We start from the raw sequence: 57,321 nt of genomic DNA, 5'->3' as shown, positions 1-57,321 counted from the left end.
TTAATTACTTTGCGCCCGTTTTTGGGAACAGTCGGTGAACATGCTCGCGACTAGTGCCACACAAGGGACAGATCGATCAACCGCCAGCCATCGAATCCGTCGGCCCCGCCCGTGAAATCACCTTCGATCACAGGAGTCAAGGGCTCGCCGGCCGTCGAGCAGAAACCGACAGGCCCGAGAAGAGTCACTCAATGTGCTTGCAAATGCACTCAGAGTACGTTGCATGCCCGTCATCGGGACGCTGCGGGACCCGAGTACCTCCGTCGTCCAGTCGACGGCCTCGACGAACAACGTGGAGTCGTCCACGTAGACCGCAGCGGAAAGGAAGTCCACCAGGTGACCGAGATCGGCGACCGTCGCGTCCCACTGCCTGGTGGTGTAGCCGGCCGTCGACGGTTCCCGGTGCCGCAGATCATCCAGCGCGACGTCGATAATCTCCGCACGCCGGCTTACCAGCGCGGCGTACTCCTCGCCGCCGAGCCGGCTGGTCGCCCCGACCGTCCGGACCAGGTCACCGTCGGTGTCGGCGAGCAGGTCCGCCGCGGCCCGAGCGTCCGGAGCCCACGCCACCCCCATTGCCCGGGCCCACCGGCCGTCGGGTCCGAAGCCCCGGCCGCCGACCAGGACCGGCACGTCGGCCCGCTGGCAGGCCTGAATGGTGCGATGCGCCTGCGGCAGACGCATCGGCAATGCGCAGGCCAGTGCCACCGCCACCGGGTCGTGCCGGTGCAAATAGGTCATCAGGTGCACGGCCGGCACACTTGCGCCCAGAAAGGTGACCTGCCAGCCACGCAGCCGCAGGACCTCGGCGACCAGTCGGGGAGGCAGCGCGTGCCACTCCCCGTCCAGGCAAGCCACGATCACCCTGCCACGGTGTGGCCGGGGTGCGGCCCGGGTAGTGACCGCAGCGACCATCAACTCACTGATGTGCGTCGCCGCGTGTTCCTGGGCCACCGACCACTCGTTGCGCTGCCACCATCGGCCGACCTGGACCTGGGCCGGCGCGATCAGATCCAGCAGTACCGACTCGGCCGGGACCCCGGCCTCCAGTAACTCGTCAGCCAACGCCAGCGCCGCGACCTCGTCTGCGGCCGCCAGGCAGGCCAGCAGGGCCGGGTACGCGCCACCTACCTCGACCGCTGACGGGGCGACCACTACCGTCGGTTCTCCGGCCCTGGGCCGGGCCCGGCGGGCAGACGCCGGTCCCGCTGCCGCTGGCCGGCCGGCTCAGCACGAATCGCGAGCACGGCGATGTCGTCGTGCTCGCGGCCGGCCAGCCAGTCCCCCGCCAACTGCTCCACCCGTTCGGCGAGTGCCGGCGCCGGCATCTGATGACACCCCTGCAGCGCCTGGGTGAGCCGGTCCAGACCGTACTGCTCGATGCCGTACCGCCCGCCACGGGCCTCGGTGACCCCGTCGCTGTAGAGCAGGCACGTCTCACCGGGCGCGAGGTCGACGGTCAACTGACCGATCCGCGGTTGCGGGACCACGCCGATCAGCATGCCGCTGAGCGGCACCGTCTGCACCGTCGCGTCGCCGCGCAGCAGCAACGGCGGAAGGTGACCACCACCGGCCAGGGTGAGCGTCAGACCACCGTCGCGGCCCGGACGGGCCGACCCGAGCACCATCGTCGCGAACCGGCCCTGCCCCTGGGCCTGAGTCGTCTCCAGGACCGACTCGTTGAGCAGCCGGAGCAGTCGTCTCGGATCGGTCTCGACACTACGCAGCGCCTGCAGCGCCTGGCGTACCTGACCGGTGAACACCGCCGCTTCAACGCCCTTACCGGAGACATCACCGAGAAAGAACAGTACCTCGCGGTCGGGCAGGTCGAATGCGCCGTAGAAGTCGCCGCCGATACGCAGCGACGACGGGGCCGGCCGGTACGCGGTGCCCCACTGCACACCCGGCACCGGTCGGGGCACCGCCGGCAACAGGCTAGCCTGCAGGGTCTCCGCGATTTCCGCCTGGTGGCGGTACAGCACCGCGGCGTCGAGCGCCGAGCCGGCGCGGGCGGCAAACCCCCGCAACAGGTGTAGATCGGCGTCGTCGTACCCGACCGGACCGGGTCGGGCGACCAGCAGCACACCAGTCGGATGCGTGCTGCCTGGCAGAGCGGCGACCCGTACGGCGAAGTCCCGGCCTGGCGGCGGGAACAGCCAACCCAGGTCGACGAGTTGCTCGGCAAGCCAGTCCAGGGACGTCGCCTCGACGCCACGCAACGCCTCGGTGAACGCCGGCGGCAACTCGTCCACCGCGATCGTGCCACCGTCGACCGGTGGCTTCCCACCGGCGCCCGGGTCGCTGGCCCGCCACCAGTGGGCGCGACCACGGCGGGGTGCGACCACCAGCACCGCGAACTGTCCCAACGTCGGCACCGCGAGCCGCACGGCGGCCCGAGCCGCCCGGTCCTCATGCAGTGGGTTGCCGAGTTGCTGGCTGGCGTTGGCCAGGAACATCCAACGGGCCCGCTCGGCGAGCAGGGCGTCGGCGCGCGCGGTGGGCTCGGTCGTATCGTCGACGTACCAGGCAATCCGGTCGTGCGTCAGGGGAACCCGGCGCAACCGCAGCCGATGCCCATGGTGGGTCAGCTCCGCGGCAGCGAAGCTGTTGAAGGTAACGAGGTCCAGCCCGGCGATGCCGCTGGCGGCGGCCACCTGCCCGAGAACCAGTTCCGGCAGCAGCCGTCGGGCGGTGGCGTCCAGCTGCCGGACCACCCCGGCACCGTCGCAGATCAGCAGCCCTTCGCGGAAGTTGTCGACGGTAGTCTGCCCGGCCGGTCCGTTGGGAGCTGCGGTGGGCGGTGTGGTCGGCTCCCCGTGCCGCGGTCGGGGATCAGCCGTGGCACCGAACGGGACAGCTCCGGAAGCCGCCGTCGCCGTCGGCTCGGGTGTGCAGACCCGCCCGTCGCCCGGTTCCCAGTCCGCAACTTCGGCGGTGCTCACCAGCCAGGCCTCACTCCCTTGTCCCAGTCGACGGGCCCGGACAGGCGCACCGGGACCGTTGCTCGTGCTCCACCCTACGCGGCTGGTCACGAACTGCCACCTGGGCGGTCGCGCAGTCGCAGGCAGTGGACCGCCCGCCGTCGGGGTTGGTGCGGGCGGCTACCCAGCCGCCCGCACCCGCCAGATCAGCAGTCGACCGCCAGCGGCAGCAGGTCGTGCTCCAGTCGCTGCGCCGGCTCCGGTTCGCCGTCAGTCGGCACCGCGAGCGACATCGCGTACTTCCACCGGTGGTAGATCCGCTCGTACCGGGACGCCATCAGGTCCGGCGAGAACGACAACCGTACGTGCTCAGCGCACACCTGCGGGTCCAGTTGCCCAACCCGCTCGATGGCCTCCGGCAGCTCGGCCGGGTCGGTGCAGACCATCCCCGTCTCGCCGTGGCGCACCACCTCCGGCACCGCACCGCGGTTCAGGGCGACGACCGGGGTGCCGCAGGCCATCGCCTCCAGCATCACCATCCCGAACGGTTCCTCCCAGCGGATCGGCATGAGCAGACACCGGGCCTCGGCGAGCAGTTGCCAGCACCGCTGCCGGTCGGGGTTGACCAGCAGCTCGACGTCGGGGCCGAGCATCGGCTGGACGACGTCCTCGAGATAGCGTCGCTCGGACGGCTCAGTCGCCTTGCCGGCAAGAACAAGCGGCACACCGGCTGTACGGCAGGCCTCGATCGCCAGGTCCGGGCCTTTGTCCGCCGCGAACCGCCCGAGCCACAACACCGGGCCGTCGGCCGGCACCGGTTTGGGCCGAACGTCGGCGGCCAGCCCGTTGTGCACGGTCGCCGCCCACGGCAGGCCGCTGCCCACTCGGCGCTGCGCGTACGAGATCGCCACCAACGCGACGGCCCGGTCGATACCGCGCAGATACTCGCCCAGCTCGCCGTCCGGCGAGTTGTGCACGGTGACCACCGTCGGTACCCGCCGACGGGCGGCGGCGAGCGGACCGACGGTGGTGTGGTCGTGCACCACGTCGAAGGTGTCGTCCTCGATGAGCCGGTCCACCCGGGCCAGGTGCACGAGTTCCGGCAGTGAGTGACCGAGCCGGTCGGCCTGCAACTCGCGGACGGTACTGACGAAGTTCGCGGCGGTCCCGGTCCGACTGCCGGCTCCGAACAGCGTCACCTCGTTGCCCCGGGCGACCAACGCGTCGACCAGAGCGGCGCAGACCTGTTCGACGCCGCCATAGCCGGGCGGAGGTAGCTCGTAGTAGGGCGGCACGATCATGGCAATCCGCAGCGGCTTGTGCTGCTCGGTGTGCGTGGACGGAACGTCGTTCACGGCGCACCCCCTGCGCTGAGCCGACACTACGGCCGGATGTGCACCGGGTACCCGGTAGGGAGGGACAAAAACTGATATGTCAGCGCGGAGCGGGCCTGCCGGCCGGAGTCCGCCAACGGGGAAAGTCCCCACCGACAAAATCGGACAACCGAGCACCTTTCTCCCCCGGTCCGTGGCCCGATGCCGGTGCCGACCCGGATGAGCCAAGGTCACTCGACCGGGATGGTCCGCTGCGACGATGGCGCGTTAGAACCGGACAGGTTGGGGAACGCCACCCGCGAAACACAGTCAGGGCCGGCGGGGCGCACAGGCAAGCTCCGCCGGCACAGCGACGGGAGTGGCGGATGCGCACAGCCGGGCAGGAAACCGTAGCGGGACAGCATCGCGCGCTCCGGCTGACCGCTCCGACGAACCTCGATTCGGCGCCACTGCTCGGGTCGAAGACCGCCCCGCCGGATCCACCGGCTGGTCTGCTGGATCGGCCACGACTGACCGCCCGGTTGGAGGTCGGTACGCGTGGCCCGTTGACGCTGCTGGTCGCACCGGCCGGGTGGGGCAAGACCGCGCTGCTGGCCGGCTGGTTCGTCGGTCGACGGGCCAGGGGCAGTGCGATCTGGCTGACCCTGGAGTCCACCGACCGCGGCGACCGGTTCTGGTCGTACCTACACGCGGCGCTCGCCGCCGAGACGGCCCGCCGGGACCCGGACCGGCCCGCACCGCCCGCTCCCGGCCGTGCCGATCCCGAACTCTTCCTGCCCCGGTTCGCGTCGGTGATCTCCGCTCAGCCGGAGCCGGTCCTACTGGTGCTGGACGACGCGCACACCGTCACGGATCCCGAGGTGGTCCGGGGAATCGAATTCCTGCTGCGGCACTGCCGTGGGCGACTGCGTCTGGTGGTGGCCGGCCGCACCGAACCTGCGCTCGCGCTGCACCGGTACCGGTTGACCGGTGAGCTGACCGAGATCCGGGCCGCCGAGCTTGCGCTGACCTTGACCGAGAGTGCCCGTCTAGTCGACGCGCAGGGTCTCGGCCCGGCCACCGAGCAGATCCGCGAACTGCACCACCGGGCCGAGGGGTGGCCGGCCGGGGTCCGGTTGGCCAGTCTGGTGTTGCAGGCCGGCGAAGGCCCCACGACGGTACGGGAGTACGTCGGCGCCGATCCCGATCCGGCCGCCGACTACCTGTCCGCCGAGGTGCTCGCCGGGCAGGCCGCGCTGACGCATCAGACGCTGGTCCGTACCTCGGTGCTGGACCGGGTCTGCGGGTCCCTGGCCGACGAACTGACCGGGCGTGACGACGGCGAGGAGCAGCTGGCCGCAGCCGCCCGCGACGCCGCCGGCTTCATCGTCGCCGCAGGCGGCGACCCGACCTGGTACCGCTGTCACCGGATGCTCAGCGACGTGCTGTACGCCGAGTTGAGCAGCCGGTTCCCTGACGAAATCCCGCGGCTGCACGAGCGGGCGTACCGGTGGCATCGCGCTCACGGCCGGCCGCTGGCGGCGGTCCGGCACGGGCTGGCCTGCGGTGACCTGTCCGGTGCCAACCGACTGGTGGACGAGCACTGGCCAGAACTACTGCTCTGCGGTCACGAGGACGCCCGGCACACCCCGTTGCCCACCGGCCTGGACCCCGGCCATTCGGGCCTGGCGTTGGCTGCCGCCGTCGACCGGTTGGAGACCGCTGGCCGGCCGGCGGCCGGACCGCCGCCCGACATCTGCCCACAGGAACCGACCAGCATCGCCGCCCGGATCGTGGTCGCGATCGACGGGAGCCGGTACGACGAGGCGCTGAGCCACGCCGACGAGTTGCTGGCCACCACCGGTCTGGCCGCGACGACCGCAGGTGCACCGGCCGGGGACACGCAGACCCGGGGTGAGCGGGCAGACACGGTGGCGAAGGCGATGCTCGGAACGGTCCGGTTCGGTCGCGGCGACCTGGCAGGCGCCGAGGCGGTGCTGACCGGTCTGGTCACCGCCCCGGCGACCGACGGGTACGGCTGCCCGACCCGGTACGCCGCCGGTCAACTGGCGCTGCTGCATGCCCGGCGGGGTGAGCTGACGGCCGCCTACCACGCCGCCCAGCAGACCCTGGTCACCACGGCCTGCCCGGGACGTCGGTGTGCCGGCCACGCCGCAGCCGCCCATCTTGCGCTCGCCCTGGTCGCCCTGTACCGCGACGAACTGCCGGACGCGACCCGGCAGCTGGATCTGGCCGCAGCGCTGATCGTGCCCGGGACACCGGGAACGGTCACCGGGCTGCTCCCGGTGGTCCAGGCCGCGCTTCGACAGGCGGAGGGGGACTTCGCCGCGGTCACTGGTCTGCTGACGACGGCGCCGATGGACCGGGAGCCGCCCGACGGCCAGCACAGCCGGCTGCGCTGGCTGGCCCTAGCCGAGGCCCGGATGGCCTGTGGTGACCTCGACGGCGCCCGGGAACTGCTGCTGGCCGGGAGCCACGACGAGCGAGCACCGGCGGTGGCGATCGCACTGGCCCGGCTACATCTGCTCACCGACGAACCGGCCGATGCGCTGGCAGTGCTGCCCCAGTGGTCGGCGCCGGACGGCGGATCACCGGCGGACCCGCTGGTGACGCGGCCGGAACGCCAGCCGGTGACCCTGCTGGAACGGTTGACCGCCGGGCTGGTCGCGGCCGTCGCCACCCATCGGATGGGTGACCAACGTCGAGCCCGCGAGCTGCTCGAACAGGTGCTCGACCTGGCCGCGCCGGACAATCACCGGCTGGTGTTCAACCACGCCGGCTCCCCCGCGCGGGATCTGCTGGTCGAGCACCTCGACTCACCGACCCGGCACCGGAACCTTGTCAACGATCTCGTCGACGGTGCCGGTCGGCGACACGCCGATCGGCACCGTCCGGCACCGGCGCTGGCCGAACCGCTCACCGACCGGGAACTGACCGTACTGCGGTACCTGCAGGGGACGCTGTCCAACGGTGAGATCGCCGCCGAGCTGTTCCTGTCGGTGAACACGGTCAAGACCCACGTCCGCAACATCTACCAAAAGCTCGGTGCCCCCCGCCGCCGGGAGGCCGTACGCCGGGCACGTGAACTACGTCTGCTCTGAGTCCACCGGCAGCCCGGCACGACGACATTCGTTGGAGGAAAATTGACCGCCGCGACGGTGCGTACGGACGAGGAGATCCAGCGTGACGTCCTCGAGGAACTCAAATGGGACGCCCGGGTCCAGCCCAACGAGATCGGCGTGACCGTACTGGAGGGCGTGGTGACACTGCTGGGCTGGGTCGACAACTACGGCAAGAAGTGGGCGGCGGAGCGCACCACTCACCGGGTGCGTGGGGTGACCGCGGTCGCGAACGACATCGAGGTACGACTGCCCAGCTCAGCGGAGCGGACCGACGCCGATGTCGCTGGCGCCGCCACCCGGGCGCTGGAGTGGGACGCGTTCGTTCCGATCGAACGGCTCGAGGTTACCGTCGCTCACGGGTGGGTCACGCTCAAGGGCGAGGTCGAATGGGAGTTCCAGCGCCGAGCGGCGGAGCGTGCGGTACGCCGGCTCTCCGGGGTACGCGGGGTGACGAATCTGATCGCCGTCCGTCCCCGGATCAACCCTTCCGCACCGCAACTGCGACGCAGCATCGAGGACGCGCTGGTGCGCAGCGCCGCCACCGACGCCCGGCAGGTCACCGTCGACACCGACGGTGGCCGGGTCATCGTCAAGGGGGTGGTCCGCTCCTGGCTGGAGCGTGAGGAGGCGGAGCGGATTGCCTGGTCGGCGCCGGGAGTCACCGCCGTGGAGAACCGGATCACCGTGGAACCCGGTAGCTGACCGGGGCGGCGGACGGAGGTCACCGGGCCGTGTGGGACGAGCAGTTGGGTCGGGCAGTGGCGACGGTGGTCGTCGCGGTTGGTGGCTCGCTGGCCCTGGCGTGGCTATCCGGCAGAGTGGTCCGGCACGCGGCGCGCGGCCGGGTCGCACCGTTCCTCAACACCCTGCACCGGGAATGTTACCGGCCATGGAGCGCCGCGCTGCTGGTCACCGGATTGCTGCTCGCGGTGCCGTTCAGCGGGATCACCGGCGAGGTCCGTGACGAAGCACTGCACATCCTGCTGCTCGCGCTGATCTACGCCGGCGCCTGGCTGGTAATCCGGATCCTGTTCGTCTTCGAGGACACCGCGTTCCGCCGGCTGCCGGTGGACATGGCGGACAACCGACGGCGGCGACGCGCCCGTACCCAGATCGGTCTGCTCCGCCGGCTCACCGCAGTGATCATCAGTATCGTCGCGCTGGCGGCGACGCTGATGACGTTCTCCCAGCTCCGGGCGTTGGGCGCATCTCTGCTCGCCTCGGCCGGCGTGGCCGGGGTGGTGGCCGGCCTGGCGGCCCAGTCGGTGCTCGGCCACGTGTTCGCCGGGCTGCAGCTCGCCTTCAGCGACGAACTGCGCCTCGACGACGTCGTGGTGGTCGACGAGGAGTGGGGCCGGGTTGAGGAGATCCGGCTCACCTATGTCGTGGTACGGGTCTGGGACCACCGCCGGCTGATCCTGCCGACATCCTACTTCACCACCACCCCGTTTCAGAACTGGACCCGCAACGAGGCGCAGGTGCTGGGCAGCGTGATCCTGCACCTGGACTTCACCGCCGACATCGACGTGCTGCGGGCGGAGGCGCACCGCATCGTTGACGCCTCCGCTCTGTGGGACCGACGGGAGTGGGTGATGCAGGTGGTTGACGCGACCGAGACGACCATCTGCATACGGCTGCTCGCCTCGGCCGCCGACGCGCCCAGCTCGTGGGACCTGCGGTGCGAGCTACGCGAGGGCCTCTTCACGTTCCTCCGCCGGCACCATCCCGACTGGCTGCCCAGGGCCCGCAGTGAGCTGGCTACTCCGGTCGAAGAGGAGGAAGTACTGCCGCCGGCCCGGCACGCAGCCACCGGCCCGTCGACCGGCCGGGCGGGCACGACCCGATTGGGACGACCCGGTGCCGGCCGGCCGGACCCGGGAAGCAGCCGTGGCACCGGACCGCGCGGCCGGGCGGCCCGCGCCGCCGGCACCCAACAATTTGGCAGTGCTGCGGCGAACCGCCGACAACGGACGATCGACTCGGCGGCGGCTGATGCACTGCGCCCCGGTGACTGAACGCACGGCTCGACAACGGAACACGCGGCCGGCCGGTTGATCAGTTAGTCACGTTCGGTGCGACCAACGGAATCAGTAATTGCCGGAACGAGTACGACGGCGACCTGTCGCAGCTCCGCCGCGAGCGTCCGCAGCCGCTCCACCGGGGCGTGCTCACGCAACGCGCCCCCGGCGTCGTCGAGAAGCATCCGGGCCCGGGTGCGCTCGTGGGCGGGCACTCCGGTGGCCGGTCCGGTCAGTTCCTGCTCGACCAACTCGATCAGTGACTCCAGATCCCCGGCGGGGTCGGTGGCGGCGGCCACCGGCCCGGCGTCGCCCGCCGGCGACCGTGGCTCGACGATCTCGGTCACCACGATCGATTGACGGCTACCGCCGTCGGCGTCGCGCGCTGAGATCGTCACCAGTCCGTCGGCGTCCGTGTCGATGGTGACCTCGATCCGGGGAACCCCACGCGGCGCCGGCCGGATTCCGGACAACCGGAACCGCCCGAGAATCCGGTTGTCCGCCGCCCGTCGGCGCTGGCCCTGCCGGACGACGACGTCGACACTGGTCTGGCCGTCCTCCGCGGTGGAGAAGACCTGGGTCCGGCGGACCGGGATGGCGGTGTTGCGCTCGATGATCGTCGCCATCGTCCCGTCATGTGCCTGCAGTCCGAGGGCGAGCGACGTGACGTCACGCAACCGGGCAGGTCCGCCCGTGCCGATGAGCAGCCCGGCCTGCACTGCGGCGCCGAGTGCCACCACCTCGTCGGCGTTGATCAGCAGCTGCGGCTCCTGACCGGCGGTCAGCCGACGCAGCAGGTCGCGCACTGCGGGGATCCGGGTCGCGCCACCGACCATCAGCACCTGATCAAGGTCCGCCGGGGCGACCCGCGCGTCCCGCATCGCCTGCTCCACCGGATTGCGGCAGCGTTCCACCAGGTCACCGGTAAGTTCGTCGAACGACGGCCGGTCAATCAGGGTCCGCAGGTGTTTGGGACCCGCGGCATCGGACGCGACGAACGGCAGGTTGACCTCCGCCTCGGTGACCGCTGACAGTTCCTCCTTGGCCCGCCGAGCCGCTTCGACCACCCGCCGCCGGGTCTGTGGATCCGCTGCCAGGTCGATGCCGTGGTCCCGGTGGAACTCGGCGATCAGGTGCTCCACCAGACGGTGATCGAAGTCGTCACCGCCCAGGTGGGTGTCGCCGGCTGCGGCGCGGACCTCGACCGTGCCGTCACCGGCGGTCAGCACGCTGACATCGAAGGTCCCGCCACCGAGATCGACCACCAGGATCGTCTGCCGCTGGCGCAGGTGCTGCCCGTAGGCCAGCGCGGCAGCTGTCGGTTCGTTGAGCAGCCGCAGGATCTCCAGGCCGGCGAGTCGGCCTGCCTCGCGGGTCGCGGTGCGCTGGGCGTCGTCGAAATGCGCTGGTACGGTGACCACCGCCCGGTCGATCCGTTCACCGAGCGTTCTGGCAGCCTCGTCGGCAAGGGTGCGCAGCACCAGCGCGCTGATCTCTTCCGGAGCGTACCGGCGGCCCTTGACGTCGAACCGGGCCAGGCCGCCGTCACCGACCACGTCGAAGACCACCTCGGCGGCCTCTCGGCCGACCTCGTCGTAGCGCCGCCCGGCGAAACGTTTGGCGGAGTGGACGGTACCGTACGGGTTGAGCACCGCCTGCCGGCAGGCGGCGTCACCGACCAGCAGGGCTCCGGCCTCGGTGAACGCCACCACCGACGGCGTGGTCCGCGACCCGGTCGCGTTCGGTACGACCGTGGGCCGGCCCCCCGAGACCGCAGCGATGACCGAGTTGGTGGTGCCCAGGTCGATTCCCACTGCGCGCGGCATGACCGTCCCCCCTCGTACCGGCGTCCGGCGCGGGCCGGTTGAGCTGTTGGTGATCGTGGCAGCCACCCGGATGACGCCGCGTCACCCGGGTGGAGTGAGCTCGGACCGGTGACAGCCGGTCGCGCGACCGGGCTCCGGTCACCTGATGTCCGGCGGGCAGGCGTGGACCGGCCCGGGGCCGGGTACCGCTGCCACCATGACCGACGCACCGCGGCTCCCCGACTACGTCGACGGCCTGGACTTCCCGCTCTCCCGCGAGGACCTGCTCCGGCGGGCCCAGGAACTCGGCGCGGACACCGCGTTGCTGCAGGCGCTACGGGCGCTGCCCGCCGAGCGGTTCGTCAACGCCGAGCAGTTGCTGGCCGAGCTCGGCCGACCTGGTTGAACCTCCGACGCACGACGGGCGGTGCGGACGTAGCGTGTTTCGTCCGGTCGACGCCGGGTACCGGCGTCGGGTGTTCTACGCGGAGTTCTCCAGCGCCCGGCACCGGTTGCACGACGGCTACCTGACCGCCACCGCCCTCGATCTGCTGGCCGCCGATCCCCGGCTGCGTGACCTCGACGTCGAGGTCCGGTTCGATGGTGGCGTCGCGCATCTGACCGGCGACGTCGCCGACGAGGCGGCGCTGCGTCGGGTCCGCGAGGCGATCGGACGGTTGGCGGGGGTACACGGGGTCTGGGACCGCGTCCGGGTCGCCGGCACCGAGCCGGTGATCCTGGACATTGGCTGCGGCGACGGCCCGCAGTACCCCGGCAACATCGGCCTGGACCAGCGACCGGGCAAGGCGGTGGCGATCGTCGCCGATCTACGTGACGGCCTGCCGGTGCGCGACAACGCGGCGGATCAGATCTTCGCGGTGCACGTGCTGGAGCACCTGACCGACTACCTGCGCCTGATCGACGAGTGCCACCGGGTACTGCGTCCCGGCGGTGTGCTACATGTGCTCTCGCCGTGGTGGCGACACGTCAACGCGGTCGCGGATCCGACCCACCTGCGGTTCTTCGACCTGCAGACGATCAAGGGCATCTGCCAGCAGCCGGGGACTGCTGGACGCTGGTATCCCCAGCACGCCTCCTGCGACGGGGCCACGGTATTCGCCGATCTGGTCGCCACCCGCGCGGATGAACCCGACCCGGCACCCGGTCATCTCGCCCGGTTCTTCGACTAGTCGCCGACGGGGCACGGTCGACCCCGGCTGGAACAGGCTGTGCCCGCTCCAGCCGGGAAGGTCGACGCGTCGAAATGGAAGGGCCGCCGCGTCGGACGGACCGGTGGGAGACGCCGTCGGCGGCCGGGTCGGACCGTGGCGAGCAGCGTTGCGAGCGCGACGACCCCGGACCGGCGCAGGTGTGGTGCGGACATGCGGTGGGCCTTTCGTCGGTGGGTGCGTCTGAATCGATGCGATACCCACCCAGCATGTAACACATACGAGACAAAATCAGCACCGGAAAGCGTCCATCGACTACCCGGAGTCAGTCCTGCAGCTGATGAACACCCGGCTGGATAGCTATGCAGAGGCAGAATCACAACTGACACTGGACGTGGTTGCCGATGACCCGCGTACGTGACGCTCATTCACTCAGCCCGGTGGCGGCACCAGCCCGCCGGCCGCCAGGACCAGCCAGGTGAGTTCGGGATGGACGATGTCACTGTGCGCGCCGGACGGTGGCCCACCGCGACGCACGACGGCGGTGGCGTCCACGTTGTGGACCCGCCGGTGCTCAAGTCGGTTGCCCCCGTGGCCTGCCGCCGCCAGCGGCAACGACCGGGCACCGACACCGGTGGCGCCGTGGAAGCCGAGTGCCCCCCACCGCTCGGTGAGCGCCGGGGCCGCGGCGGCGTCATCCCCGGCGGCCAGCGAGGCGAGCGGATAGAACACGCCCAGGGCCAAGTCGTTGGTCGAGAAGCAGACCGAAACCGGCCCGTCGATCCGGGCCGGCAGGCCGGCCAGGGCACCGGACCGGACCGGGTCGAACGGCAGCGCTGGGGCGAAGGCGAACCGGGAGAACGCCCCTTGCAGCAGGGTCAACGACCGCACCGGGCGAACCGCGCCGCCGACCGCCGGCTGTGCCGCGTCGGCGGCGAAGCTGACCAGCCGGGCCCCGAAGCTGTGCCCGACCAGGTGGATCCGCACGGACGGTGCCACCGTGGCGAGCCGGGTCAGCAGCGGCCCCAGGCCGACCCGCCCGACCCGACCGGCCCGGCCCTTCATCTGCCAGTAGGTCAGTTGCCGCAACGCCTCCTTGGCCCCGTACCAGATTCCGCGCAGCGGGTCCGCCAGCCCGGCCGCGCCGCCGACCGCCGCCGCGTCCAGCGGGGTGTGGCAGCGCCGCAACTCGTCGAGGAAGCGGGCATACAACATGACCGGGTCAACGTCGAGCATCGCGGGCAGCGCCGGTGCGGGCCCGGCCGGAGTCGGATCGTCCACAGGTCCCTCGGCCTCCGTCAGCTCCGGGCGGGTCGGTGCTGAGTCGCCCTCGTCGCCGCAACCGTCGGCGGTCATCATCGCGAACTGGCGGAGCTCGTTGGCGAAGGCCCACACCCGGGGCCGGGTGGGCGAGGTGCGGAGCAGGTGCGCCATCCGGTCCAGGGCCGGAGCGCCAGCGGGGAAGGTGGCCCGCAGCACGTTCAGCGTCTCGTCGTCCAGACCCGCCAATCGGGGACGGCCCGTGCCGCGACGCCGGCCGACCGGACCTGCCCCGGCAGCTGCGCCGCCGAGCCCGGCCGGACCGGGACCGGGCGATGCCGCGCCGGCCGGCTCGAAGTCCGGTGCCGGCTCGTCGGGCCACCGGCGTGCCGGCCAGTGCACGCCGACCAGCCCGATACTCTCCGCCCATGGTCCCGCCCGCCGCACCTGGCCGGCGAGCACATTGAAGAAGGCGGCGTAAAGCGCGTCAGCGACATCCCGATCGTTGTTCCAGCCGTGCGCGAGCACCACCAGATCGGTGACGCCACGGGCACGGGCACCGGACAGCAGCCCGGTCACCGACACCGGGTCCGGATCCCCTGCGGCGTCGAAGCGCAGCTCCCACCACGGGAGACCGCCGATCCGTCGGTCCGTCATCGGGCCCCTTTCCGCCGCCACCGGTGGTCACACCGACTGCAGTGCCCGCATCAGGTCCACCAGCCCGTGGCCCTGGAAGTGCCGGTCGCGGCCGAGCGGCACGGCAGTGTCGAGCAGGATCTGCTTGACCCGCTCCGGCTGGCCGATGAACTCCCGACGCACCGACAGGAACGCAGCGACCGCACCGGAGACATGTGGCGCCGCCACGCTCGTACCGGACTCCTCCAGGTAGACCGCCGTGTGCGGGTCCGGGCCGCCGTCCTCGGTCGTGGTCAGCCGGGCGCCCGCCGCGCAGGAGACGATCCGTTCGCCGGGAGCGACCAGGTCCGGCTTACGGCGGCCGTCGCCGGTCGGCCCCTTCGAGGAGAAGTAGGACACCCCGTAGGTGTGCGGCATGTCGCGGTGTGTCGACCCGACCGTGATCGCGCGTTCGGCGTTGCCCGGATCGTTGATCGTCGCACCCAGCGCGAACCGCGACGGTACGCCGAACGGCGCGCCCACCGCGCCGTACCCCGAGTTCCCTGCGGCGGTCACCACGACCACCCCGGACCGAACCAGTTTGTCCACCTCCCGGCAGAGCGGGGACTGGCCGCATGCGAACCACTCCGGATCGAACTCGTACCCGACGCTGAGGTTGACCCCGTGGATGCGCATCACCCGGTCGCTGCGCGCGTTGACCTCGCGTACGTAGGCCAGCGCGGCGATCACCCGGGACACCCGTTCGGTGAGATCACCCCCACCGTGCAGCACCTTCAGGCTGACCAACCTGGTCAGCGGCGCGACACCGACCATCGAGGCCGGGTCGACCACCGGACGGGACACCGGGACCGGAACGGCCGGATCGTCGATGTCGTAGCGGTGCTCGATCACTCGTACCGTGCGCTGCGGATGCCGGCGCACCCAGTCGTCCACGCCGCCGGCGATGATCCCCGCGACGTGGGTACCGTGGCCGCTGTCGTCGGTCAGCGCGTCGCCCACCCGGGGTCGCGCCCCGGGCGGGAAGTTGCGGTGCAGGTCGCGGACCTCGGGTGCGCTGAGCGTCGCGTAGCTGGCAAAGTGCGGGTGCCGGGCGTCGATGCCCGAGTCAACGACCGCCCAGACGATCCGTTCGCCGGTGGCGTTGAAGGTCCGCCGGGCCGCGTCCGCCTTGATGGTGGCCGCCGAGACGTCGATTTGCGGTCGGACGGGAAAGTCCGGCCAGATTCTGTGCACGCTGCGCTGATGCGGATCGCCGACCACGGTGTCCGCCGCTACCAGCCGCTTCATCTGGTTGACGCTGAGTTCCCCGACGACGTACTCGCCGGCCAGTGGCCGGGGGTGCCGACCCGCGGTGACCCGGAACCAGAGTCCGGCCAACTGCTCGGTGGCGCGCTGCGGCCCACCGGCGAAGTGCAGGTTGACCGCGACCAGCACCGGCACCGGCTCGTCCGGACCGAGTGGGAAGCCGAGGCGCTGCCGCCCGGTGACCGCCCGCAACGGATCGGTGATCACCCCGGGCGCGGCGAGCGGCGCTGGACGGTCCGGACCGGGCGCACCGTTGGTGTCGTTGCCGCCGGTGGCGGCCGACCCGTCGGAGGCCGGCACGGACGACGGCCCGGACGACGGCCCGTGGCCGGCCAGCAGCGTAGCCCGTGCCCGACCGGCGTCGGTCAACGACCAGGTCCGGCCACCGGTGACCAGATTGGCGACGCGCAGCCGGTCCAACGCCTGCCGGACCCGGCGGTGCCACTGCGGTTCGCCGTCGTGGTCGGCACGCTCGGCGTCGCCGAGCCGGTCACCGTACCGGAAGGCCACCTCGCGCAGCACCGTGACGAGACCGGGGGCGGCCCGGGGGCGGCCGGCGAGCGCGATCAGCGTACGGCTGTCCCAGTCATCCGGCTGCGTCACGGCGGTCCCCTCCCACCAGCACCGCTGACGGCCGATCGACGACCACAGCAGCACCTCAAGCATAGAGCGACGGCATAGCTACTCAAAGTGACAGATCGGCCCCCTTCCGGACCGGCCACCAGCCCCGAAAACAGGAAACCCACTCAGCTACGCATCGCCCGGCCCTACGGTGAGAAGACGAGAGCCAGCGCTGACCGTCATCCCCCCGGGGCGGACCGACGCCAGGGAGGTGACGCCCGTGCTGGAGCGTCCGGCAGCCACCATCAGCTCGGTACGGCACCGCCGGATGGCCCACGCCCGGCATGCCTGGGCCTACGACGGCCACGCCCATCTCGAGGTCAGCACGGACGACCATGGTCGGGTGATCGCCGACGTGCAGCGGCTGGAACAGGCCCTGCACGAGGTCGACGGAGTGCACTGGGCGGCCTGGAACGGCGCGCTGGGCCGGATGGTGGTCCGGTTCGACCCCGAGGTGATCGGCAACTCCCGGCTCGTCGCCGCGCTGGCCGACGCGGAGCGGTGCGTCGCCCCGCAAGTGACCGGCACCACGCATGTTGATGCCGGCCTCGGCAACGCCGTGTCACTGGCCGGTGATCTGATCGGCGCCGGCGTCGGAACCGTCGGCAAGGTACTCCGGCTGCCCGCACTACCCAACGAACTCGCCGCGCTGCCCGCCGCCTTCGAGCACGTGCCGCAGCTGCGTGCCTGGTTGCGCCGTACCCTCGGCCCGGTCGGCGCCGACCTGGGCCAGGCGCTGTTCAGCACCGCCGTGGCAGCGGCCTCGCAACGCCCGCTGACCAGCCTCACCGATGCCGTACTGCGGGTCGCGCTGATCGCCGAGGATTCCGCCTACCACAAGGTCTGGGCCGCCCGGGCCCACGAACTGCATCCCGACCCGGACAGCAGTCGCGCACCGGCGCTGCCGGCGCCGGCCCGCCCTCGACCGCTGCCGGACGGCCCGATCGAGCGGTACGCCCAACGGATGAGCACGCTGACCCTGGTCACCGCCGGAATGCTCACCATGCTGCCGGGCGGCCGGCAGCGTGCCGCCCGGGTCACCGCCGTCGCGTCCCCGCGCAGCGCCCGGACCGGCCGCGACGCCTACTGCGGTGAGCTCGGCCGGATCCTCGCCCGGCGGGGTGTGGTGGTGCGGGAAGCCGCCGCGCTGCGCCGGCTGGACCGGGTCGACACCGTGATCGTCGATGCCTCGATGCTGCTCACCGGCCGCACCCTGGTCACCGCGGTGGTTCCGATCAGAGGTAACGAGGAGCAGGCCCGCCGGATCGCTGCCCGGCTGCTCGATCCCGTCACCGACCCGGGGGACGGCTGTGACCAGCCCCGACCGACCACCGGCGGAGCGGGCGGCGGCGAGGCCACCGACGGCTGGGCGTTGACCGCCGCGCACCGGCTCACCCATGTGTTGCCAGCCGACCTGCTGGACCGGCTCGGCAGCAGCGACCCGCCGGACGGCGACCGGGCCGGGACTCCCGGCGGCAACCTGCTGGTGCTGACGCGGCACGGGGAGCCGAGGGCCCTGGTACGCGCCGAGGCCGAGCTGGATCCGCTGGCGGAGGCGCTCACCACGGCAGCCCGCCAGGTCGGCCAGTTGCTCATCGCGGGCCGCAGCCGGGCCGGCCGCAGTCCGGCGACCGGCCCGACCGGCAGCCTGCTCGCCAGCCGCTGCCAGGCGGCGGGGACGGTGGCCGGGGGATCGAAACTGGCCGCCTCGGTAAGGACGTTGCAGCAGGCCGGCCACGGCGTCGCCCTGATCGCCGCCCGCAACGACGTCGCCCTGGCCGCCGCAGACTGCGGAATCGGGGTGGTCCAGGCCGCCGCCCGCCGCCCGCCGTGGGGCGCCCACCTGATCTGCGCGCCCGGGTTGGAGACCGCCTGGCTGGTGCTGGAGGCGACAGCGCTGGCCCGTTCGGTGAGCGCCGACAGCGCCCGGCGGGCCATGCTCGGCTCCGTCGCCGCCGCCGCGCTCGGCGTGCTCGACGGTAGCCCCCGTGGCGGCTCGCGGTCGCTACTGATCGACAACGTGGCTGGGCTGGTCAACCTGGCGATCGGGCACCGGGCGGCCCGCGGGCTGCGCGGGCGGGCGGCACCCGCGCCGCGCAGCCGGGCACCCTGGCACGCCATGCCGGTCGATGAGGTGCTCACCCGGCTCGGCTCCTCGACCGAAGGTCTCAGCGGCGTGCAGGCCCGGCAGCGGCAGGCCGAACAGTCAGGTGGCCAACCCGACGACGGGCCAGGACGAGGCCTGTGGCGGGCCACCGCAGCCGAGCTGGACACGCCACTGACCGGTCCGTTGGCCGCCGGCGCCGGGGTGTCGGCGATGACCGGATCGACCGTGGACGCCGTCATGGTCCTCTCGGTGATCATGGCCAACGCGCTGCTCGCCGGGGCCCAGGAGATGGCGGCCGGGCGGGCGCTGCGCCGGCTGCTCAGCGCCGGGGCCCTGCGGGTGCGGTTGCAGCGCGACGGCGAACAGCATGTCCGCCCGGCGGAGGACCTGGTAGCCGGTGACCTCATCTGTCTGGAAGCGGGCGACTCGGTGCCCGCCGACTGCCGACTGGTCACCGCCAACGGTCTGGAGATGGACGAGTCGAGCCTCACCGGTGAATCGGTCCCCGTGGCGAAGACCGTCGACGGCACCGGAGCCGACGTGGTCGCCGACCGGACCAGCATGGTATACGCGGGCAGCACCGTGGCCGCCGGCACGGCAACCGCCGTCGTGGTGGCGACCGGCCGGTCGACCGAGGCGGGCAGCTCCATCGACCAGGTGCAGGGCGAGTCTCCACGCGGCGGGGTGCAGGCCCGGCTGCGGCAGATCACCTCGGCGTCGGTACCGACCGCGCTCGCCGCCGCTGCGGCGACCCTCGGCAGCGGGCTGCTGCGGGGCCGGCTGGCCGAATCGGTCGGGTCCTCGGTGGCCCTCGCCGTCGCCGCCATCCCCGAAGGACTGCCGTTCGTCGCCACCGCCGCCCAGCTCAGTGCGAGCCGGCGGTTGTCCCGGCACAACGTGCTGATCCGGGATCCCCGGGCGATGGAGGCGCTCGGCCGGGTCGACGTGATCTGCTTCGACAAGACCGGCACCCTCACTCAGGGATCGATCCGGCTGCAGAGTGTCTGCGACGGCCGCCGGACCGAGCCGGGCGACGCGCTGGGCTCCGACCTGCGCCGGATTCTGGCCGCGGCGCTGCGGGCCACCCCGGTCCCGGACGGCGGTCAGAAACTGCCCCACCCGACCGACCGAGCTGTGGTCGACGGTGCCCACTCGGCCGGGGTGGGCATCCGGGAAGGCGCCGAAGGCTGGGAACCCCTCGCAGAGCTGCCGTTCGAGCCGGGCCGGGGCTTCCACGCGGTGCTCGGCACCTGCCCGGGTGGTGCCGTCATCAGCGTCAAGGGCGCCCCGGAGACGGTGCTGCCGCGGTGCGCGACCTGGCGCCGCGCCGACGGAGTGGTGCCGCTGGACGACGCCGGCCGCCGCGAGATCGACCTGGCCATTGACGGGCTGGCCCGCGGCGGTTTGCGGGTACTCGCCGTCGCCGGTCGGGTCGCGTCCGGTCGCCGGGACCTCGACGACGACCGGATCGACCGGTTGGAGCTGCACGGGTTGCTCGGCCTGGCCGACCCGCCACGCGACACCGCCGCCGACGCCATCCGGCGGTTGCGCCGTGCCGGGATCACCGTGGTGATGCTGACCGGTGACCACCCGAGCACCGCCGAGTCGATCGGCTCGCAACTCGGCCTGCTCGACGGCAGCGCGGTGGTCACCGGGGCGGACCTCGACGCCGCCGGACTGGACCAGTTGCCCGGGCTGGTGTCCCGGACAGCGGTCTTCGCCCGGGTCAGTCCGGCCCACAAGGTCGCCGTGGTCCGGGCGCTGCGCCAGGCCGGCCGGGTCGTCGCGGTGACCGGCGACGGTGCCAACGACGCACCGGCGATCCAACTCGCCGACGTCGGAATCGCCCTCGGCGATCACGGCACCAGCGCCGCCCGCCAGGCGGCGGACATGATCGTGGTCGACGGCCGGATCGAGAGCATCGCCGAGGGCGTGGCCGAGGGGCGGGCGATGTGGGTGTCGGTGCGCGAGGCCCTCGCCCTGCTGCTCGGCGGCAACCTCGGGGAGATCCTTTTCTCGGTCGGCAGCTCGCTCATCTCCGGCCGGCAGGCACTCAACCCCCGGCAGATCCTGTTCGTCAATCTGATGACCGACCTGCTGCCGGCGATCGCCGTGGCGTCGCGCCCACCACGGAGGATCAGCGCCGACGAACTCGCCCGCGAGGGACCGGAATCGTCGCTCGGCGCCAGCCTCAACCGACAGGTCGCCCGGCGAGCGGCGGCGACCGCGCTGGCCACCACCGGAGGTTGGCTGACCGCCCGGTACACCGGCACCCCCGCCCGCGCCGGCAGCGTGGCGCTCGCCGCGTTGGTGGCCGCCCAGTTGGCGCAGACCGCGGTGGCCGCGAAGGGTGATCCGACCGTGCTGGCGGCGGCCGGGGTGTCGCTCGGGGCACTGTTCGGGGTGGTGCAGACGCCGGTGGTCAGTCAGTTCTTCGGCTGCCGTCCGCTGGGACCGGTCGGCTGGTCGATCGTCGGCGGTTCGGCGGTCGCCGCGGCCGGGCTCGGGCTGCTGCCGCTGGAACGGATCGAACGGCTCCGCCGGACCCGAATGGGCCGGTTGACAACGGATGTCGCCCACCGGGGGGCCGGCCACCGGGTACGCCGGGCCGTCCGCCCGGTGCGCCGGTTGCGGCCGACCGGAACCGACGCACCGGCCCGGTCTGACACCCGGATTCGTCGACCTACGCCGCCGCGCTGATCTGGCGTTCGAAGCGCTGCCGCAGCCCGTCCGCCCGTTGCGGGTCGGCGAAACCCTTGAACGCCTGGTCGACGAACTCCGCCGGGATCATCGCCTCGACCTGGGTCCGAAAGTCCTGGTCGAGCTGGGTGACGGTCAGCTCAGGCGGATCGGTGAGCCGGGCCACGATCGGCCCGGCGTTCATCCGGGACAGCAGATACGGCGTGCCCGGCGTACCTGTCGCGCACAGGTAGTAGCCGTAGGCCGTGCCCACCTCGTCGGATCGGGCGGTAGCCGGGTCCAGCCGCCAGACCTCTGCGGTGCACAGCATCCGTTCGTCCGGGTTGACCTCGTGACCGTGCGCGGCATGTTCGTCCGCAGTGGACTGCTCGATGGTGGTCGCGATCCGTAGCGCGGCGTCGTCGCGCAGTTGTGCCTCGGTCAACACCGGCGCCGCCGCCGCGGTCGAGTAGTGGAAGCCTCCCGCGAGCAGCATCAGCACCAGCAGTTCCGGCACCAGCGACCACGCCGCGACGCGTCGCCGCGACACCCGAGGCGAATCGACATCTTTCAACACCACAGCAGTGTCTCAGCAGCCGGCCGGGAAGGGAAGCCACCGGCTGCGCCGGTGGCGGCGCGGCGCTGCCGGTGGCTGCGGTCAGTGGCCGCCCTTGCCCTCGCCGAGCCGCAACGCCAGCGCCGGACACATGTTGACCGCCTTGCGGGCACCCGGTTCCAACCACACCGGCACCGGGGACGGTGGGAAGGCCGGATAGCCGTTCGCGTCGAGCCGGATGAACTCCGGAACCACGTGTGCGCACAGGCCGTGCCCGTCGCACCGGGTCCAGTCCACACTCAGCCGCTTGGTGCCGCCGGACGGCGCGTCAGCCGGCAGCGGGAGTACACCCTTGACCGGCTTGCCGCAGCCGTCGCCCTGGGCATGCGCGGCCAGATCCTCGGTGAACACCTCCAGGGCCGAGATGGCGAACCGGGACGTGCCGTCCGGATGGCTGCAGGCGCCTCGGCCCTTCACCACACTCGCCGCCGCCCGGACCATGTCGACCGCCGCGCTGCCGATGACCAGGGAATCGACGGTGCGGGCCAGGTCCGGCAGGCCGAGCCGGCAGGGCCCGCACTGCCCGGCCGACTCACCGGCGAGATAGTGCACCACCCGGGCGACCTCGCCCATCGGACAGGTGCTGTCGCCGAGCGGGATGGTGATGCCGGCGCCGATCGTGCCACCGACCTTGGTGAAACCTTGCCGGGACACGTCGACCACGGACACCGCCTCGGGGGTGATCCACTTGCCGTGGAACCCACCGATCAGCAGCCCCGGGCCGACCGGTGCCTCGCACAGTTCCAGGATGTCCCGCAGCGGGGTCCCGGTGGGGCACTCCACCACGGCCGGACGGGCGGCGGACCCCCCGATGGTCAGCAGCACCGTCCCCGGTTCGTCGGCCAGACCGACCGCGCCGTACTCGTAGGGGCCGAGCCGGGCGGCGATGGCGATCTGGGAGTACGTCTCCGCGTTGGACAGCAGCGTCGGCAGACCGGACACCCCGGAGTCGCTGGCCCGGACCTTGACGCCGGGCGGGATGTGCGGCAGACCGTTGATGCCCCGGACCAGCGCCCCGCCCTCGCCGGAGATGAATCGGTGCGGGACGGTGACGATGCTGGCCGGCGCCGGCATTCGGCGTTCGGCCAGCGCCGCCGACAGCGACGCGCCGCCGACGCCGTCGTCCGCGACACCGATGACGATCTCGTCGGCCTCCAGCGCGTACGCGGCCAGCGCAGCACCGTCCAGGATCAGATGCGGGGCCCGGGTGAGCAGCACCTTGTCCTTCCAGCTCGCCGGCTCCCCCTCGGTGGCGTTGACCACGACGACAACCGGCTTGTCCTGCTTGTCGGCTGACTCGAGCACCGCCTTGACCTTGCGGTGGAACGGGAAACCGGCACCGCCCCGTCCCCGCAGGTCGATCGCTTCGGCCAGCCGCATCAGGTCGTCGACCGACAGTGGTCCGACCCCGCCGTGCACCTGTTCGTGCGCCCGCAGATCGAGCCGACCGAACTCCTCGAACCCGGCGGTCAACCGGGGCGGGCCGACGGTGGCGACCGGCGGGACCGATGCCGTGCTCAATTCGCCTCTCCTCGAAGCTGCGTCCAGTACTCGTCGTCGGAGTCCTCCGCGTCCCGACGTCGCCGGGACCGCCGGCTGCCCGCGGACTCTGCCGCAGCCGCCCGTTGGGCCCGCCGGGAGGCCAGATCGACCAGCGTCGGGGTGTCGTCGGCCGGCAGGTAGTCATCCATTTCCCGGTCCACCGGAGCCGGATCGGGCTCGGCCCGGTAGCGCGCCGCCCGACCGCGGGTCGGCTCGGCGGAGACTGGGCGGTCGTCGAACCGGCCACGTGGACCGGCTCCGGAAACCGGCCGGTCGTCGGCGAACCGGCTGCGGGCACCGGCTCCGGAAACCGGCCGGTCGTCGGCGTAGCGGCCCCGGGAGCCAATGGTCTCCGCCACCGAACGCCGGGGCTCGTAGCCACCGTCGTCGGCGGCCTGGCGCCGCCGACCGCCGTCCGGCTCGGCGTAGCGCCGCTGGTCCGGCTCCTCCGCGTAGCGCCGGCGGGTGCCGGCGTTGTCCTCAGCGTAGCGGCCCCGGCCGGTCTCCTCCTCGGCGTAGCGGCCCCGGCCGGGGTCGGGGTCGGACCGGCGGTACTCCCGGGAGTCCTCGGCCGCGGCCGGACGCGACCGCGGTGCGGGTCGTCCCACCTCGGGTACCCGGTACCGGTCGGCGGACCGGGGGGAGGCGCCGCGCCCGGCACCGGCCGGCGCCCACGAATCGATCATGTCCGCGCCACGGTCACCGAACGACGCGAAGCGGGCGGTCGCCGGTTCCGAGCTGATTCCGTCGTCCCGGCCGCCCCGACGGCGTGACGATCCGGACCCGGAGCGAGAATCGTCGGCCATCTTGCCGACCGGCTTCATCGAGGTGCCGGTGGCCTGCGACACGAACGGCTTCTTCTTGCCCACGCCGGTGGCGAACCGGACCAGCAGGGCGATGACCACCAGCACCAGGCAGATCACGTAGCTGAGCGTCACCCAGGTCGCCGGGGGTCGGCCGGTGCCGAGTCCGTGCGTGATCCCGATCGGCCAGGCGACATAGGCGCCGCTGTGCAGCGCCCGCCACAGCCACGGCGGGCCCACACCGACCCACCGGGCCCGCGCCAGGCCGGTCCACATGATGGCGAACATGAGGTACGCCGCGAGGGTGCCCATGCCCACATAGATCGCCTGACCGCCGCCCAGGAACGGGATGAACGCCCCGACGGCAGAGACCGCACCCGTGGTGATCTGCGTGATGACGTGCAGCACCAGGAAGGTGATCGCCATGATCCCGGTGGTGCGGTGCGCCGACTGCAGAAGCACCCGGTGCCGGGGCAACAGCACGATCCGGTCGGTCGCCAGCAGCCCGACCATCACCGTGATGCTGAGCGCCACCAGGGCGAAGACGCCACCGAAGAAATCCAGAAAGAAGAACGCGTAGACGTACGCGACCCGGCCTGGCGACGTGAGCATCGCCAGTGCCCAGAAGGCCGCCAGCACCGACGCCGAGAGAATCAGGACCGAAAGTCGGGACGGCTGTCGGCCGCCAGAGAGTTCGGTCCTGGGCCCGGCGGGTCGCTGGTTCTGGTTCGTCCGCGCCATCTGCTCCTCGATCTCCACTCGGTGCCATCCGCACACCCGCACCGGCCGGACTCATCCGCCCGGTCCACCCGCGAGTGCCCTGCCCTTGGCTTGGCGCCGGAGAAACCGTACCGCTTCCCGGTCGTTTCGCCCGCTCCGGTGCCGTCCCTCTGCATCTACGTAGTTGGGGCGTCGACGGATGAACGGCGCCGGGATTTGATTGTCAGGTCACTGGTCTGCCGGAATCATCCCACTACCTACCACTCAATCCACGTGCAAGAACGCGCCCGAAGCCACACAAAGTCATCGCGCGGTCACAGCAGATTCTAAGCCGAAATTAAGATGCCCCTCCGGCAACCGCGAGGAGGGCGGCGCCGGAGGGGCTGGTTCCCGGGTGAGCGGCGGGAACCTGTCTTGTGTCGGCCGGGGTCAGTCCTCCCGCAGTTCGCAGGTGGCGAGCTGCTCGAGGCCAGCCGGACGATCCCCCTGCCGACCGATCGAGATCGCGATCCGCTCGATCGCCGCCGTCCGTTTGCTCGCCAACGGACCAAGAATCGCGTTGTCCACGAAGTTCCGACCACCCTGACCCTGGCTGCTCACCAACCGCGCGTTGGCCTGCGCAAGCTGCGTCTCCAACGCCCGCAGATCCCGGTCCACCTCGGCCCGCGCCGCCGCCGGCACCGCCGGCAACCGGTCCACCACGCTGGGACAGACGATCACTCCCACATCGTCTGCGACAGAGGTGTCGGCCGCCGCGAGACCGATGCCGGCCCCCATGATCACAGCCGCCAGGCCGACCGTGCCGGCCACCTTCCACCGCCGGGAGTTTAACGGCGAGGGACCGACCGGGTGGTCGACCCTCCGCCGGGGAGAACGCGAGTACATGGGACTGACAACCCAACCCTTCTGGGGACAGTTGCCGGTAGCCGCGCCGCTCGATCGACGGCGTCCCGGTGGGCCGTGCGGCCCGTGTCCGGCGGCGCCCCGAGCGCGAGGCCGCCAGACACTGTCGGAGGATGTTCGGTGAGGCGTCGACGGTTTCCGCCGCTGTCTCGACCATGCATACGGCGGTCCGACGGGGACGGTTCAACCCCGGTCGACAGAGCATCCGATCGACGGGCGCCGGGGCAACGGACCGGGTCAATGGACCCCGAGGCGACCGGACCGCGACCGGGGCGGACCACCGGGTCCGTCACCGACGGCCGGTTTCGAAGGTGGGGCGACGCAGCCGACTCTTGCGGGAGACCGACGTTAAGGCGCGCCGCCCCGCCCACACACACTACTCGCGCACCCTGCGAAAAGGATTACTGGACGCGCTGTAGCGGACTAGCAATTGCTTGGCTCGTCGGTCGGTACGGCACCCCGTTGCTGAGTCGCGACTCAGTGCAGCCGATCCGGCACCAACCGCACCGACACCGGACCTGCCAGCACCGGCGCGGGCGCGTCGGGACCGCCGCCAGGCGTCCACGGTGCCAGAATACGACGGGTGACGACATCTGCTGCCGGGCCGGAGATCAGCGACGCGCTGCGCGACTTCTGGCGCGAACGGCACCTGTGCACGCTGACCACGCTGCGCCCGGACGCAAGCCCGCATGTGGTTCCGGTCGGAGTGACCTTCGACCCGGACAGCGGCGTCGCCCGGGTGATCACCTCCGCCCGGTCCCGCAAGGCCGCACACGTGCGGGCCGCCGGCGTGACCGGGGCTCGGGTGGCCGTCTGCCAGGTCGACGGCAAGCGATGGTCGACGCTGGAAGGCCTGGCCCGGCTCCACGACGATCCGCCGACGGTCCGTGACGCGGAACAGCGCTACGCCCTGCGGTACCGGGTACCACGCCCCAACCCGGACCGGGTGGTGCTGGTCATCACGGTCACCCGCCGGCTCGGCAACGTCTGATCCGGGCGACGTCACACGGATCACCACCGACGGGGTGGCCATGTCGAGCAACGCGGCGAACCGATACCGTCGGACGATGCCCCCCAGATCCGGACCGGCTGTGGTCACCGTCGTCGGTATCGGCGCCGACGGATGGGACGGGTTGTCCGGCGCCGCCCGGTCCGCGCTGCGCGCGGCGACCGCGCTGCTGGGCAGCCGCCGGCAGATCGAGCTGATCCCACCGCCCGAACGGCCGGCGGCCACCGGCACCTGGCCCACCCCGTTGCTCGCCCACCTGCCCCGGCTGCTCGACGAGCACCGCGGGCAGCACCTCGCGGTGCTGGCCAGTGGCGACCCGATGCACTACGGCATCGGCGGCACCCTGGTCCGGCTACTCGGCCCCGACCGGGTACGGGCGGTGCCCCACCCGTCGGTGGTCTCGTTGGCCTGCGCCCGGCTCGGCTGGCCGGTCGAGGAGGTCGACGTGGTCAGCGCCGTCGGCCGCCCGGTACAGCTGCTGCACCCCCTGATCCGCCCCGGGAGTCGGCTGCTGGTACTCAGCGCCGGCACGGCCACCCCGGGTGAGGTGGCCGGCCTGCTCAGTGCCCGGGGCTACGGACCCAGCCCGCTGACCGTACTGGAACAACTCGGCGGCGCCCGGGAACAGCTGCGGACGGCCACCGCCCAGGACTGGGGCGGCTTCGATGTCGACCCGCTCAACGTCGTCGCGGTGGACTGCCGGGCCGAGCCGGGCACCCCGCCGCTGCCCCGGGTGCCAGGGCTGCCCGACGACGTCTACCAGCACGACGGCCAGCTGACCAAACGGGAAATTCGGGCGGTCACGCTGGCCCGGCTGGGTCCTCTGCCCGGGCAGCTGCTCTGGGACATCGGGGCCGGATCGGGCAGCATCGCCATCGAGTGGTCCCGTGTCCATCCGCAGTGCCGGGCCGTCGCCGTGGAGCACGACCCACGGCGGGCTGAGCGGATCGCGGCGAACGCGGCGACACTCGGCGTACCGGGTATCACGGTGGTCGCCGCGGCCGCCCCGCAGGCACTGGTCGGTCTCGACCCTCCGGACGCGGTCTTCGTCGGCGGCGGGGTCACCACCACCGGGCTGCTGGACGCCGCCTGGTCGGCACTGCGGCCCGGCGGCCGCCTGGTGGTCAACGCGGTGACCGTCGAATCCGAGGCGCTGCTCGCCGGTTGGCACTCCCGCATCGGCGGCGACCTGACCCGGATCGCCGTCAACCGGGCCGCCCCGGTCGGTGGGTTCACCGGGTGGCGACCGATGATGCCGGTGACCCAGTGGGCGGTGGAACGCCAGTGACCGTACGATTCGTCGGCGCCGGCCCCGGTGCCGCCGACCTGATCACCGTCCGGGGCCGCGAGGTCGTCGCGACCAGCCCGGTCTGCCTGTACGCCGGCAGTCTGGTCCCGACCGAGCTGCTCGCCCACTGCCCACCCGGGGCCCGGCTGGTCGACACCGCCCGGCTGACCCTGGACGAGATCGTCGCCGAGATGCTGGCCGCGCACGCCGCCGGGCTCGACGTCGCCCGGCTGCACTCCGGCGACCCCTCGCTGTTCAGCGCCGTCGCCGAACAGATCCGTCGGTTGGACGCCGCCGGGGTGCCGTACCAGATCGTGCCCGGCGTGCCCGCCTTCGCCGCGGCCGCCGCCGCGCTCGGCCGGGAACTGACCGTACCGGAGGTCGGCCAGACGGTGATCCTGACCCGGGTGTCCGCCAGCTCCACCGCCATGCCGCCCGGCGAGGACCTGGCCACCCTCGGCGCCAGCCGGGCCACCCTGGTGCTGCACCTGGCCGTTCAGCGCATCGACGAGGTGGTGGCCGACCTGCTGCCGCACTACGGCGCGGACTGTCCGGTGGCGGTGGTGGCGCGGGCCAGCCGGCCCGACGAGGTGGCGCTGCGGGGCACGCTGGCTGACATCGCCGGCCAGGTGCACACCGCCGGCGTACGGCGTACCGCAGTGATCGTCGTCGGCGCGGTGCTCGGCGCGGCGGGTTTCCCCGACAGCCATCTGTACAGCGCCGACCGGTGCCGGCGATGACCGGTGACCGCACCGGCTCCAGCCCGGACGGCGGACCCCGGGTGCTCATTCTCGGCGGCACCGCCCAGGCCCGTCAGCTCGCCGCCGCGCTGTCGACCGATCCGCCGGCGCGGGTGGTGACCTCGCTGGCCGGCCGGGTGGCCCGGCCTCGGCTGCCGCACGGCGAGACCCGTATCGGTGGCTTCGGTGGACCGGATGGGCTGGCCCGCTGGCTACGGGACGAACGCATCGGCGCGGTGGTGGACGCTACCCACCCGTTCGCGAACCGGATCTCCACCTCGGCGGTCACCGCTTGTGCCCGGACCGGCACACCGCTGCTGGTGCTGCGCCGGCCGGGCTGGACGGCCGGGCCGGGCGACGTCTGGCACCGGGTGCCGGACCTGACCGCTGCCGCCGCCACGCTGCCCGCACTGGGTAGCCGGGCGATGCTGACCACCGGCCGGCAGAGCCTGGCCGCGTTCGCGCCGCTGAGCGGCGTCTTCTTCCTGATCCGGACGGTGGACCCGCCGCATCCGCCGCTGCCCGCCGACCGGGTACTGCTGCTCGATCGTGGGCCGTACACCGTGGACGGCGAACGAACGCTGATGCGCACGCACGCCATCGACGTGCTGGTCACCAAGGACAGCGGCGGCGACGAGACGTACGCCAAGCTCGTCGCCGCCCGCGAGCTCGGACTGCCGGTGCTGATGGTCGACCGGGCCGCCGCGCCACCCGCACCGACGGTCAGCGACGTCAACGCCGCCGTGACCTGGCTGGCCAGGCTCAGCACGGCGGCAGGTGCTCAGCCCGGGTAGTGCCGTGGGGTGAAGACCACCGGCGCCGCGTCCCGGTTGTGGTTGACCTGAGTCGCTGACGAACCGATGATCAGCAGGGTCCGCATGTCCACCGTGGCCGGGTCCAGATCGGCCAGCGCCACCACGTCGACGCGTTCGCCGGGGCCACCGATGTCGCGACCCACCACCACCGGGGTCTGCGCCGACCGGTGCTCCAGCAGCAGATCCCGGGCCCGGGCCAGCTGCCAGGTTCGGCTGCGCGACGCGGGGTTGTAGATCGCGATCACCAGGTCGGCGCGGGCGGCGGCGAGCAGCCTCCGCTCGATCACCGGCCAGGGTTTGAGCCGGTCCGACAACGACAGCACGCAGTAGTCGTGCCCGAGCGGTGCCCCCACCCGGCTGGCCACCGCCTGGGCGGCGGTCACGCCGGGCAGCACCCGGACCGGCACGTCCTTCCAGCGGGGCTCGGCGGCGACCTCCAGCACCGCGGCGGCCATCGCGAACACCCCGGGGTCGCCGGAGGAGACCACCGCGACCCGGGCTCCGTCGGCCGCCAGCCGAAGCGCGTGCGCGGCCCGCTGCGCCTCGACCTGGTTGTCCGACGGGTGCCGGCGTTGCCGGGGGTTGGCCGGCACCCGGTCCAGGTACGGTCCGTACCCGACCAGGTCGTCGGCGGCCGCGAGAGCGGTCTGGGCCTGTGGGGTGATCCAGTCCCGACCGGCCGGTCCGAGGCCGACCACCACCACCTCTCCCCGGCCGGACCGGGCGGTGTCGGCGGCGCTCGCCGCGACGGTGCCACCGCGACGGCTGGCCAGCAACGCCAGAGAGAAGTACGGCACCGTCGCCGGGTCGACGTCGGCCAGCGGCTCGACGCGTTCCCCCCCGGCGCTGACCCGTTCGACGTACCACGCGTCGTCGAGCCGGCCGGCGGCGGTCAGCGCGTCGCGTACCGCCGGGAAGGTCCGGCCCAGCTTGAGCACAGCGGCGGCGTCGGTCTCGGCCAGCCGTCTAGTCAGTTCCGCCCCGGACAGGGTGCCGGGCAGGACGGTGAGCACCTCGTCGGCCTCGACCAACGGCCGGCCGAGTGCGGCGGCGGCACCGCTCATCGAGGTGACGCCGGGCACCACCTCGGTCGGGTACCGGTCGGCCAGCCGCTTGTGCAGGTGCATGTAGGAGCCGTAGAACAGCGGGTCGCCCTCGGCGAGCACGACCACGGTCCGACCGGCGTCGAGATGGGCGGCGAGCCGCCGCGCGCAGTCGGCGTAGAACTCGTCCATCGCCGCCCGGTAGCCGCCGGGGTGGGTGCTGCGCTCGGTGGTCACCGGGTAGACCAACGCCTCCTCGATCTGTCCCGCGCGCAGGTACGGCTCGGCGATGGACCGGGCTACGCTGCGACCGTGCCGGGCACTATGGTGCACGACCACGTCGGCCGCAGCAATCAGCCGGGCAGCCTTCACGGTAACCAGTTCCGGGTCACCCGGGCCGAGCCCGACGCCGTAGAGCTGACCCGGTCCGCCGCGACGCGCGTTCAACGCCCCACCTGTCCCTCGTCGTCGTTGGCGATCGCGTTCAGTGCGGCGGCGGCCATCGCGCTGCCACCGCGTCGTCCCCGGACCACCAGGTGTTCCAGTCCACCATGGTCGATCAAGGCCTGCTTGGACTCGGCGGCGCCGATGAATCCGACCGGTACGCCGAGCACCGCCGACGGCCGGCCGGCACCGGCGTCGACCAGCTCCAACAGCCGGAACAGCGCGGTCGGTGCGTTGCCGACGGCGACCACCGCGCCGTCAAGGCGGTCGACCCACAGCTCGACGGCCGCTGCGCTGCGAGTGGTGCCCAGCCGGTCGGCCAGCTCGGGCACCCGGGGGTCGGACAGGGCGCACAGCACCGGGTTGTCGGCCGGCAGCCGGCGCCGGGTGATGCCGGCGGCGACCATGGTGGCGTCGCAGAGGATCGGCGCGCCGGCCCGCAACGCGCCCTGGGCGGCAGCCACTACCTGCGGCGAGAAGACCAGGTCGTCAACCAGGTCGACCATCCCGCAGGAGTGAATCATCCGCACCGCGACCCGGGCCTGCTCGGCGGTGAGTCGGCTCAGGTCGGCCTCGGCGCGGATGGTGGCGAACGACTGCCGGTAGATCTCTGCCGCGTCGCGGACATGGTCCATCATGGCTCCTCACGTGCGATCTGGACGGCTGCGCCAAGGGCAGCCCCGGGCGGGAGGCGGATGCTGGTCCGGTCGGGGGCGTCGATCCGGTACCCGTCACCGGTGGCGGTCACCCGGACCATCGGCCCGGTCGGACTGCCGCAGCCACGCTCACAGCCGATCCAGTGCACCGGCAGGCGGTGACGGCGCCCCGGTGCTGGCAGCCGCCCGGTGTGCGTCGCTGTCGCGTCGGCGCGCACGTCGGCCCGGGACCGGGCACAGCCCGGCAGCCCGGCGCAGGCGGTCACTCCGAGCCACGGCGAGTCGGGGTCGGTGACCAGCCCGGCGCGGGCGAGCCGGTCCGCCCAACCGGCGGGGTCAGTGACCCGGGGCAGTACCACCCCCCGCCACGGCGTGATCCTCAACTGCGGCGAGGCGGCCGTGAGCAGGTCGACCTGGTCGACTGTCAAGCGTCCCAACGGGACCGCCACGACGAGAGCGAAGTCGCCGTCGGGACGGTGTCGCACCCCGACCGGCGCAACGGGACCGCCGGCCGGCGTCAGTGGTTGCCACCGCCGCGCGGTACGCCGTACCCCGGGTGCGGTGCCGGCCCGGATCACGACTCGGTCCAGCGCTGCCGGAGTCAGGTCATCGAGGCGCCACGCGCTGCCCGCCGCTGCGTCCGGATCGTCGAGGAAGGCACGGGCGGCGGCGACCGCGACCCGTACCGCGTCGGCGGGCCGGGCCCGCAGCCCGTGGTCGCCACCGGCGAGCAGCACGGTCACCTCGTCGTCCGGGCCGGGCAGCAGACCGACGTCGGCTCGGGCCGCTACGGTGTCGCCTCGGCCGTCGTCGATAGCGAAGAGGAACCGCCCGGAGAGCCGGGCCAGGTCCGGCTCCGCGCAGATCGCCGTATCGAGGGCGCGGACCTGCGCCCCGACGTCCCAGGCCGCCGGGGTGTCGATGTCGGCGAGGGCGGAGCCGAGGATATTGCGGACCCGTTCGTGCGCGGTCGACGGCAGCAGCCCGGCCGCACGCAGCCGGGCGGCGAGCGGTCCGGTGGCGGCGGCCGCGACCGCGCGCACCTGGACGTTCGCCCGGCTGGTCAGTTCGAGATGTCCATCACCGTGGTCACGGGCGACGGCGGCCAGCAGCCGCAACTGGACGGCGGTGAGCAGCCCTCCGGGGCAGCGGATCCGGGCCAGCAGGCCGTCGGCTGCCGGGTGCAGTTGCAGGGCGCCGGGGCAGGCATCGGGTGCGCCCCGGGCGGGCGGCGATGGCAAGGCGGGCACCCGGCGGATACTACGGGTCGTCCCCGGACGGCGGCCGCCGCACGGCGAATACATCACACCTTGACGAAACGTCCGCCGGTCGTGAAAGTGTTCGTAGCCAGACGCGGCGACAAGCGGAGGAAGTCCGGTGTGAATCCGGTGCGGTCCCGCCACTGTCACCGGGGAGCAGACCCCACCGACGGCCACGGTCCCTCACGGGCCGGAAGGCCGGGGCGAGCGTTGATCCGGGAGCCAGGAGACTCCGGTCGCCGCGACCGACGACCCGGGGCGCGGACCCCGAGGGAGGACCGGGCGTCCGATGATGCTACTTTTGTCCACTTCAGATACTGATCTGCTGAGTGGACGGGCCAGCGGTGCCGACTGGCGCCTGGCAAACCCGGCCCGACTGTCGGTCGACGACCTTCCGCCGCTGCTGGCCGGCGTCGACCTCGTGGTGGTCCGGCTACTCGGCGGCCGCCGGGCCTGGCCGGACGGGCTGGACGCGCTGCTGGCCGGACCCCGTCCGGTGGTGGTGCTCAGCGGCGAGCAGGCCCCGGACGCCGCCCTGATGGAGCTGTCCACCGTACCCGCCGGGGTGGCCGCCGAGGCGCACGCCTACCTGGCCCACGGCGGCCCACCGAACCTCGCCGAACTGCACCGCTTCCTGTCCGACACGGTGCTGCTCACCGGGCACGGTTTCGCCGCGCCGCGGCCGGCACCGGAGTGGGGTGTGCTGGAGCGCGCGGCGACGCCGGCCGGACCGGGCCGGCCGACCGTGGCGGTGCTCTACTACCGGGCCCACCACCTGGCCGGCAACACCGGCTTCGTGCACGCGCTGTGCGACGCGGTCGACGCCGCCGGCGGTCGGGCGCTGCCGGTCTACTGCTCGTCGCTGCGCTCGGCCGACCCGCAGCTGCTGGCCACCCTGGGTCAGGCCGATGCCCTGGTGGTGACCGTGCTGGCCGCCGGCGGGACCCGACCGGCGACCGTCGGCGCCGGAGGCGACGACGACGCCTGGGACGTCGGGGCTCTCGCCGAGCTGGACGTGCCGATCCTGCAGGGACTCTGCCTGACCAGCTCCCGGCAGACCTGGGCGGCCACCGACGACGGACTATCCCCTTTGGACGCAGCGACCCAGGTTGCCATCCCGGAGTTCGACGGCCGGCTGATCACCGTGCCGTTCTCGTTCAAGGAGATCGACGCCGACGGCCTGTCGGTGTACGTGGCCGACCCCGAGCGGGCCGCCCGGGTCGCCGGGATCGCGGTCCGCCACGCCATGCTGCGGCGCGTCGCTCCGGCCGACAAACGGATCGCGGTGCTGCTGTCGGCGTACCCGACGAAGCACGCCCGAATCGGTAACGCGGTCGGGCTGGACACCCCGGCGAGTGTCCTGGCGCTGCTGCGGACGCTGCGCGACGCTGGCTACGACGTCGGGCCGCCCGACGGCCCCGACGCGGTCCCCGGCCTGGCCGACGGCGACGGCGACGCGCTGATGCACGCGCTGATCGCCGCCGGCGGGCAGGACCCGGACTGGCTGACCGAGGAGCAGCTGGCCGGCAACCCGGTGCGGATTCCGGCCCGCGACTACCGCCGCTGGTACGCGAAGTTCCCGGCCGAGCTGCGCGAACAGGTCGAACGGCACTGGGGTCCGCCGCCGGGTGAGCTGTACGTGGAAACCTCCCGCGACCCCGACGGCGAGCTCGTGCTCGCGGCACTGAACGCTGGCAACATCGTGCTGCTGGTGCAGCCGCCACGCGGCTTCGGAGCCAACCCGGTGGCCATCTATCACGACCCGGACCTGCCGCCGAGTCACCACTACCTGGCTGCTTACCGGTGGCTGGAGCACAGCTTCGGCGCGCACGCCGTGGTGCACGTCGGCAAGCACGGCAACCTGGAGTGGCTGCCGGGCAAGACGGTCGGGCTCAGCGCCGACTGCGGGCCGGACGCCGCCCTCGGTGACCTGCCGCTGATCTACCCGTTCCTGGTCAACGACCCCGGCGAGGGCACCCAGGCCAAACGACGGGCGCACGCCACCCTGATCGACCATCTGGTGCCGCCGATGGCCCGGGCGGAGAGCTACGGCGACATCGCCCGGTTGGAGCAGCTGCTCGACGAACACGCGAACATCGCCGCCCTGGACCCGGCGAAGCTGCCGGCGATCCGGGCGCAGATCTGGACCCTGATCCAGGCCGCCCGGCTCGACCACGACCTCGGTCTGGACGACCGGCCGCACGACGCCGAGTTCGACGACTTCCTGCTGCACGTCGACGGGTGGCTCTGCGAGGTCAAGGACGTGCAGATCCGCGACGGGCTGCACGTGCTCGGCGCGGCACCGGTCGGCGCGGCCCGGGTCGATCTCGTGCTGGCGATGCTGCGGGCCCGGCAGATGTGGGCCGGGCAGGTCGCGGCGCTACCCGGCCTGCGGGAGGCGCTGGGCCTGGACGAGTCCGGCACCGACCGCGACGGCACCGACGCCGCCGAGGCGACCGCCCGGGAGCTGGTCGCGGCGATGGAGGGGCACGGTTGGCGGTCGGACGCCGCCGTCGAGGTCGCCACGCGTGTGCTCGGCGACGATGACGAGCGGACCGCGCTGGTCACTCGGATCCTGGAGTTCGCGGCGACCGAGGTGGTCCCCCGGCTGGCCCGCACCGCCGACGAGCTGGCCCACGTCGCGCACGCACTGGCCGGCGGGTACGTGCCGGCCGGGCCGAGCGGGTCGCCGTTGCGCGGATTGATCAACGTGCTACCGACCGGACGCAACTTCTACTCGGTGGACCCGAAGGCGGTGCCGAGCCGGCTGGCCTGGGAGACCGGGCAGGCGATGGCAGAGTCGCTGCTGGCCCGCTACCGGGCCGACACCGGCGACTGGCCCCGCTCGGTGGGACTGTCGGTATGGGGCACGTCGGCGATGCGGACCGCCGGCGACGACATCGCCGAAGTGCTGGCGCTGCTCGGCGTACGGCCCGTGTGGGACGAGGCGTCGCGACGGGTGACCGGCGTCACGGTAGTCCCGGCCGAGGAGCTGGGCCGGCCCCGCATCGACGTGACGGTGCGGATCTCAGGCTTCTTCCGTGATGCGTTCCCGCATGTGGTGGCCATGTTGGACGACGCGGTCCGACTGGTCGCGGCCCTCGACGAGCCGGACGAGCTGAACTTCGTCGCCGCGCACGCCCGCGCCGACCTGGCCACCCACGGCGACACCCGGCGGGCCACCATGCGGATCTTCGGCTCCAAGCCGGGGGCCTACGGTGCCGGGCTGCTGCAGCTGATCGACAGCCGTAACTGGCGCGACGACGCCGACCTGGCCGAGGTGTACGCGGTGTGGGGCGGCTACGCCTACGGCCGGGACCTCGACGGCGCGCCGGCGCGCGACCAGATGGAGTCGGCGTACCGACGAATCGCGGTCGCGGCGAAGAACATCGACACCCGCGAGCACGACATCGCCGACTCCGACGACTACTTCCAGTACCACGGCGGCATGATCGCCACGGTACGGGCGTTGACCGGGTCGGCCCCGGCGGCCTACGTCGGCGACAGCACCCGGCCGGAGGCGGTGCGCACCCGCGCCCTGCACGAGGAGACCGCCCGGATCTTCCGGGCCCGGGTGGTGAACCCGCGCTGGCTGGCGGCGATGCGCCGGCACGGTTACAAGGGGGCGTTCGAGCTGGCCGCCACGGTCGACTACCTGTTCGGCTACGACGCCACCGCCGGGGTGGTGGCCGACTGGATGTACGACAAGCTGGCCGAGACGTACGTGCTCGACGAGGTCAACCAGAGGTTCCTTACCGAGTCGAACCCGTGGGCGTTGCACGGGATCACCGAGCGGCTACTGGAGGCGGCCGACCGCAAACTGTGGGAGTATCCCGACCCGGCGGTGCTGGACGGGCTGCGGGAGGTGTTCCTGCGAACCGAGGGCGACCTGGAGGACCGCGCCGGTTGACCTGGACGGTGCGGTGCGGTCGGCCGGGCGCGCCGGCGGTGCCGCGCGTAAGGTCGAGGCATGAGTGCGGCGGCGTCGGGGAGCATCCGATACGACGGGACGACGGTCGCCGACGCGCAGCCGGAGAGCGTGCTGCTACCCGGCCACGACGTGCCGCTGGGCCGCTACACGACGGTTCGGCGGCTGCTGCCGCAGCGACCCAGGCGCATGGTCGGTGCCTGGTGTTTCGTCGACCGCTTCGGGCCCGACGACGTGGCCGGGCGGTCCGGCATGCAGATTCCGCCGCACCCACACACCGGGCTGCAGACGGTGACCTGGCTGGTCGACGGTGAGATTCTGCACCGGGACAGCCTGGGTAGCGTGCAGTCGATCGTGCCGGGACACCTCAACCTGATGACCGCCGGGCACGGCATCGCCCACTCGGAGCAGTCACCGCCGGTCCATCCGCCGGTGATGGACGGCCTGCAACTGTGGGTGGCGTTGCCCGAGTCGGCCAGGCACGGCGAGCCTCGGTTCGCGCATCATGCCGCGTTGCCACAGGTGGGTGCCGGTGACGCGCGGATTACCGTGGTGGTCGGCGAGTACGCCGGCGTCCGGTCCCCGGCCGAGATGGCGAGCCCGATCGTCGGAGCCCAGGTCGACATCGACGCCGATGCGACCGTCGCGCTGACGCTGCGCGACGATTTCGAGTATGCCCTCCTGACGATGTCCGGCACGGCCCGGGTCGACGGGGTGGAGCTGGCCCCGGGCGGGCTGCTCTACCTGTGCGAGGGCCGGTCGGCCACGACGGTGACCACCGACGGCCCGGCCCGGCTGTTCCTGCTCGGCGGGGAGCCGTTCGACGATCCGCTCGTGATGTGGTGGAACTTCGTCGCCCGCAGCCATGAGGAGCTGGTTGCCGCCCGCGATGACTGGGCGGCCGGTAGGCGGTTCGGCACGGTGACCGGCTGCGTCGACGCCCCGCTGCCGGCGCCGGAAATGCCGATCACCCGGGTCAAGGCCCGCGACCGGCACGGCCGTACGGTCGGCTGACCGTCGCACGACCGGTCGACTTCGTCGACGTATCGAAATTCTTCGTTCGCAATCTTTACTGTTAACTGTCCTTACGCTAACTTCATCGGCAAAGGCCGGCCGCCCCACCGCCACCCACGACGTGCGGAGCGCCCCCATGCGACGACGAGTTCTCCTGCCTCTGCTCGCCACCGGCACCATGCTCGGCACCCTGCTGGTCGCCGCCCCGGCCAACGCGCACGGTTACATCTCCTATCCGCCCAGTCGACAGGCGATGTGCGCGCAGGGCCGAGTCGCCAACTGTGGCCCGATCGTGTGGGAGCCGCAGAGCGTCGAAGGCCCCAAAGGACAGCGCACCTGTCACGGCGGGGTGAGCCGCTTCGCCATCCTCAACGACGACAGCGCCAACTGGCCGGCCACCGCGGTCGGCGGCGGGTCGGTCACCTTCACCTGGACACTGACCGCCCGACACGCCACCAGCACCTGGGAGTACTACGTCGGCGACGACCGGATCGCCGTGTTCGACGACGGTGGCCGACAGCCCGCCGCCACCGTGTCGCACACCGTGGATCTCGGCAGCCACACCGGCCGGCAGAAAGTGCTGGCGATCTGGAACGTCGCGGACACCACGAACGCCTTCTACTCCTGCGTGGACATCCAGATCGGTGGAGATCCGGGCCCGTCGCCGACCCCGGCGCCACCACCGCCGACCACCCCACCACCGACGTCCACGCCCACCGTGTCGCCCGAACAGCCCGGCGGCACCTGGGCCGCCGGCACCACGTACCAGGTCGGTGCCGTCGTCAGCTACGCCGGCGTCAGCTACCGGTGCCGGCAGGCACACACCGCGCTCGCCGGCTGGGAACCGCCGAACGTACCGGCGCTGTGGCAACGGCTCTGACCGACCGGTGCATCATGTACGGATGTCGCCACCATGGGACACCGCCGGCCAGGTGGCGGTACCGAAACTGGTGCCGCCGGTCGGTGCCGCGCTGTTCGTCATCGGCGCGGCGCGGGTGCCGGCCGCCGGCAGCGACGTGTTAAGCGTGGCTGGTCGGCCGGACGCTACGGCGCCGACTACCAGTTCACCAGCCCGCAGCCGGTCAGCGACCCGGCCTGGTTCATCGTCACCGTGCCGACGGCCGGCAGCTACCGGGTCGAGGATCAACGTGGTGGTGGCCGAGTGGGTTATCCGGCGTCGCGCCGCCGGCCAGGACCGACGACCCGACGCGGTACGGGTCAGCTGATCCGCTCGACCACGACCCGCCGGATGACGAACTTGCCCGGCTCCCGGACCTGTTCGAACGCGGCGTCGTTAAGCAGAACGCAGCTGCCCGACGGGCTGGTCACCGTGACGGTGACGCTCCGGTCGTTGTCGAGGTTGGTCACCTTGAGCACGGTGCCGACAGGGAAGGTGCCGCTGGAGGCGGCCGGGCCGGCGTCCTCGTTGAACAGGGTCACCGTCGATCCCGCGCAGACGACGTCGCCGGGTGTCCCGGTGTCCGGCGCGGCGGCGTCGCCCGTACCATCGGGCTGCTCCGGCGCGGGCGTCGCGGCCGGCGCGCCGGCGCCGACGTCGGCCGTGCAGCCGGCGGCGGCCCGCCGCTGCTCGATCAGGTCGACCACTGCCTGCCGGTTGGCGATCCGGTCGTTGGACAGGGCGTCCGGGTTGGCCCGCTGCTCGGCGATGAAGGTCAGGTTGTTCCGCAGCGCGGTGTCCAGGCCGTCGCAGTTCTCCCCCGCGTTGCCGAGCCCGGTGCCGACCGCCAGTCCGCCGCCGAGCAGGGCTGCTGCCGCCGCCCCGACGAAGACCTTACGCGCCCGCCCACTCCTGGCATCCCACCCGTACATCCACCGCTCCTCTCGGTAGCCGCTGCCCGAAACGCAGCTACCGGGCCATACGTGGGTGGATGGTCGACGGATCTGTCCGGAACCTCAAGTTTCCATTAAGGATCTTCACAGAATTCACGGACAGTCACCTCGCGAGGCCGTCCGACGACACGGCGCCGCCGGCTCCGTCGCACACTTCTTCCGGCGGCGCCGTGGCCTACCGGGCCGCTGGGGCACGGACCACCAGACGATCCAGCAGTTCGCGGCTGGCGGCGGCGACGGCCGCCACGGCGGCGTCGAACGCCTCCGCGTTGTGGGCGGCTGGTTGCCGGAAACCAGAGATCTTCCGGACATACTGCAGCGCGGCGGCCTCAATGTCGGCGTCGGTCACCTCGGCGGTGTACGGCTCACGGAGCGTCTTGATGCTTCGGCACATGCGCTCCATACTGCCGCAGCCCACGATGGCAGGCGGCCCCGAGGCGGCCGGACGACCCAGGCCAGCTTGACGAACCAAGCTAACACAATTAGCTTAAGCGTTATGCCATGTAGCCAGCCTACGCGGTCCGGCCGCCGACATGCCTAGAGCAGGGCTCACCCGGGGCGGCCTGGTCGACGCCGCGATCGCCCTCATCGACGAGCAGGGACTCGACGCGCTGTCGCTCAACGCGGTGGCCGGCCGGGTCGGGGTCGCCACACCGTCGCTCTACAAGCACGTCACCGGCGGCCTCACCGAACTGCGGACGCTCATCGCTGCCCGGCTCATCGGTGAGTTCGCCGACGAACTCACCCGGCACACCCTCGGTCTCAGTCGGGACGCCGCCGTCGCCGCCCTGATGCACGCCAGCCGGGACTACGTCCGCCGACATCCCGCCCGGTGGGCGGCGATGCCCGCCGACCCGATCCGCGACCCGGTGACCGTCGCCGAAGGAACCCGGCTGCTGGAGGTGATCCTGGCCGTGCTGCGCGGCTACGGACTGCAGCGGTCGGCGGCGGTACACGCCACCCGCTGCCTACGGGCGATGATGCACGGCTTCGTCTGCCTGGAAATCGACGGCGGCTTCGGCCTGCCCGAGGACGTGACGGAGAGCTACGAACGGCTGATTGCCATGTTCACCGCCAGCTTGCCGCGGGACTGACACCGTCCGCCGCGCGGCCGTCACCAGCCGGGTGGCGATCTGCGGCCGCGCCGCCCAGTGCAGGTGCAGGTACGACGCGTGCACGCCACCGGCGACGAAACCCTCCGGCGCCGCGCCACGCCACCCCCAGGCCATTGCCGCGCCGGCCCGCGGCGTCACCTCGGTACGGTGGAACTCGTGGCCGGTCAGCCGGGCCCCCTCCGGCGCCAACACGCTGTCGGTCAACGCCACCGCATCGCGGTAGCCGAGCGTCAACCGGGAAGTCATCCGCGCGTCCGCCGGCAGCACCCCGCACATCGGCGCCTCGTCGAGGGTGCGGCACAGCCACAGCAGGCCGGCGCACTCGGCGACGATCGGCGCACCGGCGGCCGCCAACGCCGCCACCTGCCGCCGCAACCCGGCGTTCGCGGCCAGCTCGGCGGCGTACACCTCGGGAAAGCCGCCGCCGACGACCAACGCCGCAGTCGCCGCGGGCAGCCGCTGGTCACGGACCGGATCGACGGTACGCACCTCGGCACCGGCGGCCGTCAGCAGCTCGACGGTCTCCGGATAGCCGAAGCTGAACGCCGGTCCACCGGCGACGGCGACCACCGGCCGGTCACCGCTCGCCGCTGCTGGCGCGTCCTCGCCGGAGCCGGCGTCCGCGTGCCCGACAGCGCCCGCCGACGACCAGGGTTCGACCGCCAGCAGGGGTGCGGCGCCCGCCACCGCCGCCACCGCGGCCAGGTCCACCGACGCGGCGACCAACTCCGCCAGCGCACCGACCGCCGCACGCGCCTCGACGGCGCGTTCCACCGCCGGCACCAGACCCAGATGCCGCGACGGGGTGTCGACCGACGGATGCCGCCGCAGCACCCCGAGCACCGGCGTGCCGACCTCCTCGCAGGCGTCCCGCAGCACCTGCGCGTGCCGGTCGGAGCCGACCCGGTTGAGGATCACCCCGGCAATGTGGACCTGACCGAACGACCGGAACCCGTGCACCAGTGCGGCGATCGACCGGCTCTGCCCGGCCGCGTCGACGACCAGCAGCACCGGGGCGGCCAGCAGCGCCGCGACCTGGGCGGTGGAGCCGACGTCGGCGCCGCCGACCCGGCCGTCGTAGAGCCCCATGACGCCCTCGATGACCGCGAGGTCGGCACCGGCGGCGCCGTGGGCGAACAGTGGCGCGACGCGCTCCTCACCGACCAGCACCGGGTCCAGGTTGCGGCCGGGCCGGCCGGCGGCGAGCGTGTGGTAGCCGGGGTCGATGTAGTCCGGGCCGACTTTGAAGCCGGCGACCCGGACACCCTGGGCCGCGTAGGCGGCGAGCAGGCCGGTGGCCACCGTGGTCTTGCCGTGCCCGGATCCGGGTGCGGCGATCACCACCCGGGGAACGGCTACCACTCGATGCCCTGCTGGCCCTTGCGTCCAGCGTCCATCGGATGCTTGACCTTGGTCATCTCGGTCACCAGGTCGGCGAGGTCGATCAGCTCCGGCGCCGCGTCCCGGCCGGTGACCACCACGTGCTGGCCGCCCGGCCGGTCCCGCAGCACCGACACCACCTCGGCGACGTCGATCCAGCCCCACTTCAACGGGTAGGTGAACTCGTCCAGCACGTAGAACCGGTACGCCTCGGCGGCCAGATCACGGCGGATCTGCGCCCAGCCCTCGGCTGCCTCGGCGGCGTGGTCGCGCTCGGTGCCGGGGCGCTGGATCCAGGACCAGCCCTCCCCCATCTTGTGCCAGGTCACCGGCGCTCCCCGGCCCGACGCACCGAGGGTACGCAGGGCCGCTTCCTCGCCCACCTTCCACTTCGGGGACTTGACGAACTGGTAGACGACCACCGGCCAGCCGGCCGCCCAGGCCCGCAACGCCATACCGAAGGCCGCTGTCGACTTGCCCTTACCGGGCCCGGTATGGACGGCGAGCACCGGCTGACGCCGCCGGGCCCGGGTGGTCAGCCCGTCGTCGGGGACGTGTTCCGGTTTACCCTGTGGCATCAGGCAGCCCTCCCGCTGGCGAGGCCGACCCGAGGTTGCGGCACCACCGCCGACAGCGCCTCCAGCGGCAGCCATTCGGCGTCGAAACCGGTGGCGAGCCGCCGGGCCAGGCCCAGTCGCACCGGACCAGACTCGCAGTCGAGCACCACCATCGCGGTGCCGGCGAGCAACGGCGCCAGGTCTATCGGATTCGGTCCGCTGGTCGACCGCCCGTCGGTGACCAACAGGATCAGTGGCCGACGGCGTGGCTCGCGGCGGCGCTCGGCGGCGACGGTGGCGGCGGCGGCCCGCAGCCCGGCGGCGATTGGGGTACGGCCACCGGTGCGCAACTGCGCCAGCTTGGCGACGGCCACCTCGTGGCTGCTGGTCGGTGGCAGCACCACGTCGGCGGCGGCACCCCGGAAGGTGATCATCCCGATCCGGTCCCGCCGGTGATAGGCGTCGCGCAGCAGCGACAGCACGGCGGTCTTGACCACGGTCATTCGCTGCCGGGCTGCCATCGACCCGGAGGCGTCGACCACGAACAGAATCAGGTTCGCCTCCTGGCCGACGTAGCGGGCCTGGCGCAGGTCGGCGGGGGTGATCTGGCGGGCACCCCGGGATGCGGCGGCGCGCACCGTGGCTGGTAGATGCACCGTCGACGGCCGTCCAGTCAATGATCCGGCACCGACCACCCGGCCCCGGTCGGCGTGGGCCGCCGAACGTCGGCCGGGCGTCGCGCCCGCACCGAGCCCGGGTAGCCGCAGTGTCCGGGGCCGGTACGCGGGCCCGGCCGCCGCCGGAGCCGGACCGCCCGGCGGTACGCCGTCCGGCTGCTCGGCACCGCCCGCCGGCCCGCTGTCGTCCAGCGTCGCTGGCTCGGGCGACGGGCCGCCCTCCGGTGGTGGCGGACCCTGCGACGGGCCGCCCTCCGGTGGTGGCGGACCCTGCGGCGGCGGAGGATCGGGATCGTCGTCGCCGCACTCGTCACGCAACACCTCGTCGAGGCGCTGCTCGTCGGCACCGGGCGGGTCGAGCGGGTCACGGCGCCGCCGGTGCGGCAGCGCCAGCCGGGCTGTCTCGGCGACCTCGGCGGCGGTGACCGCCGGTTGGCCCCGCCAGGCGGCCAGCGCGACGGCGGCGCGGGCCATCACGATGTCGGCCCGCATACCGTCCACCTGGTACGCCAGGCAGATCCGGGCGATCCGGTCGATCTCGGCATCGGGCAGCGTGACCGCGGGCAGGGCCGCCCGCGCATCGCGTACCCGCAGTGCGAGCTGGTTGTCGGCGGACCGCCAGCGGTCCGCGAACGCCACCGGGTCGGTCTCGTACGCGAGCCGACGGCGCACCACCTCGGCCCGGTCGGCCACCTCGGAAGGTGCGGCCACCGACACCATCAGCCCGAAGCGGTCCAGCAACTGTGGACGCGGCTCGCCCTCCTCCGGGTTCATCGTGCCGACCAGCAGGAACCGGGCGGCGTGACTGACCGACACCCCGTCGCGTTCGACGTGGGCCCGGCCCATCGCCGCTGCGTCCAGCAGCAGGTCCACCAGATGGTCCGGCAACAGGTTGACCTCGTCGACGTAGAGCAGGCCCCGGTGCGCGGCGGCGAGCAGCCCCGGATCGTACGCCTTCACGCCGGCGCTGAGTACCCGCTGGATGTCGAGGGTGCCGACCACCCGGTCCTCAGTGGCGCCGACCGGCAATTCGACCAGAGCGGCCGGGCCGCGGCGTGCGGTCACCGGCGCGGTGTGCGGCCCGTCGGGGCAGGTCTGGTCCGGGGCTGCCGGATCGCAGCCGAACCGGCAGCCGAGCACCCGGTCGACCTCCGGTAGCAGCCCGGCCAGCGCGCGGACGATCGTCGACTTTGCGGTGCCCTTCTCACCCCGGATGAGCACGCCGCCGATGCCGGGGTGCACTGCGGCGAGCAGCAGGGCCTGCCGCAGGTCGGGCAGGCCGACGACGGCGGTGAACGGGTACGGCGTCATGGCAGGGGCCGACAGGTGTGCATGGTGAATCCCTCCCGCGGGTGTCCACGCCCGCGTACCGGTGGACCAGCGAGCGGCCGGAGTCTCCTGGCTGCCGGATCGACGTCGCGTCCCGAGCCTTCCCGCCGTTGGGGCAGTGGCTGTCTCAGGGGGACGCGACTCACCGGTCACAGTGGCGGGACCGCCCCGGATTCGCACCGGGTTCCTCCGCGCCGCTCGTGCCGGTCATGCTCCCCCACCGGCGGTCCACCGTCAATGTGGCGCCGGTCCCGGTGTCGGCCAGAGCCGCAGCCATTGCCCGAGCGGTCACCACGGCGGTACGCTGCGCAGGCCACGGTGTTCGGGAAGCCGGTGTGATTCCGGCGTGGTCCTCGCCACTGTGACCGGGAAGTGTCCGTTCCACCACGCCACTGGGCCGACGACGGTCCGGGAAGGCGGGACGGCCGCGACGATCCGGGAGCCAGGAGACCGGCCGTGGCATGCACCGCATCGCCACGAGGCATGGACGAGAGGATTTCCTGGCATGACTGCACCTTCTGTCGGCGGCGAGGTCACCACCACCGCCATCCGCGTACCGCTCGCCGGTTGGTTACTGGCCGCCGTCGCGGCGGTCGTCATCTACCTGGTCGCGCAGGACAACGGGCTGGTGCTGGCCGGTACCGCCGAGTTCGTGCACGAGTTCACCCACGACGGCCGGCACGCCCTCGGCGTACCGTGCCACTGAGCGGCGGCCGGCTCCGATGAGCACCTACCCGTTCGGCGCGGTGCTGGGCCGCGGCCTGCTCGCCGGTGCGGCCGCCGGCGTGGCAGGCGCGGTGGCGGCCCTGCTGATCGTCGAACCGCAGATCGAGTCGGCGCTGGTCGTCGAGGAGGCCCGCGCTGCGACCGGGACGGCCGGACACAGCCACGACGAGGAGTTGGTCGGTCGGGCCATGCAGGTCCTCGGCGGGCTGGTCGCCACCGTCGCGGTGGCGCTGTGCCTGGCGTTGATCGTCGCCGTGGTCTACGCGGCGACCCGGCACCTGCTGCCCGGCCACGACGACTTCCGCCGGGTGGGGCTGCTCGCCGGGCTCGGCTTCGTCGTGGTGGCGCTGCTACCGGCGATCCGCTTCCCGGCCAACCCGCCGGGCGTCGGCGATCCGGACACCGTCAACCAGCGCACCGGACAGTACCTGTCGTTCATCATCGCCGCAGCCGCCGTGACCTGGCTGGCGCTGCTGACCCACCGGCGGCTGACCGGCTGGGCGCGGCCGGCACCCTACCGGACGGTGGTCGCGGCGGCGCTGGCCATCGTCGGGTACGCCCTGCTGCTGGCGCTCTGGCCAGCCACCGGAGTCGACGTGCCCACCGACATCCCGGCGACGCTGCTGTGGGAATTCCGACTCGCCTCGCTGGCGCAGCTCGCCACCATGTGGACGGTCCTCGGGGTGGTGTTCGGACTGCTGCTCACCCCGGCCCGGACCGGTGGTCGGCGGTCCACGCTCGCCGACGTCGCGTGACGGCTGACGACGGCGCGGCAGGCCCGGAGCCCGGGCGCCTCGTCCGGGTGACCGTATGCCGAGGCTGCTGTTGCGGCACCCGCCGCAAACACCCGGACGTCGACCACGACCGGCAGCTCGACGAACTGCGTGCCGCCTCGCCGGTACGGGTGTCGGACTGCCTCAACGCCTGTGACCGGTCCAACGTGGTAATCGTGCAGCCGGCAGTGTTGGCCCACCGGCTGGGCGCTCGTCCGGTGTGGCTCGGCGGGGTGCTCGACGAGACGTCACTGTCAAGTGTCGTCAAGTGGATCGCGGCCGGCGGGCCGGGCCTAGCCGCACCGCCGGACCGGCTCGCCGGGCTGCGGTTCGCCGCCCCCCGCTGGGGAAAGTCCGTCCCGACGTCCTGACCGCCGTGATGCGCGGTGTTCCGCCCCGACGACACAGACCGGCCTTCGTCTACCGCTCCCAGCCGGTGCCGTACCACCCGGCCGACGCCTCGCCGATACGGATCGTGTTTCCGGGCGCTTCCGCCCGTAGCCGCCGCAGCCCAGCGTCAACGACGGCGCGATCGCGTTGTACATGTCACCGATCGCGCCCTGCGAGGCCGGCGCGTTCCAGATGATCCGTACCACCTTGACCCGCCGGCCGAACTCCTCGGCGAGCTTTGTCCTCGAACACGCCGCAGCCGGTCTCCTGGACCGCCAGCCGGGCCAAGTCGCTGCGTCGGCCGAGCGCGACGACCGACGCCTTGCCGACGATCGTGTCGATCCGTTCCTGGTCGAATTCGGCGTAGTCGTCGAGTGCCTTCGACGCCGCCGAGACGAGAGCGTCGATCGCGGCCTCTGTCTCGGCCGGCGCCGCCGGCTTCGGGTGCACCTGGACGACTGCGGTCGTGCCGATCACCTCGTTCGGTCGAGCACCGGCGGCACCCTGCCGCCGGTGCTCGACCTCATCGTCACCCGGCACGGCGATCGGTCGCTGCCGCCGTACGTCCCCGATCGCCGGGACCTAGGTCACCCGACAATCGGTCCACTGTGGCGGCTTGACCTTTCCGGTCAGCTTGCGGAGCGCGCCGCCGCCAACTCTCGGGCCTTGGCCGGCCAGGTCGGCAGGCTGGCAGTGGCCCGTACCCCGGCGGCGCGGACCGCCGCGCGCAGCGCCGCCTCGTCGGTCGCGCCCAACTGCTCGTACGTACGGATCCCGGCAGACTGCAGGGCGGCGGCCATCTTCGGCCCGATGCCCTCGATGCGCCGGAAGTCGTCCGCCGGCTCAGCCTCAGCCTCGGCGGCGGCGGGCGGCTCAACGGCAGGCGGCTCAACGGCGGGCGGCTCAACGGCAGGCGGCTCAACGGCAGGCGGGTCGACGGCAGGCGGGTCGACGGCAGCGACCGGCTCGGCGGCGGGCGGGTCGACGACCGGCGCCTGCTCAGGGCTGGCCGCATCGGCGGTAGTGGCCGGCTCAGCACTGACCGGTTCGACACTGACCGGCTCGGCCGGGGCATCCGCAGCGGGCTCGGCGGTGGGCTCGGCGGGAGCCTCGGTGGTGGGCCCGGTCTTGACCGGGTCGGCCGCCGACGGCTCCGAGGTAGTGGTCGGTGGCTCGACTGCGGCAGCCGCCTCAGGCTTCACCGAGGCGTCCTTGCCGGCGGCGGACCGGCGGCTCATCACGAGCCACCCCGCGACTGCACCGAGCAACACCACGACCAGCAGAATCAGTATGTTTCCGAGGGACCAGTCCACGGCAAACCTCCAGCACCAAAAGTCAGAATCGCGAAAGGGTCTCGTTGTGGCCTTGTCGCTGTCAACCTACGGGCAGTCGCAAGGCGCTTCGAGGGCAGGTCGGTCCCGCTACTCTTCGCCAACCACAGTGGGACTGTGCGTGCCACCGAAAAACGGGGAGCGCACTCCTTGCGGGTGCAGTTCAGCCGGGTCCACGTCACCTGACTCGACTCGCCCGGTGACCGCGCGTACCAACGTCGGCCGGTCCCATCCACGCGCCGCCCGCAGCGGTGCCAGTGTGGTGCCCGCCGACAGCGCCACCACCAGATCCGCCGCCGGGGCGGTCAGCCACGGCGCTATGCCGAGGCCGTCGGCCAGGTCGACACCGTGGACGGCGAGCTCGACGACCCGGGTGGCCTGGAAGTCGGTCAACGTCATCAGGTCACCATGCCGGGTGACGACCATTCGGTCCGGCGGCTGCGTAGTGACCCGAGCGGCGGCGGTCGCTGCCCGCGCCGCCAGTTCGTCGACAGCGGCGGTGGCCGTCCGGGCCGCCGCCCACCGCTGTGCGTCGGCGATCCGCCCGCCGTCCGCGTCGGGACGGAACCGGGCGTCGGGCGCGTAGTAGCCGACTGCGTCCACCGAACCGTCCGGACCGGCGGCGGGTGCGCCGTCGTCGAGCATTTTGACGGTACGGGACAGTGCGATCACGGTGTGTGCAAGCAGTTCCTTGGCCGTCCACGGGCCGCATCTGGTCGGGCGGTCGAAGTCCGCCTCCGGTACGGCCCGTAACGCGTCGACCGCCGCCCGACTCTCGGCGGCGTAGGCGAGGGCCACCTCGTCGGACCGCCAGATCCGCTGCACGACACGGAACCGTTCGGCCACCACCATCGTCCGGTCGTCTACGGTGAACGTCTCGTCACCGAGGGCAGCCCGCATCGGCGTCGACTGCCAGAAGTCGACGTGGGCGCGGCGCCACCCGGCGACGTCAACGAACCCTTCGCCTTCGTCGACGGCGTGGGCGAGGTCCACCTCCGCCAGGGAAACCACCCGTACCCCGGTGGTCTCCAGTACCGCGCAGGGCCGGTCCGCCGAATCCACCAGCACCGACCGGTCCCCCGCGACCGGCAGCGGCTCGTTGTCGTGCTCGTACTCGCGCAGCAGCCCGGACGTGGCCGTCTTCTCGCCGGTGAGGATCGCCGCGACCAGCCGGTCGCGCAGCGGACCGGGAAAAGCGAACTCGGGCTTCGGTACATGATCGAGGCGGTGCGGCACGTCCTGCCCGGCATCACGGTCCGCCTCGGTCGCCACAGCCGCAGTGTACTGGCGCGGTGCCGCCTGGTCCCGTCCACGATCGTGTGCTGCCCGCCAACGACCGTCGCGCAATTGACGTGACTGGCCACGACCAGGTAGGCCACGATAGGCCGGTGACGACGTCAGATCAGCGCGCCGTGGCGCTGCACCCGATGACCCAGGCCGAGTACGACGTACGCATTCCCGCGCTGGTGGCGGGCTATGCCGGCAGCCTGCTGCGGTCCGGGCGCGCCACCACCGCGACGGCGCTGACCGAGTCCCGCCGCCAGCACGCCGAGTTACTGCCCGACGGGCTGGCCACCGAGCGGATGCTGTTCCTGGTGGCGCGGCCGGCGGATGCCGACGACGCGCGTCCGGTCGGCTGGATCTGGGTCGGGCTACCGGACTCTGCCGAACCGGAGCGGCCGGCCTGGATTTACAACATCGAGGTGGACGCCGCCCACCGCGGCAACGGGTACGGACGGGCCATCCTGGCGGCTGTCGAGCCGGTGCTGGCCACGCGCGGAGTCACCCGGCTCGGGTTGAACGTCTTCGGGGACAACCTGGTGGCCCGTCGGCTGTACGAGTCGACCGCATTCACCGTCACCGCCCAGCAGATGGTCAAACCGATCGGTTCCGTGCCACAGGAGTCGGTGTAGCGAATCTGGCGTACCGCTGCGGGCGCGACCCGACGAAGCTTGCATCTCAAGCCGCTTGAGATCGCATAGTGGGCGCCGTGGACATGAACGAGCTGTACCCCATCGGGGATGTCGCCCGACGCACCGGTCTGAGCGTCAGCGCCGTCCGGTACTACGCGGACGCCGGTGTCGTCACGCCGGCCGCCAGTACGCTGGCCGGCCACCGGCTGTACGACGTGTCGGCGATCGCCCGGCTGGAACTGGTCCGGACGCTACGGGAACTCGACGCCGGGCTGGACGAGATCCGGCGGGTGCTGGCCGGCGAGGCGACGCTGCGCGAGCTGGCCGCCACCCACCTGGCTCTGCTGACCCGGCAGGAGGCACGGCTGCGCAGCCGCCGCGCGGTGCTGTCGACCATCCTTCGACAGGACTCCACCGCCGAACAGGTGACGCTGATGCACAAACTCGCCGGAATGTCGGACGACGAACGTGACCGGCTGATCGACGAGTTCTGGACTGAGATCTCCACCGGTTGGGAGCCGCCGGCGCAGATGCTCAAGTGGTGGCGGGCGGCCCACCCGAAACTGCCCGACCACCCCACCACAGCCCAGCTGGAGGCGTGGATCGAGCTGGCGGAGCTGGTCCGCGACCCCGGGATCCGCCAGGCGGTGCGCCGCGAGCTGCACGAGGTGTGCACCACCGGAGCCGGACCGCTGATGACCTCGTCACCGATGCTGGGCAGCATGGAAGCGGCTACGCCGATCGGCCAGGCGGCGATGGATGCGGCACGGGACCAGGTGCCACCGGACTCGCCGCAGGGGCGGGAGATCGCCGACCGGTGGATGGGCTGGCTGACCGGCGTCTTCGCGACACCGGACAGCCCAGGGATGCCGGACACCCTCGAGTTCCGGCTCCAGACGGCCGACCACATGATGGAAGGTGCGGAGTGGGACCGCACACCGCCGGACCCGCCCGGTCTGTTGGACCGGTACCTGGCGCTGGTCACCACCGTTAACGGCGGGGAGCCGGAACGGTTCCCGTTCGAGTGGCTGGCCGAGGCGCTGCGCGCGTCCGCCCTACCGGCCCGCTGATCGGAGACTGGCATCATGCTTCTGAACGGGCAGCCCGTCGATCTGGATCATCTGAAGATCCTGGGTCTCACCAACTACGGTCACTTCACGTCGATGCGAGTGGACGCCGGCCGGGTGCGCGGACTCGCGCTTCACCTCGATCGGCTGACAAGGGACTGCCGTGCACTCTTCGGCACGGAACTCGATCAGCACGAGGTTCGCTGCTATGTCCGTCACGTGGTGGGTTCCGCCGAGTCGACCGTCGCCAGGGTAACGGTGTTCGACCCAGATCTCGACCTGGGGCATCCCGCCGGCGCATCAAGCCCGCAGGTGCTCGTCACGACGCGAGCGGTGTCGTCGGTCCCACCACAACCGCTGGTGCTCACCACTCGCTGCTACGAGCGGGACTTACCAGGAGTCAAGCACCTCGGCCTGTTCGCGACGGTGTTCCATCGCCGACAGGCCCAACTCGCTGGCTTCGATGACGTGCTGTTCGTGGACAGGGAGGGTTTCATCTCCGAAGGGGCGACCTGGAACATCGGCCTGATCGAAGGGGACGACATCGTGTGGCCGCAGGCACCGGTGTTGCCGGGAGTCACGATGGCGTTGATCCGTCAGGAGCGCCCAGGGCATGAGCGCCGCGTCAACGTGGCGGAGCTGGACCGCTACACCGCAGCGTTCGCCACCAACGCCACGGTTGGAGTCCGGGCTGTCACCGCGATCGACGCCATCCGATGGTCTGACATGACGCCGGTGGTCGAGCAGATCCGCAAGGACTACAGCGCCATCCCCGGCGAACCACTCTGATGCGCTGCACGTCGGTACGTACACCTGGCCCCGGGGCAGTTCAGCACACCCGCTACTGGAAGGGATGCTTCCCGTTGCCGGAACCATCCCCTGCCTTCCCTCTTGACATTTCCTCGTTGACGTAATCCCCGACAGGGTCAGGAATTGTTCGACGCAGATGGTTGAAGGCGGCATTCACCGGGTGGATACTGTCCAAAATCGATCACCGCCACAGGCAGTTCGCGCCACCACGCATCGATCGTGCGCCACACTTCGGGGGTGTCATGCAGAACCATCCGCTCACCGCAGCACGCGAACGCCTGGGCCTGACCCGCCGGCAACTCGCCGACGCCGTCAACAAGATCCTCTACCCCGACCCCGGCCAGGCGGCGCACAGCGCCTTCACCGCCAACTACCTGGGCAAACTCGAAAACGGCAAGATCCGCTTCCCCGCCGAGGACTACCGCACGGCCCTGCGCATCGTCCTCAATGTCGACACCAACGACGAACTCGGATTCCGCAACCCTCGCACAACGGTACGGCAGGATGCTGCTGTTGTCGGATCGGAGATCAGTGCCGTCTCCGGCAACCGGAGGGTTGTGCCCGCTTTCCCGAGCGTAGGTAGCGCCAAAGGGCTGGTCGAGCAGCCCTCGGTCATCCTGGCCCGGATTCGCGAGAACAACGACGCGAGCGTCAACCACGCGCTGCTGGACACTCTGGATCTCTACGTTTCGGATGTCGTCGCCCGCTACGAGGAGGAAGGGCCACTCACGCTGGCCGCCGACGTGGTGCGGCAACGACGCTGGGTGCAGAGCCTCATCCCGCTGCGGATGCAGCCCAGCTACAGCGCCCGGCTGCTCACCATCGCCGGGCAGCTCTCCGGGCTGCTCAGCTACATGTCGGTCAATCTCGGCCGGTTCAGCTCCGCGCGGGCCTACGGGATCGAGGCGTTCCAGCTCGCCGACTACGCGGAGGACCGGGAACTCAAAGCATGGGTACGGGGCACACAGAGCTTCGCCGAGTTCTACGACGGGCAGTACCGCAAGGCGCTCGCCTACGCCGTGGACGGCCGCCGGTTCGCCAGCCGCGGAGCACAGGCGGTCCGCCTCGCCGTCAACGGCGAGGCACGCGCGCACGCGAAGCTCGGCCAGGCGCAGGAGGCAGAACAGGCGATCGGCACGGCTTACGAGGTGCTCTCGGACCTGTCGCCCGACCGCTGGCCACCCCCGGCTGGCCATCGACCAGCTCCGCTCGGCCCGGTCCCGTAGGGAACGCTACGTCGGCGAGTGGCTGCCCGAGCCACTGGTCACCGACCCCACACCGGCCGAGCAGGCGGAGATCGCCGATTCGCTGTCGCTGGCCTTTCTCGTCCTGCTGGAAAAGCCTGTCAGCGCAGCAGCGCGCCGCGTTCCTGCTGCGCGAGGTGTTCGACTACCCGTACCCGCAGGTCGCCGAGATCGTCGGTGCCGACGTGGACGGCACCCGGCATCTGGTCGCCCGGGCGCGCGAGAAGATTCGCGCGCGCCGACCGCGCTATCACGCCAGCCGGCGGCAACGCGACGAGCTTGCCCGACGGTTCTTCGCTGCCGCTCAGCAGGGCGACCTGCCGGCGTTGGAGCAGTTGCTGGCGCACGACGTGGCGCACTGGCTGAGGTGATCCGGCTCCGCCGTGCCGGGCGGCCCGGTCGGCACGGCGGAGCCGGGAAGGCTCAACCTGCCGGTACGGTGATCCGTAGGCTCAGCGCGCCGTGCAGGTCGAGCCAGACGTCGACCGGGCCGCGTACCAGCCGCAGCAGCACCCCGGTGCAGTGCGGGCAGCGGGCGACCAGGCCGGGCGCGTCGGAGTAGACCATCAGAGCGGCAAGCGGCCCGGCCCGCCCGCAGTTGGCGCAGCGGCCGATCGCGGTGGTGACGTCCACCGCGAATATCTCGCCCAGCGGACCGGCCAGCGCGTTACCGTCCAGGTGGTGCTCATCGGGTAGGTGGTGCTCGTCGATCAGGTGACGTCCGTCGGGCAGCACCGACGTCACGGGCTGGTCGGTCATGTCAACCTCCGGTGGGTCCGAATCGTTCGGTGCGGACGCGGCGGGGGTCGTGCCCGAGGGCGATCAGGATGTCGGCGACCGTCTCCACGAAGCCGGTCGGCCCGCAGACATAGCAGGCCGGTTCGAGCATGGCCGGCCAACCGTCGGTGTTGACCCGGGAGATTCCGATCCGGCCGACCTGGCCGGGCCGGCCCTCGGGCGCCTGCCGGGTGTAGACGTAGCTGACGTCGAGACCGGCGTCGTCGCGGGCGCGGCGGCGCAGCTCGTCGGCGTAGTAGACGTCGGCCGGGGTACGCACCGAGTAGATGAGCCGGAACGGTACCCGGCTGCTGGCGGCCCGTCGGGCGCGGATCATCGCCATCAGCGGCACGATGCCGGAGCCGCCGGCGATCAACAGCACCGGATCGGTCGTGTCCGGTCGCCACACGAACCAGCCGCCGACCGGTCCGCGAATCTCCACCGGGTCACCGACGGCGTACGGGCCGGCCAGGTAGCCGGAGACCTCGCCGTCGGACACCCGCTGCACGGTCAGCTCGACCCGGTCGCCGTCGGCCGCGTTGGCGATCGAGTAGCTGCGCTGTGCCTGGTAACCGTCGGCGGCGGTGAGCCGCACGTCGACGTGCTGGCCGGGCAGGTGTCCGGGCCAGTCCGGCACGTCGAGCAGCAGGGTACGGGCGGTCGTCGTCTCGTCGCGGACGGCGGCGAGGCGGGCCACCCGCCAGCTCAGTCGCCCTGGTACCGCTGCTCGCGCCATGGGTCACCGTAATCGTGGTAGCCGGCGGTCTCCCAGAAGCCGGGTTCATCGTCGGTCAGCAGCCGGATGCCGTGCGCCCATTTGGCCGACTTCCACAGATAGAGGTGCGGCACCAGCAGCCGGGCCGGGCCGCCGTGCTCCGGGCTCAGGTCGGCGCCGTCGTAGCGGTAGGCGATCCATGCCTGCCCGTGAAGCAGGCCGGCCAGTGGCAGGTTGGTGGTGTATCCGCCGTACGAGTGAACGAGGGCGTAGTCGGCGCTGGTGTCGATGTCGGCCAGCAGGGTGTCGAGGGAGACGCCGTGCCAGCGGGTGCCGAGCTTGGACCACTTGGTCACGCAGTGCAGGTCGACGGTGACGTCCTCACTGGGCAGGTCGAGCAGCTCCGGCCAGCTCCACCGCTGCTCGGTGCCGTCCTCGGTGGTGACCACGAACTGCCAGCCGGCGACGTCGATGCGCGGGGTCGGGCCGGCGGACAGCACCGGGAAGTCGTCGGTCAGATACTGTCCCGGCGGCAGGGTGGCAGCGCCGGGAGGACGTGGACGGCCCTGGAAACCGGGCGACACGATACCCATCGGACCGTCGTACCACCTGGCCGGGCGCTTCCGCCAGCGTCGGCGGGGATTGCACTCGTCCGAGGTGCCGGGCCGCGCGCACCTGTCAGAGGTCGAACAGGTCCCGCATCGCCTCTTCCAGTCGGGCCATGCTGGCACCGGTCACCATGCCGACCCGTTCCGCCCCGGAGCGGCCGGAGATGCGGCGCATCCGGTTGACCACGACGACTCCGGACAGCGGGTCGGTCTCGGCCAGCGGCACCACGAACGGCGGCAGGCTGGTGGCGCCGCGCTGGCGGACGATTGGCGCGCAGTACGGGGCGGCCCTGGGTCGCTCGTTGTGCGTGTCGCCGGACAGCACCACCACCCGGTAGCGCAGATCGGAGCGCTCGCCGACGGTCCAGATCTCGCCGCGGTTCACGCCGCGTCAGACAGGTCGGACCAGCCGGACTCCAGCGTGTCGGCGAGTTCGTCAAAGCCGTCCAGTTCGTCGCGGACCTCCGGGTTGGCGGCCAGCCACTCCTCGTGTGCCCGGGCGGCGTCGCGGCGTGCTTCCCGGCGGGCGGCCCGGTCGATCCAGTCGGAGAGCGTCATCCCGTCCCGTTCGGCAGCGGCCCGCGCCCTGGCCAGGGTCTGCGGGCTCAGCCGCAGGGTGACCATCTCTGCCATGTCGCGATGGTACGACCAGGGCGGCCGGTGTGCTGCCCCGGCCCGGCTCGGGTCGGCGGGCATGCCGCGGAGTTGTAACGTTCAAGTCAGCCATTGACGCACATGTAACTGACTCCTAACCTACGTTCACAAGCGCTTCCTCTGGCCCCCAAACACATCGTTACGCACCTGGTGGTCGGCTCAGATCCGGAGGTTTCTGATGGCAAGATTGAAACGATTCACCAAGTCGCTGGCCATCGCTGCTGCCCTCTCGCTGGTCGCCACCGGCACCGTCGCCTGCGGTGCCGACACCGAGTCGGGCGAGGTCGCGCTGCGCTACTCCTGGTGGGGCAACGCCGAGCGGGCCGACCTGATGCAGCAGGCGATCGACCTGTTCGAGGAGCAGAACCCGGGCATCACCGTGACGCCGAGCTTCCAGGAATACGAGGCGTACTGGCAGAAGCTGACCACCGAGACCGCCGGCGGCAACATGCCGGACGTCCTGCAGATGGACTTCTCCTACCTGCGCGAGTACGCCGACCGGGGAGTGCTTGGCGGTCTCGACGAGCACGTCGGCACCGACCTCGTCCTCGACGACCTGCTGGCCGGATTCGACGGCGCCGGCGCGGTCGACGACACGCTGTACGCGGTCCCGGTCGGCGGCAACACCTGGAGCATGTTCTACAACCCGGCGCTGTTCGAGCAGGCCGGGGTGCCCACGCCGGTGATCGGCTGGACCTGGGAGGACTACCACGCCGCGATGGCCACCATCAAGGCCGAGACCGGCACCTACGGCGGCGGCAACTACACCGGGGTAATCTACAACCTTGAGGCGCAGCTGCGTCAGGAGGGCGGGGCGTTGTTCACCGAGGACGGCCGCCTCGGCTTCAGCAAGGAACGGCTGGCGCGGTTCTGGCAGCAGGGCATGGACCTGATCGAGCAGGACGTGGTCCTGCCGGTGGAGACCGCCGTCCAGATCAAACCGGCCTCCCTGTGGGTCGACGACCTGGCCGCCTCCGACCTCAGCTGGGACAACTTCCTCACCCGGTACGCTGGCGAGACCGACACCGAGATCAGGCTGGGCCCGGTGCCCAGCAACAACCCGGGACAGCTCGGGCAGTACCTCAAACCGGCGATGCTGCTGAGCACGTCGGCCGGCACCGAGCACCCGGCAGCGGCTGCCAGACTGATCTCCTTCATGATCAACGACCCGGAGGTGGGTCGGATCTTCGGCGGCAACCGTGGCCTGCCAGCCACCAACGCCCAGCGGGACGCGGCCGAACTCGACGGGCCGCTGGCTGCTGTGGCCGCCTACGAGGAGACCATCGCCGATCAGCTCACCCAGGCACCACCGGCGCCTCCGCGCGGTGCCGGCAGCATCGAGGCAGCGTTCATCCGGATCAGCGAGGAACTGCACTACGGGCGGATCGGCGTGGCAGAGGCGGCCGACCAGCTCTTCGCCGAAGCCGAGGAAATCCTCGAGCCCTGATCCGTACGCGGTGACCAGCCCGAGGGTTCCGATGACAAGCTCCACCGTCGGCTCCGCCCGGCCCGCGGCAGCCGGCCGCCGTAGACCGGCGACGCCGCCATCGGGTCGCCGCAACGGCGACCCGGTGGCCGGTTACCTGTTCCTGTCCCCCTGGATCGTCGGCATGCTGCTGCTGACGGTCGGCCCGATGGCGGCCTCGC

49 protein-coding genes, 3 pseudogenes and 3 riboswitches (1 of these 55 cut by a window edge) are annotated in these 57,321 nt (G+C 72.0%); of the genes and pseudogenes, 25 read left to right on the top strand and 27 right to left on the bottom strand.

Annotated features, from left to right (window positions below):
• Positions 1-117: 117 nt before the first annotated feature.
• The 3 genes from ACFHWS_RS13650 to ACFHWS_RS13640 form a co-directional block, all read right to left on the bottom strand.
• Complete coding sequence (locus ACFHWS_RS13650) at positions 118-1,155, bottom strand: cobalamin B12-binding domain-containing protein (RefSeq protein ID WP_416568299.1); 1,038 nt, start codon at positions 1,153-1,155, stop codon at positions 118-120.
• The gene (locus tag ACFHWS_RS13645) at positions 1,155-2,942 is read right to left on the bottom strand and encodes a PP2C family protein-serine/threonine phosphatase (protein WP_416568298.1); all 1,788 of its coding nucleotides are present in this window, start codon (positions 2,940-2,942) and stop codon (positions 1,155-1,157) included. The genes ACFHWS_RS13650 and ACFHWS_RS13645 overlap by 1 nt, the downstream gene beginning before the upstream one ends.
• Positions 2,943-3,127: 185 nt before the next feature.
• Positions 3,128-4,222 (bottom strand): glycosyltransferase family 4 protein, encoded by a 1,095-nt coding sequence (locus ACFHWS_RS13640; RefSeq protein WP_416555220.1) that lies wholly within the window; start codon positions 4,220-4,222, stop codon positions 3,128-3,130.
• Positions 4,223-4,620: 398 nt separating this feature from the next.
• Here ACFHWS_RS13640 and ACFHWS_RS13635 point away from each other — a divergent pair, with 398 nt between their 5' ends.
• Genes ACFHWS_RS13635 through ACFHWS_RS13625 form a run of 3 tightly spaced genes read left to right on the top strand, consistent with a single transcriptional unit; the run spans position 4,621 to position 9,392 of the window.
• The gene (locus tag ACFHWS_RS13635; protein WP_416568297.1) at positions 4,621-7,356 is read left to right on the top strand and encodes a LuxR C-terminal-related transcriptional regulator; all 2,736 of its coding nucleotides are present in this window, start codon (positions 4,621-4,623) and stop codon (positions 7,354-7,356) included.
• Positions 7,357-7,398: 42 nt separating this feature from the next.
• Positions 7,399-8,079 (top strand): BON domain-containing protein, encoded by a 681-nt coding sequence (locus tag ACFHWS_RS13630; protein WP_282230629.1) that lies wholly within the window; start codon positions 7,399-7,401, stop codon positions 8,077-8,079.
• Between the two features lie 29 nt (positions 8,080-8,108).
• Positions 8,109-9,392, top strand: a complete 1,284-nt coding sequence (locus tag ACFHWS_RS13625) for a mechanosensitive ion channel family protein (RefSeq protein ID WP_416555189.1) — start codon at positions 8,109-8,111, stop codon at positions 9,390-9,392.
• A gap of 44 nt (positions 9,393-9,436) precedes the next feature.
• Here the strand turns inward: ACFHWS_RS13625 and dnaK are convergent, their stop codons facing one another.
• Positions 9,437-11,221: a molecular chaperone DnaK gene (gene dnaK, locus ACFHWS_RS13620; RefSeq protein ID WP_416555187.1), complete on the bottom strand. Its 1,785-nt coding sequence runs from the start codon at positions 11,219-11,221 to the stop codon at positions 9,437-9,439.
• Positions 11,222-11,417: 196 nt separating this feature from the next.
• Here dnaK and ACFHWS_RS13615 point away from each other — a divergent pair, with 196 nt between their 5' ends.
• Positions 11,418-11,606 carry a DUF2795 domain-containing protein gene (locus ACFHWS_RS13615; RefSeq protein ID WP_416555185.1) on the top strand — a complete coding sequence of 63 codons (189 nt, stop codon included), beginning with the start codon at positions 11,418-11,420 and terminating at the stop codon, positions 11,604-11,606.
• Between the two features lie 34 nt (positions 11,607-11,640).
• Positions 11,641-12,390 carry a methyltransferase domain-containing protein gene (locus tag ACFHWS_RS13610; protein ID WP_416555183.1) on the top strand — a complete coding sequence of 250 codons (750 nt, stop codon included), beginning with the start codon at positions 11,641-11,643 and terminating at the stop codon, positions 12,388-12,390.
• A gap of 411 nt (positions 12,391-12,801) precedes the next feature.
• Here the strand turns inward: ACFHWS_RS13610 and ACFHWS_RS13605 are convergent, their stop codons facing one another.
• Both ACFHWS_RS13605 and ACFHWS_RS13600 read right to left on the bottom strand, forming a co-directional pair.
• Positions 12,802-14,286, bottom strand: a complete 1,485-nt coding sequence (locus ACFHWS_RS13605; protein WP_416555181.1) for a hypothetical protein — start codon at positions 14,284-14,286, stop codon at positions 12,802-12,804.
• 27 nt (positions 14,287-14,313) lie between these two features.
• Positions 14,314-16,173 (bottom strand): S8 family peptidase, encoded by a 1,860-nt coding sequence (locus tag ACFHWS_RS13600; protein ID WP_416555179.1) that lies wholly within the window; start codon positions 16,171-16,173, stop codon positions 14,314-14,316.
• 238 nt (positions 16,174-16,411) lie between these two features.
• On the opposite strand from ACFHWS_RS13600, the gene ACFHWS_RS13595 reads away from it, so the two are divergent.
• Positions 16,412-20,998 (top strand): HAD-IC family P-type ATPase, encoded by a 4,587-nt coding sequence (locus ACFHWS_RS13595; RefSeq protein WP_416568296.1) that lies wholly within the window; start codon positions 16,412-16,414, stop codon positions 20,996-20,998.
• Here ACFHWS_RS13595 and ACFHWS_RS13590 read toward each other — a convergent pair.
• From ACFHWS_RS13590 to ACFHWS_RS13575, 4 genes are all read right to left on the bottom strand, one after another.
• The gene (locus tag ACFHWS_RS13590; RefSeq protein ID WP_416555175.1) at positions 20,982-21,554 is read right to left on the bottom strand and encodes a hypothetical protein; all 573 of its coding nucleotides are present in this window, start codon (positions 21,552-21,554) and stop codon (positions 20,982-20,984) included. The genes ACFHWS_RS13595 and ACFHWS_RS13590 overlap by 17 nt on opposite strands.
• Positions 21,555-21,635: 81 nt before the next feature.
• Positions 21,636-23,114 (bottom strand): NADH-ubiquinone oxidoreductase-F iron-sulfur binding region domain-containing protein, encoded by a 1,479-nt coding sequence (locus tag ACFHWS_RS13585; protein ID WP_416555173.1) that lies wholly within the window; start codon positions 23,112-23,114, stop codon positions 21,636-21,638.
• Positions 23,111-24,697 (bottom strand): hypothetical protein, encoded by a 1,587-nt coding sequence (locus tag ACFHWS_RS13580; protein ID WP_416568295.1) that lies wholly within the window; start codon positions 24,695-24,697, stop codon positions 23,111-23,113. The genes ACFHWS_RS13585 and ACFHWS_RS13580 overlap by 4 nt, the downstream gene beginning before the upstream one ends.
• A gap of 390 nt (positions 24,698-25,087) precedes the next feature.
• Entirely contained in the window at positions 25,088-25,378 is a 291-nt protein-coding gene (locus ACFHWS_RS13575; RefSeq protein ID WP_416555169.1) for a hypothetical protein, read from the bottom strand.
• Positions 25,379-26,144: 766 nt separating this feature from the next.
• Here ACFHWS_RS13575 and ACFHWS_RS13570 point away from each other — a divergent pair.
• The 4 genes from ACFHWS_RS13570 to ACFHWS_RS13555 all read left to right on the top strand — a co-directional run bounded on the left by ACFHWS_RS13570 (position 26,145) and on the right by ACFHWS_RS13555 (position 29,392).
• Positions 26,145-26,552 carry a pyridoxamine 5'-phosphate oxidase family protein gene (locus ACFHWS_RS13570; protein WP_282230618.1) on the top strand — a complete coding sequence of 136 codons (408 nt, stop codon included), beginning with the start codon at positions 26,145-26,147 and terminating at the stop codon, positions 26,550-26,552.
• A gap of 76 nt (positions 26,553-26,628) precedes the next feature.
• Entirely contained in the window at positions 26,629-27,858 is a 1,230-nt protein-coding gene (gene cbiE, locus ACFHWS_RS13565; RefSeq protein WP_416555167.1) for a precorrin-6y C5,15-methyltransferase (decarboxylating) subunit CbiE, read from the top strand.
• Entirely contained in the window at positions 27,855-28,598 is a 744-nt protein-coding gene (gene cobM / locus ACFHWS_RS13560) for a precorrin-4 C(11)-methyltransferase (protein ID WP_416555165.1), read from the top strand. Before cbiE ends, cobM begins: the two co-directional genes overlap by 4 nt.
• Positions 28,595-29,392: a cobalt-precorrin-6A reductase gene (locus tag ACFHWS_RS13555; protein WP_416568294.1), complete on the top strand. Its 798-nt coding sequence runs from the start codon at positions 28,595-28,597 to the stop codon at positions 29,390-29,392. Before cobM ends, ACFHWS_RS13555 begins: the two co-directional genes overlap by 4 nt.
• On the opposite strand, the gene ACFHWS_RS13550 is transcribed toward ACFHWS_RS13555, so the two are convergent.
• From ACFHWS_RS13550 to ACFHWS_RS13540, 3 genes are read right to left on the bottom strand one after another with little or no spacing between them, the layout of a single operon-like run.
• Positions 29,380-30,903 (bottom strand): precorrin-2 C(20)-methyltransferase, encoded by a 1,524-nt coding sequence (locus tag ACFHWS_RS13550; protein WP_416568293.1) that lies wholly within the window; start codon positions 30,901-30,903, stop codon positions 29,380-29,382. The genes ACFHWS_RS13555 and ACFHWS_RS13550 overlap by 13 nt on opposite strands.
• Positions 30,900-31,538 (bottom strand): precorrin-8X methylmutase, encoded by a 639-nt coding sequence (locus tag ACFHWS_RS13545; protein ID WP_278168935.1) that lies wholly within the window; start codon positions 31,536-31,538, stop codon positions 30,900-30,902. Before ACFHWS_RS13545 ends, ACFHWS_RS13550 begins: the two co-directional genes overlap by 4 nt.
• Positions 31,535-32,806, bottom strand: coding sequence for a precorrin-3B synthase (locus ACFHWS_RS13540; RefSeq protein ID WP_416555157.1), 1,272 nt, complete (start codon positions 32,804-32,806; stop codon positions 31,535-31,537). The genes ACFHWS_RS13545 and ACFHWS_RS13540 overlap by 4 nt, the downstream gene beginning before the upstream one ends.
• A gap of 116 nt (positions 32,807-32,922) precedes the next feature.
• Positions 32,923-33,048: riboswitch (cobalamin riboswitch) on the top strand.
• Between the two features lie 56 nt (positions 33,049-33,104).
• On the opposite strand from ACFHWS_RS13540, the gene cobN reads away from it, so the two are divergent.
• The 4 genes from cobN to ACFHWS_RS13520 all read left to right on the top strand — a co-directional run bounded on the left by cobN (position 33,105) and on the right by ACFHWS_RS13520 (position 38,983).
• A complete protein-coding gene (gene cobN, locus ACFHWS_RS13535; RefSeq protein ID WP_416568292.1) occupies positions 33,105-36,725 on the top strand; it encodes a cobaltochelatase subunit CobN in 3,621 nt (1,206 codons plus the stop codon).
• 60 nt (positions 36,726-36,785) lie between these two features.
• Positions 36,786-37,757, top strand: a complete 972-nt coding sequence (locus ACFHWS_RS13530; protein WP_416555153.1) for a pirin family protein — start codon at positions 36,786-36,788, stop codon at positions 37,755-37,757.
• A gap of 136 nt (positions 37,758-37,893) precedes the next feature.
• A complete protein-coding gene (locus ACFHWS_RS13525) occupies positions 37,894-38,637 on the top strand; it encodes a lytic polysaccharide monooxygenase (protein ID WP_416555151.1) in 744 nt (247 codons plus the stop codon).
• 22 nt (positions 38,638-38,659) lie between these two features.
• Positions 38,660-38,983: a hypothetical protein gene (locus ACFHWS_RS13520; protein WP_416555149.1), complete on the top strand. Its 324-nt coding sequence runs from the start codon at positions 38,660-38,662 to the stop codon at positions 38,981-38,983.
• Here the strand turns inward: ACFHWS_RS13520 and ACFHWS_RS13515 are convergent.
• Positions 38,976-39,587: a hypothetical protein gene (locus tag ACFHWS_RS13515; RefSeq protein WP_416555147.1), complete on the bottom strand. Its 612-nt coding sequence runs from the start codon at positions 39,585-39,587 to the stop codon at positions 38,976-38,978. The two genes, ACFHWS_RS13520 and ACFHWS_RS13515, sit on opposite strands and share 8 nt — an antisense overlap.
• 196 nt (positions 39,588-39,783) lie before the next feature.
• The gene (locus ACFHWS_RS13510; RefSeq protein ID WP_416555145.1) at positions 39,784-40,002 is read right to left on the bottom strand and encodes a DUF2277 family protein; all 219 of its coding nucleotides are present in this window, start codon (positions 40,000-40,002) and stop codon (positions 39,784-39,786) included.
• A 139-nt stretch (positions 40,003-40,141) separates the two neighbouring features.
• Between ACFHWS_RS13510 and ACFHWS_RS13505 the strand changes: the two are divergent.
• Positions 40,142-40,618, top strand: a pseudogene (locus ACFHWS_RS13505) (TetR/AcrR family transcriptional regulator); the annotation flags it as partial.
• On the opposite strand, the gene ACFHWS_RS13500 reads toward ACFHWS_RS13505, so the two are convergent.
• From ACFHWS_RS13500 to ACFHWS_RS13490, 3 genes are read right to left on the bottom strand one after another with little or no spacing between them, the layout of a single operon-like run.
• Positions 40,577-42,085 (bottom strand): cobyrinate a,c-diamide synthase, encoded by a 1,509-nt coding sequence (locus tag ACFHWS_RS13500; protein WP_416555143.1) that lies wholly within the window; start codon positions 42,083-42,085, stop codon positions 40,577-40,579. The pseudogene ACFHWS_RS13505 and the gene ACFHWS_RS13500 sit on opposite strands and share 42 nt — an antisense overlap.
• Positions 42,079-42,681, bottom strand: a complete 603-nt coding sequence (gene cobO / locus ACFHWS_RS13495) for a cob(I)yrinic acid a,c-diamide adenosyltransferase (RefSeq protein WP_416555141.1) — start codon at positions 42,679-42,681, stop codon at positions 42,079-42,081. Before cobO ends, ACFHWS_RS13500 begins: the two co-directional genes overlap by 7 nt.
• Positions 42,681-44,648 carry a VWA domain-containing protein gene (locus tag ACFHWS_RS13490; protein ID WP_416568291.1) on the bottom strand — a complete coding sequence of 656 codons (1,968 nt, stop codon included), beginning with the start codon at positions 44,646-44,648 and terminating at the stop codon, positions 42,681-42,683. The genes cobO and ACFHWS_RS13490 overlap by 1 nt, the downstream gene beginning before the upstream one ends.
• Before the next feature lie 80 nt (positions 44,649-44,728).
• A riboswitch (cobalamin riboswitch) is annotated at positions 44,729-44,856 on the bottom strand.
• Positions 44,857-44,965: 109 nt separating this feature from the next.
• Positions 44,966-45,140: riboswitch (cobalamin riboswitch) on the top strand.
• A 31-nt stretch (positions 45,141-45,171) separates the two neighbouring features.
• Between ACFHWS_RS13490 and ACFHWS_RS13485 the strand changes: the two genes are divergently transcribed.
• From ACFHWS_RS13485 to ACFHWS_RS13475, 3 genes are read left to right on the top strand one after another with little or no spacing between them, the layout of a single operon-like run.
• Positions 45,172-45,372 (top strand): CbtB domain-containing protein, encoded by a 201-nt coding sequence (locus ACFHWS_RS13485; RefSeq protein WP_416555137.1) that lies wholly within the window; start codon positions 45,172-45,174, stop codon positions 45,370-45,372.
• 16 nt (positions 45,373-45,388) lie between these two features.
• Positions 45,389-46,147 (top strand): CbtA family protein, encoded by a 759-nt coding sequence (locus ACFHWS_RS13480; protein WP_416555135.1) that lies wholly within the window; start codon positions 45,389-45,391, stop codon positions 46,145-46,147.
• 47 nt (positions 46,148-46,194) lie between these two features.
• Complete coding sequence (locus tag ACFHWS_RS13475; RefSeq protein ID WP_416555133.1) at positions 46,195-46,536, top strand: hypothetical protein; 342 nt, start codon at positions 46,195-46,197, stop codon at positions 46,534-46,536.
• A gap of 175 nt (positions 46,537-46,711) precedes the next feature.
• Here the strand turns inward: ACFHWS_RS13475 and ACFHWS_RS13470 are convergent, their stop codons facing one another.
• From ACFHWS_RS13470 to ACFHWS_RS13455, 4 genes and pseudogenes are all read right to left on the bottom strand, one after another.
• Positions 46,712-47,095, bottom strand: coding sequence for a hypothetical protein (locus ACFHWS_RS13470; RefSeq protein ID WP_416555131.1), 384 nt, complete (start codon positions 47,093-47,095; stop codon positions 46,712-46,714).
• A gap of 89 nt (positions 47,096-47,184) precedes the next feature.
• Complete coding sequence (locus ACFHWS_RS13465) at positions 47,185-47,793, bottom strand: hypothetical protein (protein WP_416568290.1); 609 nt, start codon at positions 47,791-47,793, stop codon at positions 47,185-47,187.
• A 183-nt stretch (positions 47,794-47,976) separates the two neighbouring features.
• A pseudogene (locus tag ACFHWS_RS13460) lies at positions 47,977-48,660 on the bottom strand (maleylpyruvate isomerase N-terminal domain-containing protein); the annotation flags it as partial.
• Between the two features lie 48 nt (positions 48,661-48,708).
• Positions 48,709-49,122, bottom strand: a pseudogene (locus ACFHWS_RS13455) (ASCH domain-containing protein); the annotation flags it as partial.
• Positions 49,123-49,274: 152 nt separating this feature from the next.
• Between ACFHWS_RS13455 and ACFHWS_RS13450 the strand changes: the two are divergent.
• From ACFHWS_RS13450 to ACFHWS_RS13430, 5 genes are all read left to right on the top strand, one after another.
• Positions 49,275-49,799 carry a GNAT family N-acetyltransferase gene (locus ACFHWS_RS13450; RefSeq protein WP_416568289.1) on the top strand — a complete coding sequence of 175 codons (525 nt, stop codon included), beginning with the start codon at positions 49,275-49,277 and terminating at the stop codon, positions 49,797-49,799.
• A 77-nt stretch (positions 49,800-49,876) separates the two neighbouring features.
• On the top strand, positions 49,877-50,869 hold the full coding sequence (locus tag ACFHWS_RS13445) for a MerR family transcriptional regulator (protein ID WP_416568288.1): 993 nt from the start codon (positions 49,877-49,879) through the stop codon (positions 50,867-50,869).
• Between the two features lie 15 nt (positions 50,870-50,884).
• On the top strand, positions 50,885-51,655 hold the full coding sequence (locus tag ACFHWS_RS13440) for an aminotransferase class IV family protein (RefSeq protein ID WP_416555123.1): 771 nt from the start codon (positions 50,885-50,887) through the stop codon (positions 51,653-51,655).
• A 263-nt stretch (positions 51,656-51,918) separates the two neighbouring features.
• The gene (locus ACFHWS_RS13435; RefSeq protein WP_416555121.1) at positions 51,919-52,902 is read left to right on the top strand and encodes a helix-turn-helix domain-containing protein; all 984 of its coding nucleotides are present in this window, start codon (positions 51,919-51,921) and stop codon (positions 52,900-52,902) included.
• The gene (locus ACFHWS_RS13430) at positions 52,851-53,291 is read left to right on the top strand and encodes a sigma factor-like helix-turn-helix DNA-binding protein (protein ID WP_416555218.1); all 441 of its coding nucleotides are present in this window, start codon (positions 52,851-52,853) and stop codon (positions 53,289-53,291) included. The genes ACFHWS_RS13435 and ACFHWS_RS13430 overlap by 52 nt, the downstream gene beginning before the upstream one ends.
• 52 nt (positions 53,292-53,343) lie before the next feature.
• On the opposite strand, the gene ACFHWS_RS13425 is transcribed toward ACFHWS_RS13430, so the two are convergent.
• The 5 genes from ACFHWS_RS13425 to ACFHWS_RS13405 form a co-directional block, all read right to left on the bottom strand.
• Entirely contained in the window at positions 53,344-53,679 is a 336-nt protein-coding gene (locus tag ACFHWS_RS13425) for a DUF6510 family protein (protein ID WP_416555119.1), read from the bottom strand.
• Position 53,680: 1 nt separating this feature from the next.
• Positions 53,681-54,433 (bottom strand): ferredoxin reductase, encoded by a 753-nt coding sequence (locus ACFHWS_RS13420; protein ID WP_416555117.1) that lies wholly within the window; start codon positions 54,431-54,433, stop codon positions 53,681-53,683.
• Complete coding sequence (locus ACFHWS_RS13415; protein ID WP_416568287.1) at positions 54,403-55,005, bottom strand: sulfite oxidase-like oxidoreductase; 603 nt, start codon at positions 55,003-55,005, stop codon at positions 54,403-54,405. The genes ACFHWS_RS13420 and ACFHWS_RS13415 overlap by 31 nt, the downstream gene beginning before the upstream one ends.
• Before the next feature lie 85 nt (positions 55,006-55,090).
• Positions 55,091-55,405 carry a type II toxin-antitoxin system PemK/MazF family toxin gene (locus tag ACFHWS_RS13410; protein ID WP_278168906.1) on the bottom strand — a complete coding sequence of 105 codons (315 nt, stop codon included), beginning with the start codon at positions 55,403-55,405 and terminating at the stop codon, positions 55,091-55,093.
• Positions 55,402-55,653, bottom strand: coding sequence for a hypothetical protein (locus ACFHWS_RS13405; protein WP_278168905.1), 252 nt, complete (start codon positions 55,651-55,653; stop codon positions 55,402-55,404). Before ACFHWS_RS13405 ends, ACFHWS_RS13410 begins: the two co-directional genes overlap by 4 nt.
• A 199-nt stretch (positions 55,654-55,852) precedes the next feature.
• On the opposite strand from ACFHWS_RS13405, the gene ACFHWS_RS13400 reads away from it, so the two are divergent.
• Positions 55,853-57,121: an ABC transporter substrate-binding protein gene (locus ACFHWS_RS13400; protein WP_416555113.1), complete on the top strand. Its 1,269-nt coding sequence runs from the start codon at positions 55,853-55,855 to the stop codon at positions 57,119-57,121.
• 31 nt (positions 57,122-57,152) lie between these two features.
• Positions 57,153-57,321, top strand: partial view of a carbohydrate ABC transporter permease gene (locus ACFHWS_RS13395; RefSeq protein WP_416555111.1) — the 5' end (the start) only. 791 nt of this gene lie beyond the right edge of the window; 169 of the gene's 960 nt are visible here — the first part of the coding sequence; it begins with the start codon at positions 57,153-57,155; the stop codon falls past the right edge of the window.

This window comes from Micromonospora sp. LOL_013, assembly GCF_048060315.1.
Classification (GTDB): domain Bacteria; phylum Actinomycetota; class Actinomycetes; order Mycobacteriales; family Micromonosporaceae; genus Micromonospora_E.
The sequence above is the reverse complement of the archived record's forward strand: the minus strand, read 5'-3'. Positions and strand labels throughout refer to the sequence as shown.

What these genes read in the sequence shown, in the direction of transcription:
- ACFHWS_RS13640 (WP_416555220.1), bottom strand. Translation starts at nt 4,222, where the DNA reads ATGATCGTGCCGCCCTACTACGAGCTACCTCCGCCCGGCTATGGCGGC.
- ACFHWS_RS13635 (WP_416568297.1), top strand. Translation starts at nt 4,621, where the DNA reads ATGCGCACAGCCGGGCAGGAAACCGTAGCGGGACAGCATCGCGCGCTC.
- dnaK (WP_416555187.1), bottom strand. Translation starts at nt 11,221, where the DNA reads ATGCCGCGCGCAGTGGGAATCGACCTGGGCACCACCAACTCGGTCATC.
- ACFHWS_RS13615 (WP_416555185.1), top strand. Translation starts at nt 11,418, where the DNA reads ATGACCGACGCACCGCGGCTCCCCGACTACGTCGACGGCCTGGACTTC.
- ACFHWS_RS13605 (WP_416555181.1), bottom strand. Translation starts at nt 14,286, where the DNA reads ATGACGGACCGACGGATCGGCGGTCTCCCGTGGTGGGAGCTGCGCTTC.
- cbiE (WP_416555167.1), top strand. Translation starts at nt 26,629, where the DNA reads ATGCCCCCCAGATCCGGACCGGCTGTGGTCACCGTCGTCGGTATCGGC.
- ACFHWS_RS13555 (WP_416568294.1), top strand. Translation starts at nt 28,595, where the DNA reads ATGACCGGTGACCGCACCGGCTCCAGCCCGGACGGCGGACCCCGGGTG.
- ACFHWS_RS13545 (WP_278168935.1), bottom strand. Translation starts at nt 31,538, where the DNA reads ATGATGGACCATGTCCGCGACGCGGCAGAGATCTACCGGCAGTCGTTC.
- cobN (WP_416568292.1), top strand. Translation starts at nt 33,105, where the DNA reads ATGATGCTACTTTTGTCCACTTCAGATACTGATCTGCTGAGTGGACGG.
- ACFHWS_RS13530 (WP_416555153.1), top strand. Translation starts at nt 36,786, where the DNA reads ATGAGTGCGGCGGCGTCGGGGAGCATCCGATACGACGGGACGACGGTC.
- ACFHWS_RS13525 (WP_416555151.1), top strand. Translation starts at nt 37,894, where the DNA reads ATGCGACGACGAGTTCTCCTGCCTCTGCTCGCCACCGGCACCATGCTC.
- ACFHWS_RS13520 (WP_416555149.1), top strand. Translation starts at nt 38,660, where the DNA reads ATGTCGCCACCATGGGACACCGCCGGCCAGGTGGCGGTACCGAAACTG.
- ACFHWS_RS13515 (WP_416555147.1), bottom strand. Translation starts at nt 39,587, where the DNA reads ATGTACGGGTGGGATGCCAGGAGTGGGCGGGCGCGTAAGGTCTTCGTC.
- ACFHWS_RS13510 (WP_416555145.1), bottom strand. Translation starts at nt 40,002, where the DNA reads ATGTGCCGAAGCATCAAGACGCTCCGTGAGCCGTACACCGCCGAGGTG.
- cobO (WP_416555141.1), bottom strand. Translation starts at nt 42,681, where the DNA reads ATGCCACAGGGTAAACCGGAACACGTCCCCGACGACGGGCTGACCACC.
- ACFHWS_RS13490 (WP_416568291.1), bottom strand. Translation starts at nt 44,648, where the DNA reads ATGACGCCGTACCCGTTCACCGCCGTCGTCGGCCTGCCCGACCTGCGG.
- ACFHWS_RS13485 (WP_416555137.1), top strand. Translation starts at nt 45,172, where the DNA reads ATGACTGCACCTTCTGTCGGCGGCGAGGTCACCACCACCGCCATCCGC.
- ACFHWS_RS13480 (WP_416555135.1), top strand. Translation starts at nt 45,389, where the DNA reads ATGAGCACCTACCCGTTCGGCGCGGTGCTGGGCCGCGGCCTGCTCGCC.
- ACFHWS_RS13465 (WP_416568290.1), bottom strand. Translation starts at nt 47,793, where the DNA reads ATGAGCCGCCGGTCCGCCGCCGGCAAGGACGCCTCGGTGAAGCCTGAG.
- ACFHWS_RS13440 (WP_416555123.1), top strand. Translation starts at nt 50,885, where the DNA reads ATGCTTCTGAACGGGCAGCCCGTCGATCTGGATCATCTGAAGATCCTG.
- ACFHWS_RS13435 (WP_416555121.1), top strand. Translation starts at nt 51,919, where the DNA reads ATGCAGAACCATCCGCTCACCGCAGCACGCGAACGCCTGGGCCTGACC.
- ACFHWS_RS13425 (WP_416555119.1), bottom strand. Translation starts at nt 53,679, where the DNA reads ATGACCGACCAGCCCGTGACGTCGGTGCTGCCCGACGGACGTCACCTG.
- ACFHWS_RS13420 (WP_416555117.1), bottom strand. Translation starts at nt 54,433, where the DNA reads ATGGCGCGAGCAGCGGTACCAGGGCGACTGAGCTGGCGGGTGGCCCGC.
- ACFHWS_RS13415 (WP_416568287.1), bottom strand. Translation starts at nt 55,005, where the DNA reads ATGGGTATCGTGTCGCCCGGTTTCCAGGGCCGTCCACGTCCTCCCGGC.
- ACFHWS_RS13405 (WP_278168905.1), bottom strand. Translation starts at nt 55,653, where the DNA reads ATGGCAGAGATGGTCACCCTGCGGCTGAGCCCGCAGACCCTGGCCAGG.
- ACFHWS_RS13400 (WP_416555113.1), top strand. Translation starts at nt 55,853, where the DNA reads ATGGCAAGATTGAAACGATTCACCAAGTCGCTGGCCATCGCTGCTGCC.